Origin of the sequence: Acidipropionibacterium jensenii DSM 20535, assembly GCF_000425285.1 — a bacterium.
Lineage (GTDB): Bacteria > Actinomycetota > Actinomycetes > Propionibacteriales > Propionibacteriaceae > Acidipropionibacterium > Acidipropionibacterium jensenii.
The window spans coordinates 115,344-171,376 of the sequence record NZ_AUDD01000002.1 but is presented as its reverse complement, the minus strand read 5'-3'; the positions used below and the strand labels follow the sequence as shown (position 1 = coordinate 171,376).

General features: G+C 70.8%; 52 protein-coding genes and 1 tRNA gene (2 of these 53 cut by a window edge). 38 read left to right on the top strand and 15 right to left on the bottom strand.

Annotated elements, in window-relative coordinates; all coding sequences use genetic code 11:
* Positions 1-563: the 5' portion of a Crp/Fnr family transcriptional regulator gene (locus tag H590_RS0101960; protein ID WP_028702236.1), read on the bottom strand. The gene continues 142 nt to the left of window position 1, outside the view; only the first 563 of its 705 coding nucleotides appear in the window; it begins with the start codon at positions 561-563; its stop codon lies beyond the left edge, outside the window.
* 260 nt (positions 564-823) lie between these two features.
* On the opposite strand from H590_RS0101960, the gene nth reads away from it, so the two are divergent.
* From nth to H590_RS0101945, 3 genes are all read left to right on the top strand, one after another.
* Positions 824-1,477 carry an endonuclease III gene (gene nth / locus H590_RS0101955; RefSeq protein ID WP_028702235.1) on the top strand — a complete coding sequence of 218 codons (654 nt, stop codon included), beginning with the start codon at positions 824-826 and terminating at the stop codon, positions 1,475-1,477.
* Between the two features lie 89 nt (positions 1,478-1,566).
* On the top strand, positions 1,567-2,196 hold the full coding sequence (locus H590_RS14345) for a TlpA family protein disulfide reductase (protein WP_245569813.1): 630 nt from the start codon (positions 1,567-1,569) through the stop codon (positions 2,194-2,196).
* Positions 2,193-2,909 carry an NUDIX hydrolase gene (locus tag H590_RS0101945; RefSeq protein WP_084149197.1) on the top strand — a complete coding sequence of 239 codons (717 nt, stop codon included), beginning with the start codon at positions 2,193-2,195 and terminating at the stop codon, positions 2,907-2,909. The genes H590_RS14345 and H590_RS0101945 overlap by 4 nt, the downstream gene beginning before the upstream one ends.
* Before the next feature lie 18 nt (positions 2,910-2,927).
* On the opposite strand, the gene H590_RS14340 is transcribed toward H590_RS0101945, so the two are convergent.
* Together H590_RS14340 and H590_RS0101935 are read right to left on the bottom strand one after the other, a co-directional pair.
* Positions 2,928-3,398 (bottom strand): phage holin family protein, encoded by a 471-nt coding sequence (locus tag H590_RS14340; RefSeq protein WP_051238083.1) that lies wholly within the window; start codon positions 3,396-3,398, stop codon positions 2,928-2,930.
* Positions 3,399-3,484: 86 nt separating this feature from the next.
* Positions 3,485-4,243, bottom strand: a complete 759-nt coding sequence (locus tag H590_RS0101935; RefSeq protein ID WP_028702233.1) for a class I SAM-dependent methyltransferase — start codon at positions 4,241-4,243, stop codon at positions 3,485-3,487.
* A 207-nt stretch (positions 4,244-4,450) separates the two neighbouring features.
* On the opposite strand from H590_RS0101935, the gene ssd reads away from it, so the two are divergent.
* The 8 genes from ssd (at position 4,451) to H590_RS0101895 (ending at position 11,060) form a co-directional block, all read left to right on the top strand.
* Positions 4,451-5,500 carry a septum site-determining protein Ssd gene (ssd, locus tag H590_RS17765; RefSeq protein ID WP_414973659.1) on the top strand — a complete coding sequence of 350 codons (1,050 nt, stop codon included), beginning with the start codon at positions 4,451-4,453 and terminating at the stop codon, positions 5,498-5,500.
* Complete coding sequence (locus tag H590_RS14325) at positions 5,493-6,761, top strand: TadA family conjugal transfer-associated ATPase (RefSeq protein ID WP_084149196.1); 1,269 nt, start codon at positions 5,493-5,495, stop codon at positions 6,759-6,761. The genes ssd and H590_RS14325 overlap by 8 nt, the downstream gene beginning before the upstream one ends.
* A gap of 44 nt (positions 6,762-6,805) precedes the next feature.
* Complete coding sequence (locus H590_RS19020; RefSeq protein WP_414973660.1) at positions 6,806-7,555, top strand: type II secretion system F family protein; 750 nt, start codon at positions 6,806-6,808, stop codon at positions 7,553-7,555.
* Positions 7,552-8,340: a type II secretion system F family protein gene (locus tag H590_RS19015; protein WP_232020909.1), complete on the top strand. Its 789-nt coding sequence runs from the start codon at positions 7,552-7,554 to the stop codon at positions 8,338-8,340. Before H590_RS19020 ends, H590_RS19015 begins: the two co-directional genes overlap by 4 nt.
* A 337-nt stretch (positions 8,341-8,677) precedes the next feature.
* Positions 8,678-8,944 (top strand): DUF4244 domain-containing protein, encoded by a 267-nt coding sequence (locus tag H590_RS19010; protein ID WP_036980544.1) that lies wholly within the window; start codon positions 8,678-8,680, stop codon positions 8,942-8,944.
* 113 nt (positions 8,945-9,057) lie between these two features.
* Positions 9,058-9,378: a TadE family type IV pilus minor pilin gene (locus H590_RS0101905; protein ID WP_028702229.1), complete on the top strand. Its 321-nt coding sequence runs from the start codon at positions 9,058-9,060 to the stop codon at positions 9,376-9,378.
* Complete coding sequence (locus H590_RS17605) at positions 9,375-9,782, top strand: Rv3654c family TadE-like protein (protein ID WP_028702228.1); 408 nt, start codon at positions 9,375-9,377, stop codon at positions 9,780-9,782. The genes H590_RS0101905 and H590_RS17605 overlap by 4 nt, the downstream gene beginning before the upstream one ends.
* A gap of 102 nt (positions 9,783-9,884) precedes the next feature.
* Positions 9,885-11,060 (top strand): AAA family ATPase, encoded by a 1,176-nt coding sequence (locus H590_RS0101895; protein WP_028702227.1) that lies wholly within the window; start codon positions 9,885-9,887, stop codon positions 11,058-11,060.
* Between the two features lie 16 nt (positions 11,061-11,076).
* On the opposite strand, the gene H590_RS0101890 is transcribed toward H590_RS0101895, so the two are convergent.
* Positions 11,077-13,362, bottom strand: coding sequence for a DEAD/DEAH box helicase (locus H590_RS0101890; protein ID WP_036980541.1), 2,286 nt, complete (start codon positions 13,360-13,362; stop codon positions 11,077-11,079).
* Positions 13,363-13,472: 110 nt separating this feature from the next.
* Between H590_RS0101890 and H590_RS0101885 the strand changes: the two genes are divergently transcribed.
* The 10 genes from H590_RS0101885 to H590_RS0101840 all read left to right on the top strand — a co-directional run bounded on the left by H590_RS0101885 (position 13,473) and on the right by H590_RS0101840 (position 26,000).
* The gene (locus H590_RS0101885; RefSeq protein ID WP_051238063.1) at positions 13,473-14,972 is read left to right on the top strand and encodes a DUF7059 domain-containing protein; all 1,500 of its coding nucleotides are present in this window, start codon (positions 13,473-13,475) and stop codon (positions 14,970-14,972) included.
* 51 nt (positions 14,973-15,023) lie between these two features.
* The gene (locus H590_RS0101880; RefSeq protein WP_028702224.1) at positions 15,024-15,317 is read left to right on the top strand and encodes a DUF2249 domain-containing protein; all 294 of its coding nucleotides are present in this window, start codon (positions 15,024-15,026) and stop codon (positions 15,315-15,317) included.
* 147 nt (positions 15,318-15,464) lie between these two features.
* Complete coding sequence (gene topA, locus H590_RS0101875) at positions 15,465-18,377, top strand: type I DNA topoisomerase (RefSeq protein WP_028702223.1); 2,913 nt, start codon at positions 15,465-15,467, stop codon at positions 18,375-18,377.
* A gap of 46 nt (positions 18,378-18,423) precedes the next feature.
* The gene (locus H590_RS0101870; RefSeq protein ID WP_028702222.1) at positions 18,424-19,938 is read left to right on the top strand and encodes a hypothetical protein; all 1,515 of its coding nucleotides are present in this window, start codon (positions 18,424-18,426) and stop codon (positions 19,936-19,938) included.
* Positions 19,893-20,588 carry a dTMP kinase gene (tmk, locus tag H590_RS14315; RefSeq protein WP_051238080.1) on the top strand — a complete coding sequence of 232 codons (696 nt, stop codon included), beginning with the start codon at positions 19,893-19,895 and terminating at the stop codon, positions 20,586-20,588. Before H590_RS0101870 ends, tmk begins: the two co-directional genes overlap by 46 nt.
* Positions 20,585-21,784: a DNA polymerase III subunit delta' gene (locus H590_RS0101860; RefSeq protein WP_028702221.1), complete on the top strand. Its 1,200-nt coding sequence runs from the start codon at positions 20,585-20,587 to the stop codon at positions 21,782-21,784. The genes tmk and H590_RS0101860 overlap by 4 nt, the downstream gene beginning before the upstream one ends.
* Before the next feature lie 241 nt (positions 21,785-22,025).
* On the top strand, positions 22,026-22,835 hold the full coding sequence (locus H590_RS0101855; protein WP_028702220.1) for a DoxX family protein: 810 nt from the start codon (positions 22,026-22,028) through the stop codon (positions 22,833-22,835).
* Positions 22,836-22,866: 31 nt separating this feature from the next.
* A complete protein-coding gene (locus H590_RS0101850; RefSeq protein WP_036980535.1) occupies positions 22,867-23,697 on the top strand; it encodes a PSP1 domain-containing protein in 831 nt (276 codons plus the stop codon).
* Positions 23,694-25,463: an alpha/beta hydrolase gene (locus H590_RS0101845; RefSeq protein ID WP_232020910.1), complete on the top strand. Its 1,770-nt coding sequence runs from the start codon at positions 23,694-23,696 to the stop codon at positions 25,461-25,463. The genes H590_RS0101850 and H590_RS0101845 overlap by 4 nt, the downstream gene beginning before the upstream one ends.
* Before the next feature lie 201 nt (positions 25,464-25,664).
* On the top strand, positions 25,665-26,000 hold the full coding sequence (locus tag H590_RS0101840) for a hypothetical protein (protein WP_028702217.1): 336 nt from the start codon (positions 25,665-25,667) through the stop codon (positions 25,998-26,000).
* Positions 26,001-26,061: 61 nt separating this feature from the next.
* Here H590_RS0101840 and H590_RS0101835 read toward each other — a convergent pair whose 3' ends face one another.
* Entirely contained in the window at positions 26,062-27,771 is a 1,710-nt protein-coding gene (locus H590_RS0101835; RefSeq protein WP_051238061.1) for a DUF885 domain-containing protein, read from the bottom strand.
* Positions 27,772-27,935: 164 nt separating this feature from the next.
* On the opposite strand from H590_RS0101835, the gene H590_RS0101830 reads away from it, so the two are divergent.
* Positions 27,936-28,008 (top strand) — tRNA-Thr (locus tag H590_RS0101830).
* 172 nt (positions 28,009-28,180) lie between these two features.
* Here the strand turns inward: H590_RS0101830 and H590_RS19280 are convergent.
* A complete protein-coding gene (locus H590_RS19280) occupies positions 28,181-28,315 on the bottom strand; it encodes a hypothetical protein (protein WP_269471496.1) in 135 nt (44 codons plus the stop codon).
* Positions 28,316-28,330: 15 nt separating this feature from the next.
* Here H590_RS19280 and H590_RS0101820 point away from each other — a divergent pair, with 15 nt between their 5' ends.
* The 6 genes from H590_RS0101820 to H590_RS0101795 all read left to right on the top strand — a co-directional run bounded on the left by H590_RS0101820 (position 28,331) and on the right by H590_RS0101795 (position 36,135).
* A complete protein-coding gene (locus H590_RS0101820; protein WP_161625991.1) occupies positions 28,331-30,103 on the top strand; it encodes an HNH endonuclease in 1,773 nt (590 codons plus the stop codon).
* A gap of 193 nt (positions 30,104-30,296) precedes the next feature.
* A complete protein-coding gene (locus H590_RS0101815) occupies positions 30,297-30,890 on the top strand; it encodes a GNAT family N-acetyltransferase (protein WP_051238060.1) in 594 nt (197 codons plus the stop codon).
* A 78-nt stretch (positions 30,891-30,968) separates the two neighbouring features.
* Positions 30,969-33,830 (top strand): AfsR/SARP family transcriptional regulator, encoded by a 2,862-nt coding sequence (locus H590_RS0101810; protein WP_028702212.1) that lies wholly within the window; start codon positions 30,969-30,971, stop codon positions 33,828-33,830.
* Positions 33,831-33,970: 140 nt separating this feature from the next.
* Complete coding sequence (locus H590_RS0101805) at positions 33,971-34,456, top strand: DUF1453 family protein (RefSeq protein ID WP_028702211.1); 486 nt, start codon at positions 33,971-33,973, stop codon at positions 34,454-34,456.
* Positions 34,453-34,929 carry a DUF1269 domain-containing protein gene (locus H590_RS0101800; protein WP_028702210.1) on the top strand — a complete coding sequence of 159 codons (477 nt, stop codon included), beginning with the start codon at positions 34,453-34,455 and terminating at the stop codon, positions 34,927-34,929. Before H590_RS0101805 ends, H590_RS0101800 begins: the two co-directional genes overlap by 4 nt.
* Positions 34,930-35,091: 162 nt before the next feature.
* The gene (locus H590_RS0101795; protein WP_028702209.1) at positions 35,092-36,135 is read left to right on the top strand and encodes an alcohol dehydrogenase catalytic domain-containing protein; all 1,044 of its coding nucleotides are present in this window, start codon (positions 35,092-35,094) and stop codon (positions 36,133-36,135) included.
* A 104-nt stretch (positions 36,136-36,239) separates the two neighbouring features.
* Here the strand turns inward: H590_RS0101795 and H590_RS0101790 are convergent, their stop codons facing one another.
* Complete coding sequence (locus tag H590_RS0101790) at positions 36,240-36,752, bottom strand: hypothetical protein (protein WP_028702208.1); 513 nt, start codon at positions 36,750-36,752, stop codon at positions 36,240-36,242.
* Between the two features lie 309 nt (positions 36,753-37,061).
* Here H590_RS0101790 and H590_RS0101785 point away from each other — a divergent pair, with 309 nt between their 5' ends.
* On the top strand, positions 37,062-38,411 hold the full coding sequence (locus tag H590_RS0101785) for a flavin monoamine oxidase family protein (RefSeq protein ID WP_028702207.1): 1,350 nt from the start codon (positions 37,062-37,064) through the stop codon (positions 38,409-38,411).
* Between the two features lie 18 nt (positions 38,412-38,429).
* Here the strand turns inward: H590_RS0101785 and H590_RS0101780 are convergent, their stop codons facing one another.
* From H590_RS0101780 to H590_RS0101760, 5 genes are all read right to left on the bottom strand, one after another.
* Complete coding sequence (locus H590_RS0101780) at positions 38,430-39,005, bottom strand: NADPH-dependent FMN reductase (protein ID WP_028702206.1); 576 nt, start codon at positions 39,003-39,005, stop codon at positions 38,430-38,432.
* 118 nt (positions 39,006-39,123) lie between these two features.
* Complete coding sequence (locus H590_RS0101775; protein ID WP_197720475.1) at positions 39,124-40,737, bottom strand: serine hydrolase domain-containing protein; 1,614 nt, start codon at positions 40,735-40,737, stop codon at positions 39,124-39,126.
* Positions 40,734-41,456: a type 1 glutamine amidotransferase gene (locus tag H590_RS0101770; RefSeq protein WP_036980532.1), complete on the bottom strand. Its 723-nt coding sequence runs from the start codon at positions 41,454-41,456 to the stop codon at positions 40,734-40,736. Before H590_RS0101770 ends, H590_RS0101775 begins: the two co-directional genes overlap by 4 nt.
* Positions 41,456-42,553, bottom strand: a complete 1,098-nt coding sequence (locus H590_RS0101765; protein WP_028702203.1) for a dipeptidase — start codon at positions 42,551-42,553, stop codon at positions 41,456-41,458. Before H590_RS0101765 ends, H590_RS0101770 begins: the two co-directional genes overlap by 1 nt.
* Before the next feature lie 4 nt (positions 42,554-42,557).
* Positions 42,558-43,430, bottom strand: a complete 873-nt coding sequence (locus H590_RS0101760) for an aminodeoxychorismate lyase (protein WP_028702202.1) — start codon at positions 43,428-43,430, stop codon at positions 42,558-42,560.
* 454 nt (positions 43,431-43,884) lie between these two features.
* On the opposite strand from H590_RS0101760, the gene H590_RS0101755 reads away from it, so the two are divergent.
* The 9 genes from H590_RS0101755 (at position 43,885) to H590_RS0101715 (ending at position 53,809) form a co-directional block, all read left to right on the top strand.
* Positions 43,885-45,729 carry an ABC transporter substrate-binding protein gene (locus tag H590_RS0101755; RefSeq protein ID WP_028702201.1) on the top strand — a complete coding sequence of 615 codons (1,845 nt, stop codon included), beginning with the start codon at positions 43,885-43,887 and terminating at the stop codon, positions 45,727-45,729.
* Positions 45,730-45,855: 126 nt separating this feature from the next.
* Positions 45,856-46,887, top strand: coding sequence for an ABC transporter permease (locus H590_RS0101750; RefSeq protein ID WP_028702200.1), 1,032 nt, complete (start codon positions 45,856-45,858; stop codon positions 46,885-46,887).
* Positions 46,884-47,810 (top strand): ABC transporter permease, encoded by a 927-nt coding sequence (locus H590_RS0101745; RefSeq protein ID WP_172599481.1) that lies wholly within the window; start codon positions 46,884-46,886, stop codon positions 47,808-47,810. The genes H590_RS0101750 and H590_RS0101745 overlap by 4 nt, the downstream gene beginning before the upstream one ends.
* 3 nt (positions 47,811-47,813) lie before the next feature.
* The gene (locus H590_RS0101740) at positions 47,814-49,472 is read left to right on the top strand and encodes an ATP-binding cassette domain-containing protein (RefSeq protein WP_028702198.1); all 1,659 of its coding nucleotides are present in this window, start codon (positions 47,814-47,816) and stop codon (positions 49,470-49,472) included.
* Positions 49,469-50,521, top strand: a complete 1,053-nt coding sequence (locus tag H590_RS0101735) for a S66 peptidase family protein (RefSeq protein WP_084149193.1) — start codon at positions 49,469-49,471, stop codon at positions 50,519-50,521. The genes H590_RS0101740 and H590_RS0101735 overlap by 4 nt, the downstream gene beginning before the upstream one ends.
* Before the next feature lies 1 nt (position 50,522).
* A complete protein-coding gene (locus tag H590_RS0101730; RefSeq protein WP_036980622.1) occupies positions 50,523-50,981 on the top strand; it encodes an Lrp/AsnC family transcriptional regulator in 459 nt (152 codons plus the stop codon).
* Between the two features lie 64 nt (positions 50,982-51,045).
* Positions 51,046-51,921 (top strand): serine hydrolase, encoded by an 876-nt coding sequence (locus tag H590_RS0101725; protein ID WP_036980529.1) that lies wholly within the window; start codon positions 51,046-51,048, stop codon positions 51,919-51,921.
* Positions 51,918-52,976 (top strand): C45 family autoproteolytic acyltransferase/hydrolase, encoded by a 1,059-nt coding sequence (locus H590_RS0101720; RefSeq protein WP_028702194.1) that lies wholly within the window; start codon positions 51,918-51,920, stop codon positions 52,974-52,976. The genes H590_RS0101725 and H590_RS0101720 overlap by 4 nt, the downstream gene beginning before the upstream one ends.
* Entirely contained in the window at positions 52,973-53,809 is an 837-nt protein-coding gene (locus tag H590_RS0101715; RefSeq protein ID WP_028702193.1) for a serine hydrolase, read from the top strand. Before H590_RS0101720 ends, H590_RS0101715 begins: the two co-directional genes overlap by 4 nt.
* A gap of 211 nt (positions 53,810-54,020) precedes the next feature.
* Here the strand turns inward: H590_RS0101715 and H590_RS0101710 are convergent, their stop codons facing one another.
* The 3 genes from H590_RS0101710 to H590_RS14310 all read right to left on the bottom strand — a co-directional run.
* A complete protein-coding gene (locus H590_RS0101710; protein WP_028702192.1) occupies positions 54,021-54,359 on the bottom strand; it encodes a P-II family nitrogen regulator in 339 nt (112 codons plus the stop codon).
* Positions 54,356-55,714: an ammonium transporter gene (locus H590_RS0101705; RefSeq protein WP_036980526.1), complete on the bottom strand. Its 1,359-nt coding sequence runs from the start codon at positions 55,712-55,714 to the stop codon at positions 54,356-54,358. The genes H590_RS0101710 and H590_RS0101705 overlap by 4 nt, the downstream gene beginning before the upstream one ends.
* A gap of 161 nt (positions 55,715-55,875) precedes the next feature.
* Positions 55,876-56,033, bottom strand: the 3' portion of a protein-coding gene (locus H590_RS14310; protein ID WP_126412758.1) for a hypothetical protein. Its footprint extends 838 nt past the window's final position; only the last 158 of its 996 coding nucleotides appear in the window; its start codon lies off the right edge, out of view; it ends in the stop codon at positions 55,876-55,878.

The following is a 56,033-nucleotide window of genomic DNA, read 5'->3' as shown; positions in this document are numbered from 1 at the left end:
TGCTGGGTGAGGTCGTGGTGGATCACCAGGTTCCCGGTGGCCGGATCGGTGCGGCCGAAGCGGTCTGCCAGATCGAGCAGGATGTAGGCCAGCCGACTCGGGACACCGCCCACCACGAAGTGGGCGGTGGTGTTGTCCGAGCGGCGCAGGCGCTCGGAGAGCCTGCCCAGCAGAGCCAGCGCGACGTCGTGCTTGGACTCGACCAGATCATGCAGGTCGGATCCGGGCACTCGCAGCAGGCTGGCGTGGGTGAGAGTGGTCGCCGTGGTCGAGCGGGTGCCCCCGTCGACCAGGGAGAGTTCCCCGAACATGTCCCCCGGCCCCATCAGCCACAGCAGGGACTCGCGGTGGGGAGTGCGTGCGCCGGGATTGGGGCGGGTCAGTTTCACCTTCCCCGAGACCACCAGGAAGAGATCGCGGGCGGGATCGCCGGCCTCGAACAGGACTGCACCACGATGACAGACGATCACCTCGGAGATGTCCAGGATGTGGGAGATCGATTCCTCATCCAGAGCGGCGAAGAACGGCTGGCCCGCCGCCGTCGCCACCACATTCGTCGTCATGCCGATCCCCTCCGATTCGTTGAGTGCGGCGTCGTCCACGGTCGTTGTGGACGTCTGCCGGCCATCCCGGCGAGTGGCGCCGGTGGGTCCCATTGTGGCATTGCTCACACGGTGCTCGAAGGATGGTGGGGCAGAACCGGTGTCGGCGTGCTGCTGCCTCCCGGACAGCTCTGCCGGCAGGAGGAACTAGGCTTGCCGAGGTGACAGCCGTCCGAACCCCGGGTACCTCTCTGGCCACGCGACGTCGACGAGCCCGGGCGATGTACGCGAAGCTGGCCGCCTGCTACCCGGACGCCCACTGCGAACTCGACCACGAGGGCCCCTTCCAGCTGCTGGTGGCCACCGTGCTGTCGGCCCAGACCACCGATCGCAGGGTCAACGGGGTGACCCCCGTCCTGTTCGGTCGCTGGCCCGACCCGCAGTCGCTGGCCGGGGCCGACAGCGCCGAGGTGGAGCAGGTCATCAGGCCGCTCGGGTTCTACCACACCAAGGCCGCCGCGGTGATCGGGCTGTCGGAGGAGCTGGTCGACCGTTTCGACGGCGTCGTGCCCGCGCGGATCGAGGACCTCGTGACGCTGCGCGGGGTGGGTCGCAAGACCGCCAATGTGGTCCTCGGCAATGCCTTCGGAATACCGGGAATCACCCCTGACACCCATGTCATCCGGGTCACCCGCAGGATGGGCTGGACCTCGGCCACCACACCCGACCGGATCGAGGCCGAGATCGGTGAGCTCTTCGACCCGAAGGACTGGGTGAGGCTCTGCCATGTGGTCATCTGGCACGGCCGACGCCGCTGTCACGCCCGGCGTCCGGCCTGCGGCGTCTGCCCGGTCGCCGCCCTGTGCCCCTCCTTCGGGGAGGGCCCCACCGATCCCCAGGAGGCCGCCCGACTGGTGAGGGAGCCCAGGCGATGACGCCGCCCAGCCGTCGGCCCAGCTGTCGGTCTGCCCGGCCCGGCAACCGGTCGACAGGCCGCGCGACCGCCTGGCTGGTCGCTGCCGTGATGGTCCTCGTCCCGCTCGCCGGCTGCTCCCTGCAAGGAGCGTCGTCGGGTGCCCCGACCCACTCCTCGACGACCGTCCCGTCCTCGAGGACCGACTCCTCATCCACCGCCTCCTCGGCCCGGGCGGCGGCCGGTATTCCGGACTGCCCGGCCGGGGGCGGGGGAGATGCGACGTCATCCGTCGAGGCCCTCGGGAGGGCCGTCGTCGGGGAGAAACTGCCAGACGTCGTGCTGTCCTGCATCGGCGGGGACCGAAAGATCTCGGTTCGCGCCGCCCTGGCCGGACGGCCCCACGTCATCAACCTGTGGGCCAGCTGGTGCCGCCCCTGCCGGGCCGAGGCGCCGATGCTCAGGACAGTCAGCCGACAGACCCCCGGGGTCGGATTCCTTGGCATCGACTACGGGGACCGGTCCAGCCCCGACGGCATCTCCTTCGCCGGGGCGGCAGGATGGAGGTACCCACAACTCGAGGATCCCGACGCCCTGACCCGCCGGGCGTGGGGAGTGACCGGGCTGCCGGTCACCCTCCTGGTGGCCGGCGACGGCACCGTCGTCTCACGGGTGGACGGCGCGTGGACCTCGGCCGAGGCCCTGCGCGCCGCGATCCGAACCGATCTGGAGGCATCATGACGATTCCCGAGCAGGCCGTCGGGGTGCTGCGCCCCGGTTCCCATCTGGACCGTCTGGCCCGTGCGGTGCAGACGGCGGGTTCTGCCCGCAACGCCACCGGCGGGGCTGCCGGAGGCGCCGATGTGCTGGTCAGGAGGTCGCCGGTTCCCGGTGGGCAGATCCGGCGCTCGGCGGTGCTCGCCCTGATATCGGACACCGACCGGCCCGACATCGTGCTCACCCGGCGCAATCCCCACCTGCACCATCACGCCGGGCAGGTCTCGCTGCCGGGCGGGCGGGCCGAACCGCAGGACGCCGACCTGGTGGCGACCGCCCTGCGGGAGGCCCATGAGGAGGTCGGGGTGCCCGCCTCGGCGGTCCGGGTGATCGGAGCGCTGCCGGCCACCCTGGTCGCGGTGAGCTCCAGCGACGTCACCACCGTGGTGGCCAGCTGGGACGGTTCGGCGCCGCTGGGGATCGTCGATCCCGGTGAGGTGGCGGGGATCAGGCGGGTGCCGATGACCGAGCTGGCAGACCCGCAGAACCGGGTGCGCGCCCGCCATCCCAGCGGTTTCCGCGGCCCGGCCTTCGTGCTTCCCGACCTCTTCGTCTGGGGATTCACCGCCCAGCTGCTCGATGAAATTCTCGAGCGCGGGGGGTGGGCGCGGGCCTGGGACCCCCGACGTCTGGTCGACATCCCGGCCGACTATCTCGGCCGGGGCCTGAACTCCTGAGCGGTCGGGGGGTGCCGGTCAGCCGATCTGCTTGTCGGACTGACCCTGCTTGGCGGAGACGCCGGCCTTGCGCATGCCGTGCTGGAAGGAGGACTTCAGGGAGAGCACCGTCTGCTTCGCCTCGGCCACCGTCGCCTTGGGAGCCTCCACCTTGCCGACCTGCCACTTGCCGACCAGGGCGAGGATTCCCGCCAGGACCAGCAGGATCACGCCCAGCACGCCGAAGCCGACCACCAGGCTGAGCAGCAGGCTCCAGTCCCACAGGTGCTCCGCCCACAGGCTCAGGGCGAACCCGCCCGCCAGGAAGAACAGGGTGGCGGCATTGATGGCCAGGTACCCGGCACCGCCGAACAGGCCGCCCCCGACACCCGCGTGAATCGCCGCAGGCTTGATCTCGGCCTTCGCCAACGCGATGTTGTCCTTGACCAGCGACTGGCCGTCGCTCTTGAGAGTGGCGATGATGTCGCCGAGCTGGCTCATGTCTGCCATGGATTCCTCCGAATCAGCGGTGTAGTCGAGGATCACCCTATTCCACCGCGCTCCCGGCTGCCCACGGCGGCCCGGGAATGGCGTGCTCAGAGACGAATCCGCAGGCCGGCGTCGTCCACCTCGATCGAGGCGGTCAACTCGTCATGACTCACCCAGGCCCGCCAGCACTCCAGCTGGTAGGGCAGCAGCAGGCCGCCCGGTCCGGCGGAGTCCTGGTGGAGCTGTTCGACCTCCTCGAGCAGGGCGTTGCGGGCGTCCTCGTCCAGTCGCTGCACGGCCGGCAGGGCCTGTGCCATCGCCACCAGCCCCTGCCGGGGAACGGGCACCCAGACGCGGTGGCGACTGTGCTCGGAGGTGGGGAAGTACTTGCTGGCCAGCAGGGCCTCGACCGTGCTGGTGCCGTAGTCGCCGCTCATCGCCGAGGGATCGACGGTGTGCAGCAGGGCGGTGAGCCGACGCACCCACGGCACCGAGTCGTCGCGGGTCATCCAGGAGACGCCGATGCAGTGGCTCGGTCGCAGGACCCGGGCGATCTCGGAGAGGACCAGTCCGGGGGCCAGCCGGTGGAAGGACTGGTGCACCAGCACGGTGTCGAAGGAGCACGGGTCGAGGGGGAGGGACTCGGCGACGGCGCAGATCCCGGTGGCGCCGGGGATCTGGTGGCAGACGGCGGCGACTCCCGGGTCGCGGTGCACCGCGAACAGTTCGACACCTCGCCTGGCCAGCATCCGGCAGAAGGAGGGCGTGCAGTCCAGGGTGAGGACGCGGTCGCCCGGCCCGGTGCGTCCGCCGCTGAGCCAGTCGAGAGCCCGCGGGGGGAACTCGGGGGCGGAGGAGGATCGCATGGGCGACATTCTAGGAGGGCTGCGCGAGCCGGGTTGTCCACAGCTGCGCGGCGGACGGCCGGGTGCCTGGAGAGTTCTCCACAGATCGTCTCGGCAGCGGCAGATCGAGGGTCCGGCCGCTACACGTTCAGTGTGACGAGACGTCGAGCAGCGAGCCCCGGCTCGCAGAACCAGAACACCCGGGCCCAGAACGCGCCGGCGGAAGAGGTGCCCGGCGCAGACCGGAGCTCCGGGCACGGCAGGCGGGCCCGCGTGACGGTCCCGCTCATCAGCGCCGACCAGGCACTCATCGAGCTCGTCGGTTCGGTCGCCGCCAGTGTCGGCGTCGGGATCGATGCGGTTGCCGACCGAGGCGGGGCGATGGCGGTGTGGGGGGTCGAGGGGCCGGTGCTCATCGGCCGGGACCGGGCATCGGCGGTGGTGGCGTGGCAGCTGCCACGGCGCGGCGGCGACGTCCACCTGATCGGGGACGACGCCGCCGAGACGGCGCGCTGGTCGGCGGTGCTGGGGGCCAGCGTCATCGTGGTGCCCACCGGCACCGCGGTCCTGGTCGAGCTGCTGCGGGAGGGTTTGCGGGAGGCGGGAACCGGCGTCGTCCTGCTCATCGACCAGACCAGCGGGGGGCTGGGCGCCAGCACCCTGGCGGCCGGCCTGGCACGGGAGGCGGCGGGCCAGGGGTTGCGCGCGGCCCTGGTGGAGCTGGATCCCGGGGGCGGCGGCGCCGACCTGCTGCTCGGGGCCGAGCGGGAGGCCGGTTGGAGGTGGCCGGAGCTGGCCTCGGCGCGCGGTTCGGTCTCCGACCTGACCCCCCACCTGCCGGTCGTCGACGGGGTCGCCGTGGTGTCGGTGGGTCGTGAGTCGGTGGGCGTGCCACAGGTGGCGCGGGCCGCGGTGGTGCAGTCGCTGGCCGCGGAACACGATCTGGTGGTGATCGACCGGGGCCGCCTCGACGAGTCGCACCTCACCGGTCTGGGAATCGACACCCGACTCGAGGTGGTCGGCGCCGATCTTCGCTCGGTGATGGCCGGCCGGGCCAGGAGGATCTCACCCGATGACACGGTGGTGAGGCGCGGTCCCGGTCGGGGGATGAGCACCGCCGACATCGGCGCCCTGCTGGGAGGCGAGCCGGCCTTCTCGGTGCCGCACGACCGGCGGCTGCCCCGGGCCCAGATCGAGGGGGAGGCCCCCTGGGTGCTGGCCGGGAGGCGGTGGCGGCGCAGCTGTCGCGACCTGGTGATGGCGGTGCGTCATGGCTGAGCCGGGGGTGTTCGCAGAGGAGCGGCCCCGGCGCGGATGGTGGCAGGCGCCCGGGAGGGGCTCGGCGGTGCCGGAGCCGGCGGTCCCCGAGGTGGTCGAACAGGTGAGGTCCAGGGTGGCTGCCCTGGGACACCCCTGGACGCCGATCGACGTCGCCGAGGCGCTGGTCGGGCTGGGGCAGGTGGCCTCCGACTCCCTGGTCCTGGCGACCGTCGAGGAGTTGCGCCGCACCAGCACCGGGGCGGGCCGGTTGGAGCCGCTGCTGGCGATCGAGGGGGTCACCGACGTCCTGGTCAACGGCCCTGAGGAGGTCTACATCGACCGCGGCGTCGGACTGGAGAAGGTGGAGGTCGGGTTCACCGGCGCGGCGGAGGTCCGCGCCCTGGCCGTACGTCTGGCGGCCCGGGTCGGACGGCGCCTGGACGACGGCAGCCCGTGGGTGGACGCCCGGCTGGCCGACGGCACGCGGGTGCACGCGGTGCTCGATGTGCTCGCCGAACCCGGCACCTGCATCAGCCTGCGGGTCCCCTCCAGAAGGAGACTGAGCCTGACCGACTGGCGCGACGGCGGTGGTCTGGCCCCCGGCTGCCTGGAGGTGCTGAGGGAGATCCTGTCGCGGCGTCTGGCCTTTCTGGTGACCGGGGGAACCGGTACCGGCAAGACGACCCTGCTGTCCTCGATGCTGTCCGCCCTGCCGGGCGGGGAGCGGCTGCTGGTGGTCGAGGACTCCCGCGAGCTGGCGCTGGACCATCCGCACTGGATCGGCCTGGAGGCGCGGGTCGCCAATGCGGAGGGCCGTGGCGAAATCACCCTCACCGATCTGGTTCGTCAGTCGCTGCGGATGCGCCCGGACCGGGTGGTGCTGGGAGAGGTGCGCGGCGCCGAACTGCGCGACATGCTGATGGCCCTCAACACCGGTCACGAGGGCGGCTGCGGCACTGTCCACGCCAACGGCGTCGAGGAGGTGCCCGCCCGGCTGGAGGCGCTCGCCGCCCTGGGAGGCCTGCCGCGAGACGCCGCCCAGGCGCAGATCCATGCCGCGCTGTCCCTGGTGATTCACCTCACCCGCGGTCCCTCCGGACGTCGGGTCAGCCAGATCGGGGTGTTCACCCGGGGTGAGGACGGCGTGAGGGTCGAGACGGCGGTCTGCTGGGACGACGCCGGGTGCGGCCGCCCCGGATCGGGGGTCGACCGGCTCGCCGACCTGGTCGGCCAGGACCTGGTGGACGGTGTCCTTCCCGGCTCTTGGAGGTCGCCGTGACCGGGCCGTGGCTGGCCGCCGCGCTCGCCTTCGCCGGCGTCTGGCTGTTCCTGGGACCCAGGCGACGGGTGATCGTGACCGATCGGCGGGCGGCGGGTCGGGGTCCGGGCCGGTACCTGGTGGGTGGACTGCTGCTCGCGGTGGTGGGCGTCGTCCTGGTGTGGGGGCGGGCCGGTGTCATCTGGGCGGCCTCGGTGGCGATGATTGCCGCGACGGTGTGGAAGCTGGCGCACGACCAGCTGGACCGCAGCCGGCGCCAACGGCGCTCCCGACAGGTCACCGAGGCGGCCCGCGCACTGGCCGGTCGGCTGTCGATCGGTGAGGTGCCGTCCCTGGCACTGGCCTCGATCGCCGACGAGCTGGAGGTGCTGGCCCCGGCCCGACGCGCCCAGGAGGTGGGGGCCGATGTTCCGGAGGCGCTGCTGAGAGCCGCGCGCACCCCCGGTCAGGAGTCCCTGGCCGGGCTGGCACGGGCCTGGCGGATGGCCGATCTCACCGGAGCGCCGCTGGCCGGGGCCACCACGGCGGTGGCCGAGGCGATGAGCCGGCGCACCCGGCTGGAGGCCACCCTGGACTCCGAACTGGCCGGACCGCGGGCCAGCGGCAGGCTGATGGGACTGCTCCCGCTGGCCGGCCTGGGAATGGCGCAGATGGTCGGCGCCGAACCGGTGGCCTTCCTCACCTCCAGCTCTGCGGGTCCGCTCTGCGTGCTGGCGGCCGTGGCGCTGTCGTGCGGCGGGGTGCTGTGGAGCGAGGCGTTGGCCAACCGGGTCCACCGGGAGATGCTGCCATGAACGGGCTGATCATCCCCGGGCTGGACGCGACCGTGCTCACCGACCGGGGGTTCGCAGCGGTGCTCGCGGCGGTCCTGGCGGCAGTGGTCGGCCTGCTGGTCGTACCGCCCTCCCCGGTCTCCCGGATCCACCCGGTCACGATGCCGCCGCTGCCGCCGTGGGCCCGAGCCGTGCCCGGGGCCGCACCGGTGCGAACCCGGGTGCTGCTCGGCGTCTCGGCGGGTCTGGCCGCCACCCTCGCGGTTCCCCGGACCGGCTGGTCATCGCTGCTTGTCGGTGCGCTCGCCGGGGCCCTGGTGAGCCTGGCGGCCGGCCGTCTGGAGTCCACCGCGGCCAGACGGGAGAGACAGGCCCGGACCGTGATGATGCCGGACGTCCTCATGCTGCTGGCCGGCTCCCTGGAGGTCGGAGCGCCCCTTCGCACCGCGGTCGAGAGAGTCATCGAGTTCGGCGACGACCCGTGCACCCAGGACCTGCGCGGGCTGCACTCGCGGATCTCGGCGGGGGTGCCCGACGACCAGGCGTGGCGGACGCTGGCGGCCACCCCCGGATGGGCGGAGGTCGGGCGCGACGTGGCGCGAGCCGTCACCTCGGGAGAGGGGGTCGCATCCCTGCTGGTGGCCCACGCCCAGGAGATGCGCACCGCGGCGGCCGAGGCGGCGGAGAAGCGGGCCCGGAAGGTCGGGGTCAACGCCATCGTGCCGCTGGTCTGCTGCCATCTTCCGGCCTTCATCCTGCTCGGCGTGGTTCCGATCATCGCCGGCACCCTGTTCAAGGTGCTGTGAGGACTGGTCCCGCCAGAGAGACAGCGACGGTGTGCCGGATCGGCACTCCGTCGCTGGTCCGCGCGCTCCCCGAGAGGTGAGCGCAGCGCCAGGGCTCAGTGGTCAGGGCTCGGCCGTCCGGGCTCGGTCGACGGTGTTGTCCGCGACGGGACCGGCACGGCGCCGGACTCGGGGATGAGTCCGGGATCAGCGGAGTTGTCCACAGGGTTCAGGGGCCCTGGATTCGTATCCACAGATGTGGGTGCCGAGCGTCAGATCGACGGTTCGACCGCAATAAGTGGCAGTGGAAGTCATCCACACCGGTTCGGACACTCCGAACCAGACGAAAGGAACCACGATGGACACCGGACTCACCATCATCAACGGCGAGCACCCCCTGGATCACTCCCGGCGGGGCCGACGAGGTCGACTCACCCGGGCCGCCGACCGCACCGGACGCACCCTCCAGCGGGGGATGGCCACCGCCGAGTACGCGGTCGGCATCCTGGCCGCCGTCGCCATCGCGCTGGTGCTGCTCAAGATCGTCACGGGCCAGCCGTTCTTCAGCGGCCTGCTGAGGATCGTCCTCGACCTGCTCGGCAAGGTCGGTGCCCAGATCAAGTGACCGGTCACAGCCCAGCGCGTCCCGTCGGGACGGGGAGCAGTCCCCGTCCCGACGGGTGGGAGAACCGGTGCGCGACCACCAGATGCCGCGGCAGGGGGACCCGCCACCGCGGCATGGTCACCGCGGAGCTGGCCGTCTCGATCCTGGCCGCTGCGGTGCTGCTGAGTCTGGCCGCCTGGACCGTCGGGCTGGTCGGGACCTACAACACCTGTCGCTCCAGTGCCGCCGAGATCGCCCGGCAACTGGCGCGAGGGGACTCCGCCGCGGCCCAACGGGCCCGGGACCGGGTGCCACAGGGAGCCACCGTCGCGACCCGAGACTCCGAGGGCTGGGTGACGATCACCGTCACCGTGAGGAGATCGCTGGGCTCCGTCGGCCCGGTGACGCTGGTCGGACGGGTCACCACCCCCTACGAACCGGGAGTTCAGAGATGACCGCTCGGATGGACGCGAGGCACGAGCGGGGATCGGGCACCGTCCTGGTCGCGGCGATGGGAGTGGTGCTCGTCGCGGTGACCTGGATGATGCTCTGCCTGGTCGGCTGGACGACCAGCGCCCACCGGGCCGCCGACCTCGCCGACCTGGCGGCACTGGCCGGCGCTCGGGCGCAGACAGGAGGAGGCGATGGCTGTGCGGTGGCCCGCGCCACCGCGACGGCGAACGGGGCCATCAGCGTCGAGTGCTCGCTCGATGCCACGGCGGTCGACTTCGTGGTGCAGGTCAGGGTGGCGGTGGAGGCCAGGCCGAGACTGACAGTGGCGGGCGCCCCCAGCTCGGTGGCCCGGACGGCCAGGGCCGGCCCGACGCAGACCCAGTCGGAGCCACAGCCACCGCGGTGACGTCCGGTGCGCGGGCCAGGGTCGAGGCAGCTCTCAGACAGTTCTGAGCCGGCTGCGAGCAGACTCCGGGAAACTGTCGGTCAGCCTCCCTAGGGTCGAGCCATGCTCAGTCTCATCGCCGTGCACGGTTATCGCAGCATCCGCGACCTGGTGCTGCCGCTGGGTCCGATCACCATCGTCACCGGGGCCAATGGCGCCGGCAAGACGAACCTCTACCGGTCCCTTCGGCTGCTCGCCGGGATCGCCCACGGCCGGCTGATCGGCTCCCTGGCCGCCGAGGGAGGGCTCTCCCAGGTGCTGTGGGCGGGCCCGGAGAGGATCACATCGGCGATGCGCCGCGGAGAGGTCGAGATCCAGGGCACCGGATCGCGCACCGCGCCGGTGAGCCTGATGCTCGGCGTCCTCACCGAGGACCTCGGGTACCTGGTCGATGTCGGCCTGCCCCAGGCCGACCCGAACTCGACGATGTTCATCCGGGATCCCGAGATCAAGCGGGAGGAGGTCTTCGTGCCACCCGTGCTGAGGCCGGCCGGCACCCTCGTCGACCGTCGCTGGTCGCGGGTCCGCGTCCGGGAGGGGAGATCGTGGCAGAGCCTCGAGACGCCGATGAGCCCGCGCGAGTCCATCATCGACGAACTCGCCGACCGCACCGCCACCCCGGAACTGGTCGGGCTGCGCCGGGTGATGTCGGCCTGGCGGTTCTACGACGGCCTGCGGACCGACCCGGCCTCTCCCGCCCGCACCCCCTGCGTGGCGACCCGCACCGAGGTGCTCGCCGACGACGGCGCCGACCTGCCGGCAGCGGTCCAGACGATCCTCGAGTCGGCCTGGGCCGGACCCTTCTGCCGGGCCGTCGCCGAGGCACTGGACGGGGCCGAGGTCCAGGTCGGGGAGGGGGCCGACGGATACCTGCACCTGGCGGTGACCCAACGGGGGCTGCTGCGCCCGCTCAGCGCCGCCGAACTGTCCGACGGCATGCTGCGGTTCATCATGCTGGCCGCCGCCCTGCTGTCGCCCCGACCGCCGGCCCTGCTGGTCCTCAACGAACCCGAGACCAGCCTGCACAGCGCCGTCATCCCCGCCCTGGCGGCACTGGTGGAGCAGTGCGCCCAACGCTGCCAGGTGGTACTGGTCTCCCACGACCACACCCTGGTCGAGGCCGTCGGGGACGGCGCGGTCCACCACGAACTGGTCCGCGACACCGGCGAGACCCTGCTGGAGGGGCGCGGCATGCTCGGCCACACCCTCTGGAGCTGGGGGACCCGAAAACGCTGGTGAGCGGGCTCCGGGCCCGTCACTGGCCGCCCAGCGGGTCCATCGCGGAGGCCAGCAGACGGGCCGACCCCTTGTCCAGCATCTGATTCGCGTTTCCGCACTTCGGCGAGACCACGCAGGACGGGCACCCGGACTCGCAGGGGCACTCGAGGAGCCGCCGGGAGGTGGCGTGCCACCACCGCTCGGCCTGCTCGTAGCCGGACCGGGCGAACCCGGCGCCGCCGGCCTGGCCGTCGTGGATGACGATGGTGCACGCCCCGGTGTCGGCCAGCAGCGCGGTGGACACCCCGCCGATGTCCCACCGGTCGCAGGGGGCGAAGGCCGGCAGGATCCCGATCGCGGTGTGCTCGGTGCCGTGGGCCGCCCCGGCCAGGGCCACGGCGCTGAGCCCCAACCGGTCCACCACCGGGTCGGGGACCACGAACCAGCAGGCCTGGGTGACCATCGTGTGGACGGGCATCTCGAGGGCGGTGGAGTCCCACACCTCGTTGCTGATCTCGTCGCGGCGAAGGTAGCCGATCACCTGTTCGGTGAGTTCGACATCCCCGGTCGCCACGTATCCGGGGCCGAACCCCCGGCGCTCAACCTCGTCGACGATGTGCACGGTGGAGGCCGACTGGGGCTGGGTCCAGTAGCCGGGCAGGTCCCGGTGCACCAGCGCCTGGTGCTCCTCGGGCAGGTACTCGTCGACCAGCCACTGCTCCCCCTGGAGGAGATAGACGGCCCCCGGGTGGACCGTCCGGTCCCCGGCCCGCTCGTCGACCACCCCGATCACCCGGCCGGTGGTCCGGTCGATGACGTCGATCCCCGGTCCCCCCATCGACCTCAGATCGATGGCGTCCACGGCCCTGTCGGGACGCGTCCAGAACAGCCGCTGCCCCCGCCTGCGCAGCACCTTCTGGGACACCAGGAGATCGGCCACCGGACGCAGCGCCGTCCCGTAGATCTGCTCATCGGCCGGCGTCAGGCACCCCTCCTGGGCCGCCGCGGCCAGGTGCGGTCCCATCACATAGGGATTGTCCGGGTGCAGGACGGTGGTCTCGACCGACCGAGAGAAGATCAGATCGGGATGGCTGAAGAGGTACTGGTCCAACGGGTCCTCCCTGGCCAGCACCACGACCAGGGCGTCATGGCCGGCCCGACCGGCACGACCGGCCTGCTGCCACAGCACCGAGAGACGTCCCGGGTAGCCCACGATGACCACGGCGTCCATCCCGGAGACGTCGACCCCCAGCTCCAGCGCATTGGTGGCCACCACCGCCCGGATCGAGCCGTCCTGAAGACCCGCCTCGATCCTGCGCCGGTCCTGGGGCAGATACCCGGAACGGTAGGAGGCGATGACCGCGCCGCTGGTCACCCGGTCCTGGGCGTTGACCGCGATCACCTCCGCCAGTGCCCGGGAGGCGACGAAGCAGATCGTCTGACGCCGGTCGTCGGCCAGCGCGGCCACCAGTCGCGCCGCGTCGACGGTGGTGGAGTCGGCCGGCTGCCACAGCACGACATCGCGGGCCGGATGAGGCGAGGAGTCGGCGTCCACCACCTCCATCGCGGGGACGCCGACGAGACGCCGGCCGGCCTCGGCCGCATTGGTGGCGGTGGCGCTGGACAGGATGAAGACCGGATCGGCGCCGTACATCCGGCACAGCCGACGCAGCCTGCGCAGCACCTGGGCGACGTGGGCCCCGAACACGCCGCGGTAGCGGTGGGCCTCGTCGACCACGACATAGCTCAGCCCGCCCAGCAGAGCCCTCCAGCGGGAGTGATTCGGCAGCACCGAGCGGTGCAGCATGTCGGGATTGGTGAGGACGTAGCCGGCCTCGTCGCGGGCGAACCGCCGCTCGGCCTGGTCGGAGTCCCCGTCCAGGGTGGCCACCGGCCAGCCGTCGGGCCCGATCTCGCGGCACACCCGCCACTGGTCGTGGGCCAGGGCCTTGGTCGGCGCCAGGTACAGGGCGGTGCGACGGCGCCGGGTCACCAGCGGCTCGCGCAGCGGCGCCCCGGGCGCGCCGCCCCAGGGGACGCCGTCGAGAGCGGGTGTCCCCTGAACGGGGGACACCGAGGCGGTGGCCGCCATCACCGGCAGCAGGTAGGCCAGCGTCTTGCCGGAGGCCGTCGAGGTGCAGATCGCGCAGTGGTGGCCGCTGAAGGCCAGCTCGGCCAGGGCGCACTGATGGAGCCACGGCCGGGGGATCCCGCTCGCCTCGATCGAGGAGACGACGTCGGCGGGCAGCCACTGGGGCCACCGGGTGGTGCGCCCGGCCATCGCGTCGCGGTGGTCGATGTGCACCACCTCCGCACCGCTCATCCACCCCGGAACTGCCACGCGGCCAAGACTGCCACCCCGCCCCGACAGTCACCCCGTCCCGACGGTCACCCGGCACCCGGATCCCCGCGGTCGTTGGCACACTGGGGGCCATGACTCTGCTGGACACCGACGCCGTCAACCGCCTCAGGGACAGTCTCGAGCGGATCGACTACCGCACCGACGCCATCCTGGAGGCCATCGGGGAGGTGGGCCAGCGCGGTCTGGGCCGCAACACCACGGTGGCCGCCCAGACCTCCCTGGGCAGTCGCGACGACCCCCTCGCCGCGACCGTGCGGCTGTGGCTGCTGCGCTGCCCGGTCCCCGTCACCCAGCTGTCCGCACTGCCCCTGGACGACCTGGTGACAGCCGGCATCGTGGCGGTCGAGGACGACTGGGCCCGGGCCGCGATCGACATCCGGCCCTACGACTCGCCCGACGACGGGGCCGCCGGCTGGGTGGTCTCCGATCTCGCCCCGGGACTGGACAAGGTCGTCACCGTGACCCGCCCCGACTACGTGCTGGGGGTCTCCCCGGCGTCGACCTCGCTGGCCCAGATGACGTCGCGGAGACCGGTCGGGTCGGCCCTGGACCTGGGTTGCGGGTGCGGGGTGCAGTCCCTGCACCTGGCCCGGCACGCCGACCGGGTGGTCGCCACCGACATCAACCCGCGGGCCCTGGCGATGGCCGAGCTGTCCCTGGCGCTGTCCGGGGCGGAGACCACCGACGGCTCTGCGGTCGCGCTGCGCGAGGGACCCCTCTACGACCCGGTCGACCAGCGATTCGATCTCATCGTCTCCAATCCGCCCTATGTCATGAGCCCGCCTCGCTCCGATGCCGAACGGCTGGTCTACCGGGAGGCCGGATTCGCCGGGGACGGGCTGGTCGAGGCCGTCCTGCGCGGCGCCCCCGGGCGGCTCAATCCCGGCGGCACCGCCCAGATCCTGGCCAACTGGGCGCAGATCGGCGACCAGCCCTGGCAGGACCGGCTGACCGACTGGGTGGCCGGCGCCGGCTGCGACCTGTGGGCGGTGGAACGCGAGCACCTGGACGTCCACGAGTACATCGAGACCTGGCTGACCGACGCCGGCCTGGACGGCTCGGCGCAGTGGCGCCCCCGCTACCAGGAGTGGCTCGACTACTTCGGCGAGCTGGGGATCAGCGGGGTGTCGATGGGCTGGCTGACCCTCACCGCTGCCGGTCGCGACACCCCCGACCTGTCCTTCGAGGAGTGGCCGTGGGCGATCCAGCAGCCGGTCGGCGTGGCGGTGGGGGCACGACGAGAGGGGGTCGACGACTCCCTGCTCGACGACGAGGACCTGCTGGCCGGCCACTGGCAGGTCCGTGAGGACGTGGTCGCCGAGTCCACCGGCCGTCCCGGTGCCGCCGACCCCGAGCACATCGTCTACCGGCAGCGGTCCGGGCTGCGCCGGGCGATGGAGGTCGACACCCTGCTCGGCGGGGTGCTGGGAGCCTGCGACGGGGAGATGGCACTGGGCACGATCATCTCGGCGGTGGCCCGGATCCTGGCGGTCGATCCGTCGGCGGCCGCCGCCCAGACCCTCGGCCCGGTGCGCACCGCGCTGCGCGAGGGGATCCTCGAGAGGTCCTGAGCGGACCCTGTTATGATTTCGGCGATCTGATCCTCAATAAAGGAATGAGCCATGACCGACCACACCGATATTCCGATCACCGAGACCCACCACTGCTCCTGCGGCGAGCAGGACGACGGCCTGCCCGAGCTCGACGTGCGGACCATTCCGCACGCCATCCGGCACGGATCGGTGATCGGCGCCTTCTCCCAGGTCGCCCCCGGGTCGGCCATGGTGATCGTCGCCCCGCACAACCCGCTGCCGCTGCTCAACCAGCTCCAGCAGATCAACGGCGACAGCCTGGCGGTCTCCTACCTCCAGGAGGGTCCGGACGCCTGGAAGGTGAAGCTGGCACGGCTCGCCTGAGCCCCTTCCGCCCCCCGACTGCGGGGTGGCGTCCGACATGACACTGTTACCGTGAGCGCGCAAATGCGTTGTATACATGTCGAACGTCACCCCGGAGCGCCGGGGAGAGCATGAGACGGGACGCGCGACGTCCTACGGAAGGTTGAGATGGCACCCACGAAGACCCTTGTGATTGTCGAGTCGCCGCACAAGGCGACGATGATCGCCGGTTATCTGGGCCCGAAGTATGTGGTGCGGGCCAGTCAGGGCCACGTCCGCGACCTGCCGACCAGCGCCTCCCAGGTGCCCGCCAAGTACAAGGGGCAGCCGTGGGCCCGCACCGGCGTCGACGTCGAGCACGACTTCAAGCCGATCTACGTCGTCTCCCCGGACAAGCGCTCCACGATCAGCGAGCTCAAGAGCCTGCTGAAGGACTCCGACGAACTCCTGCTCGCCACCGATGGCGACCGCGAGGGGGAGGCCATCGCCTGGCACCTGCTGGACGTCCTCAAGCCGAAGGTCCCGGTCAAGCGGATGGTCTTCAACGAGATCACCGAGAAGGCCATCACCGACGCGGTGGCCCACACCCGCGAACTCGACACCGACCTGGTCGACGCCCAGGAGACCCGCCGGATCCTCGACCGGCTCTACGGCTACGAGGTCTCCCCGGTGCTGTGGAAGAAGGTCATGCCGAGGCTGTCGGCGGGCCGCGTGCAGTCGGTGGCGACCCGCCTGGTGGTCGACCGCGAGCGCGAGCGGATCGCCTTCACCAGCGCCAACTACTGGGATCTGGACGCCACCCTGGTCACCGACTCCCGGGAGGAGTTCAGCGCCCGGCTGGCCACCCTGGACGGGGTCCGGATCGCCCAGGGCCGCGACTTCGACGCCGACGGCCGGCTGGTCGGCAAGGGCCGCGGCGAGGTCCGGCGTCTCGACGAGCCCTCGGCCGCCGCCCTGGCAACGGCCCTGGAGAGCTCCCCGTTCACCGTCACCCGGGTGGAGGCCAAGCCCTACACCCGGCGTCCCTACGCCCCCTTCCGCACCACCACCCTCCAGCAGGAGGCCGGCCGCAAGCTCGGCTTCACCTCCCAACGGACCATGTCGGTGGCCCAGGAGCTCTACGAGGGCGGCTACATCACCTACATGCGTACCGACTCGGTGGCGCTGTCCCAGGAGGCCATCGGGGCCGCCCGCAGCCAGGCCATCGAGCTCTACGGCCGCGACCACGTCCCCGACAAGCCGCGCGTCTACGCCTCCAAGGTCAAGAACGCCCAGGAGGCCCACGAGGCGATCCGGCCGGCCGGCGACCACTTCCGGGTGCCGGCCCAGACCGGACTGACCGGCGACCGGTTCCGGCTCTACGAGCTGGTCTGGATGCGCACCATCGCCTCCCAGATGGCCGACGCCAAGGGGGAGACCCTCAGCGTCGGCATCGACGCCGTGCCGGCCGCCCCGGTGGCGATCCCCGGCGGCGACGTCACCCGGGCGGGATTCACCGCCTCGGGGCGCACGATCACCTTCCACGGATTCCTGCGCGCCTATGTCGAGTCTGTCGACGAGGGGTCCTCCGACGACGCCCAGTCCCGGCTTCCCCAGCTGCACCGCGACCAGGCCCTGGGCTGCTCCGAGGTGCTCGCCTCCGGTCACGACACCCGGCCCCCGGCCCGCTACACCGAGCCCAGCCTGGTGGCCAAGCTCGAGGAGCTGGAGATCGGCCGACCCTCCACCTACGCCTCGATCATCCGCACCATCACCAGCCGCGACTACGTGTTCAAGAAGGGTCAGGCGCTGGTCCCGACCTGGCTGGCCTTCGCCGTCACCCGGCTGCTGGAGGGTCACTTCTCCAACCTGGTGGACTACCAGTTCACCGCCGACATGGAGGAGACCCTCGACCAGATCGCCCAGGGCAATGCCAAGAGGGTCGAGGTGCTGTCGAACTTCTACTACGGCGACGGTCCCGCCGGTTCTGACAGTTCTGCTGAGGCCGGCGTCTCCGGTGACTCCGGTTCCTCGGCGCCGGCCGACGGCCACGAGGGGCTGCACCGACTGGTCAGCGAGCTCGGCGACATCGACGCCCGCGCGGTGTCCACCTTCCCGGTCGGCGCCGAGGACTCCGGCATCGTCGTGCGGGTCGGACGGTACGGCACCTATGTGGAGGACGCCGAGGGCACCCGTGCCAATGTCGACGACGAGCTGCCCCCCGACGAGCTCACCGTGGCCAAGGCCCGCGAGCTGCTGGCCTCCCCGAACGGCGAGGAGCGCGAGCTCGGCCTGGACCCCCACACCCACACCATGATCGTGGCCCGCAACGGCCGCTTCGGCCCCTACGTCACCGAGGTGCTGGAGGAGCCCGCCACCGACGCCCCCGCCACCGTCTCCGGCAAGGGGAAGGGCAGGTTGAAGGCGAAGAAGGTCAAGCCGCGCACCGCCTCGCTGTTCCGGTCGATGGACCTGTCGACGGTCACCCTGGAGGACGCGCTCAAGCTGCTGTCGCTGCCCAGGGTGGTCGGTGCCGACGCCGAGGGCACCGAGATCACCGCCCAGAACGGTCGCTACGGCCCCTACCTCAAGAAGGGCACCGACTCGCGGTCCCTCACCAGCGAGGACCAGATCTTCTCGATCACCCTCGAGCAGGCCGAGCAGATCTACTCCCAGCCCAAGCAGCGCGGACGGGCCGCGGCCAAGCCGCCCCTCAAGGAGCTGGGGGAGGACCCGACCTCCGGCAAGCCGATCGTCGTCAAGGACGGCCGGTTCGGCCCCTATGTCACCGACGGCGAGACCAACGCCACCCTGCGCAAGGACGACTCGGTCGAGGAGATCACCGCCGAGCGGGCCCAGGAGCTGATCGCCGAGAAGAGGGCGAAGGGGCCGAGCACCCGTCGGCGCACCACCCGCAAGACCACCAGGAAGACCACCGCCAAGAAGTCCACCACCAGGAAGACGGCCGCCAAGTCGACGGCCACGTCCTCCACGGCGACGTCGTCCGCCAAGAAGGCAGCTCCCAAGAAGGCCGCCCCGAAGAAGGCGACTCCGAAGAAGGCGACGGGCAAGCCGGCGTCTGCCTCCGGTGCCTCGGCCTGACGCCACCGCATAGAGTGCTCGGCACAACCGTCCAGGAGGTGGAGTGATGGCGTCGCTGCGAGATCCCATGCTGTTCGAGATGGCATGGGCGGCCGATCCCCCGTTGCTCGTCAACCCGGACCTGGGGGTGGCGAAGCTGACCTCCGGCAATCCCGCGAAGTCCCTGCGCAGCGACGTCACCCTGCTGGACTCCACCGATCACCGACTGCTGCGCTCCGGGGTGGTGCTCGCCCACCGGGTCGTCGACTCCCTCGGCGAGTGGTACATGGACTCCCCGGGTTGGGGGCCCTGGCTCCCGCAGGACTGCTCGGTGACCCTGGACGGAGCCGGCGAACTGCCGCTGGACTTCCGATGTCTCATCAAACCCTTCCTTCGCGGCGCCCCGCTGTCCCCCTCGGCGGCGCTGCGCTGCGATCGCCGGGAGATGAGCCTGGTGGGCCCCGGAGGCGCCGCGCTGGCCGAGATCCGCGACGACCGGATCACCGTGACCCGCTCGGGCGTCACCGTCAGCCGGGCCCGTGAGATCACCCTCACCCCGACCGCCGACATGAGCCCGCGGCTGCGCGACTGGGTGGCCAGCCGGGTGATCGCCCTGGGGGGCACCCAGGTGACCGTGCTGCCCTCCACCCTCGAGCGGCTCGGCCCGCGGATCGGAGCCCTTCCCGACTTCCCGCGGGCGGTGCCGCCGAATGTGGCGGGCACCCTCGAGGGGTTCGTCATCAACCGCTTCGCGCACTGCCTGCGGGCCGTGATCGAGGCCGACCTGACGGCCCGCAGCACCGGAATGGGGTTGCACTCGGGAACCGCGGCCCACCTCATCGCCCACTCCCGGGAGCCCGGCGTCCTGCCCGACCGGCCGGTCCCCGACGAGCTGCTGGACCTGGGGGCCGACCCGGTGACGGTCACCACGATGGGCATCCACGACGACCGGCACGGCAGGATCGACTCCCTGCTGGAGGCGCTGGGCGCCCTCGGCACCGTGATCGACGGCCTGTCGGAGCTGCTGGAACCGCGCTGGGTGCAGGAGGCGACCCTGCTGCTGGACAAGGTCCGCGAGCTCGACACCGACCGGATCACGGTGCACCGGATGCCCGAGAGCTACTACTCCCTGCTCACCATGATGGTGGTGGCGGTGCGCGCCCCGAAGCTCACCTGCGACGGCACCACCCCGGCCCGCCCGGTGCTCACCGCGATGGTCCGGCGCGGCGTCTCCCAGGTGGTGCGGCTGTGCGACCGGTTGGAGGCCGACTCCGACCACGGCTGGGCTCGCGCCCGCCGCTGCACCGATGTGACCACCGCGCTGGCCTCGACCCTCAAGGAGTCGAAGCGGGCCGCGAAGGTCGCCCACCGGCTCGGCAGGCTCCACCGGGTGCTGGCCGGAACCGGGTCGGTCAACGAGGGGCCCACCCCCGAGGAGGTCGCCCTGCTCACCCCGGGTCAGGCCTTCGAGGAGGGACGCCGACTGGAGCGCCGGCTGGTGAGCACCGCCAGGGCCCGGCGCCAGTTCGTCATCGACTGGCCCCATCGTCGCGCCAAGCTCCTCAAGGCGGTCACCCCGTGACCGGCCTCTTCGTGGTCCTGGAGGGCGGCGACTCGGTGGGCAAGACCACCCAGGCCCGCTGTCTGGACCGCTGGCTGGACCGCGCCGGCGTCAGCCATCTGCTCACCCGCGAGCCGGGGGACACCGCGGTCGGCGCCAGGATCCGCAGCCTGCTCCTCGACCCGGCCTCCGGGGCGATCAGTCCCAAGGCCGAGGCGCTGCTCTACAACGCCGACCGGGCCCAGCACCTGGACGAGGTGGTGCGCCCGGCGCTGTCCCGCGGCCAGATGGTGATCTGCGACCGGTATGTCGACTCCACGCTGGCCTACCAGGGCGCCGGAAGGGTGCTGGAGGCTGGTGAGATCGCCTCGCTGGCCCGCTGGGCGACCGACGGGCTGCGCCCCGATCTCACCATCCTGCTGGACGCCGACCCCGCCGAGACGACCGCCAAGATCGTCGACAAGGACCGGCTGGAGGCCGAGAGCCTCGACTTCCACCGACGCGTCCGCGCCGAGTTCCTGAGGCTCGCCGGCACCGATCCCGAGCACTACCTGGTGCTGGCGGCCCGCGACTCCCGCGAGTCGATCGCCGCGGCGATCCGGCACCGGCTCGCACCGCTGCTGGGCATCTCGGAGGAACTGTCGGACCTCGATGGCATCGTGGCCCCATGAGCACGACGAGTGGGGAGGCGATGACCGGGGTGTGGTCCGACCTGGTCGGCCAGGAGTCGGCGGTGGCAACCTTGCGCCGCGCCGTCGAGCAGGGCGGACACGCGATGAGTCACGCCTGGCTGCTCACCGGCCCTCCCGGTTCGGGACGGTCGAACGCCGCCCGCGCCTTCGCCGCCGCCCTGGAGTGCCCCGAGAACGGCTGCGGGCACTGCAATGCCTGCCGCACCGCGCTGTCGGGAGCCCATCCCGATGTCTCCCTGGTGCGCACCGAGACCCTGTCGATCGGGGTCGACGAGGTGCGCGACCTGGTCCGCCGGGCGGCCATGAGCCCCTCGACCGGCCGCTACCAGGTGGTGGTCGTCGAGGACGCCGACCGGATCACCGAGAGGGGCGCCGACGCCCTGCTCAAGGCCATCGAGGAGCCGGCGCCGCTGACCGTCTGGATGCTGTGCGCCCCGACCCCCGACGACGTCATCATCACGATCCGTTCGCGCTGCCGGCAGCTCCACCTGGCGACCCCCCGCGACGAGGCCGTCGCCCAGCTGCTGGTCTCCCGCGACAAGGTGCCCCCGGAGCTGGCCGCCACCGTGGCCCGGGCCGCCCAGGGCCACATCGGGAGGGCGCGGCGTCTGGGCCTCGACGAGAATGCCCGCCGACGTCGCGACGAGATTCTGGCCCTGCCCACCCGGTTGCGCGGTCTGGGCGACTGCCTTCGGGCCGCCCAGGAGCTCGTCACCCAGGCCGGCGAGGAGGCGGCTGCCGCGACCGCCGAGCAGGACACCCGGGAGCGCACCGAGCTGGAGAGGGCGCTGGGCTTCGGCACTCACGGGGCCCGGCCCAGGCATGCCGCGGCGGCCCTCAAGGATCTGGAGGACGAGCAGAAGCTGCGCGTCAAGAGGATGCAGCGCGACGCCCTGGACCGGGTGCTCACCGAACTCACCACCTTCCACCGCGACGTCCTGGCCCTGCAGACCGGGGCGGTGCGCCGCGGCGAGGAGGACCGGCTGACCGGCACCAGACTGGTCAACTCGGCGATCACCGGGCAGCTCCACCAGGTGGCGAGCTCGTCGACCCCCGATGACACGATCCGACGGATCGACGCGATCCTGGAGGCGCGGACCGCTCTGGAGACCAATGTCGCCCCGCTGCTGGCGATGGAGGCCCTGCTCACCAGCATGGTCGCCCCCGCCGGCTGACGCCGTGCTGAACTCGAGGGCCGACGCTGTGCTGCACCGGAGGGCTGACGCTGTGCTGCACCGGAGGGCTGACGCGGTGCTGCACCGGAGGGCTGACGCCGTGCTGCACTGGAGGGCTGACGCCGGGCGAGGGAGCGGGCGGGCGTGTTGGTCCACTACCGTGGCCGGTGACAATGAGACAGTGAGACCGTGCCGTGCCGTATCACCAGGACACGGCCGATTCGAGCCATGAGGAGCTGACGTGAGCAAGGCTGTCAAGAGGACGACCGGGAGCAGCGTCCCCGACGACGCTGACAACGAGACCACGCGCGTCATCTCGTCGGAGGACGTGACCGAGACGCAGGTGCTCGGCACCGGGCAGAAGGGTCCCCTCGTCCCCGACTCCGCCGAGGATTCCGGCGACGATTCCGCCGAGCGCACCAGGGTGATCTCCGATCAGCCGCTGGCCGCCGATGAGGACCTGGAACGCCGTGAGGCCGAGGAGCGACGCCGTCAGGACGCCGAGCGCAGGGCCCGGGAGCGCGCCGCCCTCGAGCGGGCCGCCCGGGAGCGTGCCCTGGGCACCGTGACCCCGCCCCCCGCCGAGCCGGAGCCGGCCCCCGTCGACGTGCCCAGGCCGGTCACCGATCGCGCCTTCGCCTCCCTGGGTCTGTTCGTCTTCCGCGTGGTGGTCGCGGGGGTCCTGGGTGTGCACGGCTTCCAGCACCTCACCCAGCGTCCCGAGACCTACGCGATGATCGAGCGGATCGGATTCCCGTACACCACCCAGCTGGTCTGGGTGCTGGGCATCGGCGAGTGCCTGGCCGCGCTGGCGATCCTGCTGGGCCTGTGGACCCGGATCGCGGGTCTGGGCGCGATGGCCATCGGGGTGCTCGCCCTGGTCTTCGTCCACTGGGACGGCCTCAACATCTTCGCCACCTCCGGGATCGACGGCGAGCCCGCCCTGCTGTTGGCCGCCTGCGGCTTCCTGCTGTTCTGCGTCGGCAGCGGTGGATTCGGGATCGACGCCGGCCCGCGTCGGCGTCGCGCCCTCAAGAAGGCCAATCGCTGAACCACATGGGGTGATGCTCTAGGCTCGCCCCATGTCCCAGGTCATCGCTGTCGCCTTCCAGGAGAACGGCAGGCTGCACTACCTCGACGTCGGAACCCTCAAGGTCACGGTCGGCGACTGGGTGCTCTACCCAACCCCCGACGGCGACGAGGTGGCGCGCTGCGTGTGGGGACCGGAGGAGGTCCGCGACGTCGACCCGGTCGCTCCCCGGTGCGCCGGGCTGGCCGACCACAAGCAGGTGCGCCGGGCCGCGGAGAACCGGGTCCAGCGCGAGCAGGACCTCGAGGTGGTGCGCGAGGTGGTGGCCGAGCACCACTTGGAGATGGACCTGCTGGCCGTCGACATCGTCGAGCCGGAACCCGGCTCCCGGGTGGTGGCGATCTACTACCGCAGTGCCCACCGGGTGGATTTCCGCGCCCTGGTCCCCGACCTCGCCGGCCGGTTGCGGTGCCGGGTCGACATGCGTCAGGTCACCGGCCGCAACCCGGCCCGGATCACCGGAGGGGTGGGGGTCTGCGGGCGCGACCTGTGCTGCACCACCTTCCTGGACGAACCCGAGGCGATCGGGATGAGACTGGCGGCCGAGCAGGGGTTCTCCTCGAACCCGCTGGCGGTGACCGGGGCCTGCGGCAAGCTGATGTGCTGCCTGCGCTACGAGCACCCCTACTACACCGACTTCAACGCCGTCGCCCCTGCTGTGGGCCAGACCGTCGAGACCCCGTCGGGAACCGGCCGGGTGGTCGGTCACGACGCCCCCTCCCAGTCCGTCCAGGTCGCGGTGGAGGGCCGGACGGTGAGCTGCCCGCTGGCCTCGGTGTGCACCACCGCGGTGCGCCGGCGCAGCCGGGAGGATCGGTCATGACCGGACAGATCATGAGTCGTCCAAGTGTGAGGCGTCCAGGTGTGAGACGTCGAGTGGCCGGGCTGTGCACCGGTCTCACCGCCGCCGTCGTCCTGCTGTCGGGATGCCAGGTCGGGGAGGGGTCATCCTCCGGACTCGCCTCGCAGCCGACGCAGTCTGCCTCCGGGTCTGGTGCTGCGGGGTCGGGCTCCGGATCGGGTTCTGCCGGCACTGAGGACTCCCTGCCCAAGCTGTCCTGGAAGCGCGCGACGGCCAGTGCGGTGGCCGACCCGCCGGTGGCCTCCTTCAATCCCGCCGCTCATGACGTCTTCACCGGCTACACCTCCCCGGACCGCCAGTCGGGCAGTGGTTCCGCCACGCCGAAGGGGTTCTCCTCGGCCCCGGCGGGTGCGGGGATGAGCCGCTACCTCGACCAGCAGATCAGCTGGACCGCGTGCGGCTCCTTCCAGTGCGGCACCGTCCTGGTGCCACTGGACTGGGACTCCCCCGACGGCCAGGCGATCACCCTGACGATGAAGCGCAAGCAGGCCACCGAGCGCTCCGGGAACCGGCCGGCCAAGGGCACGATGTTCATCAACCCCGGCGGCCCCGGCGTCTCCGGGCAGGACATGCTCACCTCCTTCGAGACCGGCTCCTTCCCCGGCTACGACGTCATCGCCTGGGATCCGCGCGGATCGGGACAGTCCACCCCGGTGGCCTGCGGCACCGCCGCCCAGACCGACGCTTTCTTCGACCTGGACTCCTCACCGGACTCCTCGGCCCAGTGGTCCGCGGTGATCGCCGGCAACAAGGCCTTCGCCCAGCAGTGCCGGCGCGCCTCCGGCGCGCTGCTGGACCACATCTCGACGATCGACACGGCCCGCGACCTGGACTACCTGCGCACCCGGGTCGGGGACCCGAAGCTCAACTACCTGGGCATCTCCTACGGCACCTTCATCGGCGCCACCTACGCCGAGATGTACCCGCGACGGGTGGGACGGATGGTGCTCGACTCGGCGGTGAACATCACCAGCAACGACTCGGTGAGCCAGGTGATGGGATTCGACAAGGCCTTCCACGCATTCGCCGGCTGGTGCGCCCGCAACGACAAGGAGTGCGGCCTGGGAGGATCCGCCGATGAGGTCGTCAGGCGCACCCAGAACTTCCTGGCCGGGCTGGACTCCCGGCCGCTGACGGTCGGGTCCAGATCCCTCACCCAGAACCAGGCGGCCACCGGGATCGCCTTCTACCTCTACTCGGGAGCCGACTCCTACAAGTACCTCGCCGGCGCCCTCGGCTGGGCGATGGAACGGGGCCAGGGGAAATACCTGCTGGCCGCCGCCGATTCGCTCAACGGGCGAGACGTCGAGACCGGCAAGTGGGACAACTCGGCCTACGCGTTCCCGGCGATCCTGTGCAAGGACTCGGCCGATCCCGGCCTGGCCGGAGCCCGGGCCCAGTGGGAGATCGACCAGAAGCGGGCGCCTCTGCTGGGCCGACCCTTCGGCGTCGGCCTGGTCTGCACCTACTGGACCGCGAAACCCGCTACCCAGTTGAGGATCTCCGCGAGGGGAGCCGCACCGATCGTGGTCCTCGGGGTCACCGGGGATCCGGCAACCCCCTACCAGCAGGCCCAGTGGATGGCCCAGCAGATGTCCTCGGCGGTCCTGGTGTCCTGGCGCGGGGCGGGGCACTCGGCCTGGTCGCTGGGCAACAGCTGCCTGCGCAACTCCGTCACGGGGTATCTCAACGGCGGCGTGGTGCCGCGCAACGGACTCACCTGCTGAACGGGGCCCGCCTGTTGAGCGGTGCTGGACTTGTTGAGCGGTGCCGGCGCGGCGTCCTGAACGCCTTCCGGGCGGCCGGGAGTCCGGTTTTGGGGTTCGTCGCTACCGTGGTCGATGTTCAGGCCCGAGGCGGGTCTCCCCGGTCCGGCGACCAGGGACGACTCCAGCCACAGCGGGCGAGGTCGTGCAGAAGGGACCGCGATGCCGGGGACCGTGGGAGGCAGATGCCTTCGGCTCGCCGCGGTGCTGGCCCTGGTCGCGGTGATCCTCGTCCTGGAGCTCGCCTGGCGCAACCATGTCTGGTCCGGCCTGGAGCGCCGCGACGGCCAGTGCGTCATGGTGGGGACGCGGGTCGACAACGGCAATGTCCCGGTGGTCTCGTGTCAGCGCACCGGCGCCCGGCTGGTGTCCAGCGTGGTGCGGCCCAGCGGGGACTGCCAGCACGGCGAGGAGAAGGTCAGCGTCCGTCAGGAGATGAGCCACGACACCGGCTACATCGGTGCGCTGTGCCTGAGGACGCCGCAACCAGAGAGGTGAACCGGCACGGCTGTCACACAGTCGGGTCGCCCGGTCTGGTCGAGCAGTCTGGTCGCGCCGGTCAGTGCAGCATCGCCGACCGGAGCACGTCGAGGGGCAGCCCGCCCAGGGCCAGCGCCCGGGTGTGGAAGTCCTTGAGGTCGAAGCCCTGAGGATCGGCCGCGCGGGCGGCGTCCCTCAGCTGCAGCCAGGTGCGCTCGCCGAGCTTGTAGGCCGGAGCCTGCCCGGGCCAGCCGAAGTAACGATTCACCTCGAAACGGGCCGAACCCTCGTCCATCGAGACGTGCCGGTTGAAGAACTCCCAGGCCTTGTCCCAGTTCCAAATTCCGCCGCCGACCTCCGCGGGGGCGTCGAACCCGCAGTGCAGGCCGATGTCCAGGACCACCCGGGCGGCCCGCATCGACTGCCCGTCGAGCAGCCCCATGAAATGCCCCGGGTCGTCCATGAACCCGAGGTCGGCCATCAGCCACTCCGCGTAGAGCGCCCACCCCTCGCCGTGGCCCGAGACCCAGCAGTCATTGCGCCGCCACGAGTTGAGCCGGTCGTGCTGGGCGATCGCCGAGGAGATCTGAAGGTGATGGCCGGGCACCCCCTCGTGGTAGACGGTGGTGAGCTCGCGCCAGGTGGTGAACGAGTCGACCCCCTCGGGCACCGCCCACCACATCCGGCCGGGACGGGAGAAGTCCTCGGAGGGGGAGGTGTAGTAGACCCCGCCGTCGTGGGTGGGGGCGATCATCCCCTCGATCCGCCGAGCGGGGGCCGGGATGTCGAAGTGGCTGCCGTCCAGCGCCTCGATCGCCTCATCGGCGCGCGCCTGCATCCACTCGCGCAGGGCGGTGGTGCCCTGGATCTGGTACTTCGGGTCGGCGTCGAGGATCGCGATCGCCTCGCTGACGCTGGCACCCGGGCGGATCCGCGACGCCGTCTGGCGCTGCAGCTCCTCGATGCGGGCCAGTTCCTCCTGGCCCCAGCGGTAGGTCTCGACCAGATCGATGGTCGAGCCGAGGAACTCCCGGGAGGCCAGCCGGTAACGCTGGACGCCGACGGCGTCCTCGTCGGTGGAGGCCGCGAGGAGGGGCCCGCTCAGTTCCGCGACGGCCCGCTCGAAGCCGCCCCGCGCGACCTCCAGGGACTCCGCCAGCCGGGTGCGCAGCCCCTCCGGAAGAGGACCGGAGGAGGTGGTGGCGCCGGCGAGGTACTGGTCCAGGAAGCCGCCCGAGGCGGTCCATCCGGTGACCTGGTCGGCCAGCAGCAGGACCTGCCGACGGGCCGGCAGCACGCCGGCCTCCACGGTGGCGCGCTGGGAGGCCATCCAGCCGTCGATCGCGGCCGGCACGGCGCTCAGACGCCGGGCGATCGTCTCCCACTGCTCGAGGGTGTCGGTCGGCATCGCGTCGTAGACGGCGCGGATCGAGTGCAGGTCTGTCTCGATGCCGTTGACCGACAGCAGGTCGAAGCCGTTGTCGTGCACCTCGGCCTGCAACCCGAGCCGGTTGCGCATCGCCGCGACCGTGACCTTGTCGACGTCGTCGCCGGGCATCGCCTGGTCCAACTCGTCCAAGGTGTTCATGGTGAGCCGGTAGCGGGCCTCCAGACCGGCGGGGGAGAGGTCGTCGTACTCGTTCTGGCGGACGTCCAGACCGAGTTCGGTGGCGAACAGCGGGCTCGCCTCCACGACCGCGGAGTAGTACCGCTCGGCGACCTGGTCCACCTCGGTGTGGGGGTGGACGGCGTTGTCGGCCGGGGCTGAAGAGTCAGGAGTAGTGGTCACGACAGTGACGGTATCGTGACCCACCGACAGTTCTCGACAGAGCGGGTGTCAGGCCGGGAAACGGGGCGGGTGACAGGCCGGGTGACAGGATTTCCGCAGGCGCCTCGGCGACCGGTATAGTCGCAGCGGTCCGCCGAGCGCTCCCAGAGCCGAGCGGCGGGCAGGCCGTCGTAGCTCAGTCGGTAGAGCGACGCTCTCGTAAAGCGTAGGTCACGGGTTCGATTCCCGTCGACGGCTCCGATGAAACACCTGGTCAGAAGTTCTTGGCTAGGCGTTTTGCCATGTTCCGGCCCTGCTGTGTCCCTGTCGGGCCTGGCCTGGCGTGCTGCGAGTTCAGGTGCTCAGAACTGTCAGACCCTCCTGCTTGACTTGGGAAATGGAACTTCTCACTGAGGGTGTCGGCCTCCGTTCAGGCCTTGATGCGGATCCAGTTGATGACGTCGTCGGCGTGGCGCCGGGCGGTGGTGTCGGCGTCCCAGTCGGTGCCGAGGGGGACGGCGATCCTCCGGCTGCACCAAGTGCTGTGGAGCTGAGTCCCGGGCACACGAGTCCGGTTCAGTTGAGCCCCGCCGAGGCCGAGGAGCTGGGCGTCCGGCTGCAGCAGGTGGCGGTGCGCCGGGCTCGCATCGATCATGACTTCTGCGACCTGGTCGACCAGTTCGACGCCGGGGACGGGTTCGCCGCCTTCGACGGCGTGAGATCGACCGCCCACTTCCTGGGGTGGGCCTGCGGTCTGGGCGAGCTTGCCGCTCGGGAGCACGTCAGGGTGGCCCGGGCGCTGCGCCAGATGCCCCGGACCAAGGAGTTGTTCGCCGCCGGACGGTTCTCCTACTCCAAGGTCCGTGAACTCACCCGGCTGGTCGGGGTGCTCGACGAGGAGAGGATGACCGATCTCGCACTGAAGATGACTGCCTCCCAACTGGCCCGCACCGTGGCGGGATACCGGTTGGCCGCCGGATCGCGGATCGCCGCGGCACCGACCCGCCGCTACTCCAGCCGGCCCTCCGTGGACGGCATGGTCCGCATCTCCATCACCCTGCCCGCCGAGGAGGCCGCCCTCATCGAGGCCGCGGTGGAAGCCGCATGCCGGATCATGCAGAGTTCCGACGATGGGCAGGTGGCTGACAATGCGCAGGGGGCCGACGGCGCCAAGGGGGTCGGTGAGGGCGGACAGGAGAGTGAGGCTGACGTTCAGGACGGTCTGCCCGGAGCTGACCATGAGTCCGCGCTCGGCACCGATCCCGACACCGGTCGGGACACGAGATGGGAGCCGCCCGATCGCGTCCAGGGGCTGGTCGACGTCGCCACGGCTTTTCTGGACCAGGACCGCCGGGCACCCGAGGGCGACCACACCCTCGTCGTCGTCCACGTCGACGCGAGCATCCTCGAGGCGACCCCGGCCGCAGCCACGCAGACAGAGTCCGGGCCTGTGACCGAACCCGTTCCCGCGGGAACGCCCGAGGGATCCCCCGCCGCGACCCGCCAGACCGAGGCGCAGGCCGGGCAGGGGACCGAGCAGGGTGAGAGCTCCCGCGGAAACTCAGGGAACTCCGAGGTGCCCGGGAGCTCAGGGGAGCCCGCGGAGTCCGAGGAGACCCCGATCGGGCAGGTCCTGCCGGGACTCGAGGAGTCAGGTCCGATCACGTCAGGTCCAGTCACGACGGGTCTGCCGGTCCGAGGGTTGTGCACCGTGGACGGGCAGGGGCCCATCGAGGCAGCCACCGCCCAGCGACTGTCGTGCACCGCGTCTCTCCAAGGCGTGATACGCGACAAAGGCGGCAACGTGCTGGCTCTGGGCCGCACCCGCCGACTGGCATCCCGCGCCCAACGACGGGCCCTGCGGATCCGCGACCACCACGTCTGCGGCTTCCCCGGCTGCACCAGGACGCACCATCTGGAGGCCCACCACGTGGTCGCCTGGTCGGCCGGTGGACCCACCGATCTGGACAATCTCATCCTGGTCTGCCGCGCACACCACATGCTCGTCCACGAGGGCGGGATCAGCATCGAGGCCGCCGCCGGGTCCGGACCCTCGCGGTGGGCGTTCCGGCTTCCCGACGGACGACTGGTCCAACCCGAGCGGTACCCCGTGATGGCTGACGCCGACGACATGATCCAGATTCTCGGATCCCAGGCCGGCAATGACCGTCGGGAAAGGGGCGGGCCCTTCAAGGAGGCGAGACCTCGCGAGGACATGGACGCCGAGGAGCCCATCGACCCCAACCTCATCTACCCGGAGGGTGGCGGAGAGGGGTTCGATCTGCATGCATGCGTCAGAGTTCTGTTCGACCTCACCCTCGAGAAGGACGGCCAGGTCGATCGGGCCGCCTGACGCCGCCGACCTTTTGCGCCGACGGGTGTCGATAGATGTCGACGGGTGTTGACGGGTGTTGACGGGCAGGCATCGATTCAACGCACCGAACCGCCACAGTCCGCACCGAACAGTCGGAGTTCGCCCGCGGGCCCGGCCGGATGACCCTTGCCATTGCGAGGATGGCGATCCCGGTTCCGCCACGGAGGTCGCCATGTCCCAGCTGCTGCCCACCGACCCCATCCAGGTGGTCCGCGCGGGCCCGCAGCGCTGGGAGGACGTCTCCACCGTGATGGGACGTCGCGGCGGGTCGGCGTCCTGCTGGTGCCAGTTCTTCCGGCTGCGCGGCACCGAGTGGACCGGCTCGACCCGCCAGGCCAACCGGGAGTCGCTCAGACGCCAGGTCTGCGAGGACGCCATGCCTCCCGGTCTGCTCGCCTATCTGGACGGCGAACCTGTCGGATGGTGCGCGGTCGCCCCGAAGTCCGCGTATCCCAGAGTGGTGGCCGCGAGGGGCACCGGCCAGGCACTCGACGGCGTCTGGTCGGTGGTCTGCTTCGTGGTGCGGGTCGGGTACCGGCGTCGGGGCGTCGCCCGCCGGCTCATCGAGGGGGCCGTCGAGTTCGTCCGCGAAGAGGGCGGCCGGGTGGTGGAGGGATACCCGGTCGACCCCGCCCGGCGTTCCTCGATCAGCGCCGACGAGCTCTACCACGGCAGTCTCGGGCTGTTCACCGACGCCGGCTTCACCGTCGTCTCGCGTCCTTCGAAGGCCCGAGTCCTGGTGAGCCTCGACCTCGACCAGCGGTGACCCCGACCCGGGCCGACCCCCGCCTCAGACGACTCCAGCCCCGGTGGGCCTGCTGCATGTTAGGTTCCGCCTGTGAGCATGCGGATCCATGATCTCGGACCCGTGGAGGTCGAGATCGATGGCCGGAGGACGCAGCTCGGCGCCCGACCGCAGGCCGTCCTGGCGGTCCTCCTGAGCCACGCCAACGAACGCGTCTCGGTGGCCGCCCTGGCCGAGGCCCTGTGGGCCGACTCCGGACGAGTGGGCTCCCAGTCGACCCTCGAGAGCCACGTCTGGCGGGCCCGCCAGGTGCTGGAGCCCGACCGCCCGCACCGCCAGGCGTCACGAGTGCTCCTCACCGAGTCCGGCGGCTACCGGCTGGCGGTCGACGTCGACCAGGCAGACTCGCTGGAGTTCCTCGACCTGGCGGGACAGTCCCGCGATCTCGTCGACGCCGATCCGCGCCGCTCCCTGCGCTGCTGCGAGGAGGCGCTGGCGCTGTGGCGGGGAGATCCCTTCGGGGCCTCGGCGGACGCGCTGTGGGCCGCCGCCGCGGTGTCGCGGCTGGTGGAGATCCGCGAGCAGGTTCAGATCCGCAGGGTCCAGGCCCTGCTGGCCTGCGGCGAGGTGGATCGGGCAGTCGTCGACTCGGGCACCCTGATCCGCGACCTCCCGCTCAACGAGGACGTCTGGGCCCAGCGGATGACCGCTCTCTACCGCGCCGGGCGTCCCGACGAGGCGCTGCAGGCCTTCCGCACCGCCAGGGATCTGATGCTGGAGGAACTCGGTCTGGACCCGGGCCCGACGCTGCAGAACCTGCACGCCAGGATCCTCGCCCAGGATGAGGATCTGCATCACCCGCAGTCCGCGCAACCGACAGCGCAACCGGCCTCCTCACCGACCGCAGCCCCGCATCCGGTGCGGCCCGCGACGAACCTGCCCCGGCGTCTGCCCCCACTGATCGGACGAGGGGCCGAACTGGCCTCCCTCACCGCCCTGATCGCCGACCACGGGTTGGTGACGGTGGTGGGCGCCGCCGGCTGCGGCAAGACCCGGCTGGCGATCGAGGTGGCCCGGCACGGCGGCGAGACCTTCCCCGACGGGGTGTTCATCGTCGACCTGGGATCGGTCGAGCGGTCCGGCCTGGTCGCCGAACTGGTGGCCAGCGTCATCGGCCTGGCCCCGGCCCCGGCCGGCTCGGTCGAGGAGCAGCTGCGCCAGCACCTGGCCGACCAGCAGATACTGCTCGTGCTCGACAACTGCGAACACCTCGCGCCGATGCTCTACGACCTCATCATGGAGGTTCTCGACGACGACTCCGACACCCACGTGCTGGCCACCAGCCGCGAGCCGCTGGCGGTTCCCGGCGAGATCACCTGGCCGCTCAACCCCCTCATCACCCCCGCCGACGGCGACCGGGCCGGCTCCACCGCGCTGGAACTGTTCCTCGCCAGGGTGCGCGAGGCCGATCCCACCCTGGCCCTCGACGACGTCTCCCTGGATCTGGCGGCCGAGATCTGCAACGACGTCGACGGCCTGCCGCTTGCGCTGGAACTCGCGGCGGCACGGGTGCGCACCGCATCGCTGTCGGAGATCGCCGACCAGGTGCGCACCGACCCGGGTGGTCTGCGACGGGTCGGCGGCCGAGGAGACCACCGACGCACCCTGCGCCAGGTGATCGAGTGGAGCCATCGGCTGCTGGAGCCGGAGGAGAGGCTCGTGCACCGGCGGCTGTCGGTGCTGCGCGGCGCCTTCACCCGCGACTGCGCGGCCACCGTGGCCGGGTTCGCGCCGCTGTCGCCCGGGCAGGTCCCCGACCTGCTGGAGTCCCTGGTGAACAGGAGTCTGCTGCTGGCCCTGAGGGCGGAGGAACCGGGCGAGGAGTCCACCTTCCGCCAGCTCGCCACCGTCCGCGCCCATGCGGCGCTCGCCCTGCGGGAGGCCGACGAGTCGATCGCCACCATCGACAGCCGCCACGACTGGCTGCGCGGCATGCTGGCCCGCAGACCCGGGGACGGCCGGGCCGATGAGCACGGCTGGTACCGGGAACTGGACGTCGACTTCGCCACCGTGCGGGCCAGCCTCGAGTCCACCCTGGTGGATGATCCCGGGCCGCTGGGGTGCTTCGTGCTGTCGCGCGTGTCGAACTTCTGGTACCACCGCGGCCGCATGATCGAGGGCCTCAAATGGCTCCAGCTGGCGGTTCCCGCACCTGTCGGCAGCGATCCGACCGACGCCGCGATGACCGAACTCAACCTGGCGGCGGCCGAGGGGATGCGCGGCCGGTTCGACAGCTCCCGACCACTCTTCGATCATGCTCTCGCCGAGCTGCGGGAGGTGCCGCCGGACCGTCTCACCGACGTCGTCGAGCTGCTGGCCTCCGCCGCCCTGGTCGGTGCCCTGCACCGCAACTTCCAGATGGTGGCGGTGCTGGGACGACGTCTTCAGGAGATGGCCGCCGACGGCGACCCGGCCTTCCGGCTGATGGCCGACGCGGTCACCTGCTTCGCCGAGATCGAGTCGACCCCGCCCCAGATCAGCGTGGAGCGGGCCACCGAGCTCTACCACCGCGGGCTGGCCGACGGGGTGCTGCTGACCTGCTGGATCTGCTGCATCATGCTCGCCGCCCTGTCGGTTCAGACCAGCGGTCCCGAGGAGGGGCTGATCTGGAACCACCGGATGATCGAGGTCCAGATCCGGCTCGGTGCCCGTCCGGAGTCGATGCCCATCGAGGGGCGTGCGCTGTTGATCATGGCCACCGGGCAGTTGCGCGAGGGGGTCGCCCTGTTCGCCGCCTCCGAGGCGCAGAGCCGCCGGGCCGGACTCGGCTGGCCCGCCATGCCGGCCACCGAGGGCCAGTTGGCGATGGCGCGCGAGAGGCTGGGCGAGGAGGCCTACCGGGCGGCCTGGGAGGCCGGCCTGAGCCTGACGATCGAGGAGGCCCTGGATCTGGAGCGGTGACGTCTCCAAGCAGCGGCGTCGCCAAGCGGTGACGTCTCCAAGGGTGTGGATCATGGCTTGGAGCGATCTTGGATCACGGTCTCGCACCATCGATCTGTCGGCGGAACCGCCGGCCCTGAATCTCACAGATCGGTCGTCCCATGTCCGTGTACGAACTCATCGCCATCCTCGGCCTCACCAGCTACGCGATCTACCAGCAGACCCGCCGCCACGAGGTGGTCGCCCGCACCCGTGTCAAACTGACTTTCATCTACCTGGCGGTCGGGCTGCTGATCGGCGGGATGCACCTGCCCAGCACCCCGCTGGCCGCCGTCTTCCTGGTCATCAGCATCCTGCTCAGCCTCATCGTCGGTCAGATCCGGGGGCGTCTCACCCGGCTCTGGGTGGAGGACGGCAAGGTCTACAGCCAGGGCACACCGCTGACCGTGGCCATCTTCCTCGGCCTGATCGCCTCGAAGTTCGTGCTCGGCACCATCGCCTACTTCACCCACGCCAGCGACACCGGCGGCATCGGCGAGATCCTCATCATGCTCGCGATCATGATGGCGATCCAGGCCGAGCTCATCCACCGTCGGGCCATGAGGCTGGAGGACGAGCCGGTGGTCGGGGACGCGAGCCTGGCATGACCACCCTGAGCACCTGGTGCTTCGACCGGCTGGACGGGGCGATGCGAGCCGAGCAGGAACTCGCAGCCCTGTCCCAGCTGGGCCGGCTCAGCGTCGAGGACGCCTGCCTGGTGTTCTGGCCCCGCACCGCACAGGCGCCGCAGATGCGCGCGGCGGGCAACGTCGTCCAGGGTCGGCCGCTCGGGTCGTCCTTCTGGGGACTGTTGCACGGACTGACCTTCGCGGCCCCGCTGCTGGGCTGTGCGGACTCCGGGCCGCGCTGCCTGGCCGAGGTCGGGGTCGACACCGAGCTCATCGAACGGCTCCGGGCGAACCTTCGGCGGGGCTCCTCGGCGCTGCTGATGGTCACCGGCCGGCCGGTCCCGCCCGAGCTGGTCGCCCGACTCGGGGGAGGACGCAGCGCCGGGCCGGCCCTCCAGAGGCAGCTGAGCCCCAGGCACGAGGAGAACCTCCACCGGGTGTTCGGGTCCTGACCGCGTGAGGGGGATGACGCCTGGCCCGAGGATGTGACGCGATGGGGCCAGGCGCTATCGTGAGTTCTGGTCGGACCAATATGGCATGAGCTGCACAGGCGCAGTTCACCGGTCGGCCCACGCGGCGTCGACCGGTGTCGGCGCCGACACAAGGAGTGTGTGATGACTGAGACCATGCTGGCCGAGAGGTTCTACGCCAAGGACCACAGCATCCATCTGGAGGACGTCCCCGTTCCCCACCCGGGGCCGGGCAATGTCCTCATCGAGGTGGCCTACTGCGGGATCTGCCACTCGGATCTGAGCCTCATCAACGGCACCTTCCCCGCCCAGCTTCCCGAGGTCACCCAGGGCCATGAGGCCTCCGGGACCATCGTGGAGGTCGGCGTCGGGGTCACCGGCTGGAAGGTGGGGGACCGCGTCATCCCGTCGGCCGGGCGTCCCTGCTTCACCTGCCGCAAGTGCCGTCGCGGAGACTTCGCCAACTGCCTCCACCTCAATCTGATGGCCTTCGCCTACGACGGGGCGTGGGCGAAGTACCACGAGGCGGCCGCCACCGGGCTGACGAAGATCCCCGAGAACGTGCCGATGGACCAGGCCGCCCTGCTGGCCGACGCCGTCTCCACCCCCTACGCGGCGGTGGTGCACACCGCCCAGGTGCACATGGGCAATGCGGTGGCGGTCTGGGGGGTCGGGGGAGTCGGCACCCACCTCGTTCAGCTGGCGAAGGTCGCCGGCGGTGTCCCGGTGATCGCCATCGATCTCAACGACGAGGTGCTGGCCCGTGCCAAGCGGGTCGGCGCCGACCACGTGCTGCACAGCGACGATCCCGATCTGATGAGCAAGATCGAGGACCTCACCCACGGCCGGATGATCGACGTCGCCTTCGACGCGGTGGGCATCAAGCCGACCCTGCGCGCCGCCGTCGACTCCCTGGACGTCGACGGCAAGGCGGTCTCCCTGGGCCTGTCCAGCCAGGACATCGACGCCGGTCCGTTCATGAACTTCAACCTTCAGCGCAAGAGGGTCTACGGCCACCTGGGATACCGGGGCCAGGACATCGGGGTGCTGGCGGAGATGCTGTCCTACCATCGCCTGGACCTGTCGGAGTCGATCTCCGAGGTGATCCCGCTGAGCGAGATCAAGCGCGGCATCCAGGATCTGGAGGAGCACCGGAACAACCCGATCCGGATCCTCGTCAAGCCCTGACCCGAGACGGCCGACAGGCCTGACACGCTCCAACAAGCTCCGACAAGGCCCGACAGCCGCGACCCCGGCCGGGGGCACCCTCCGGGCGGGCCGCGGTGTCGGTCTCAGAGAGTTCCCGCGGGAACTCTCTGAGAGGTCCGCGCCAGGGCCCGGGCCACCCGGATCCGGGCGAAGCGACGTCGGGAGGAGTCGAACCGGCGGTGGCTGGGACGGCAGCGCGGCCGGATCCAGCAGCGCTGCCAGGCCCTCTCGTCGGCGAGATCCATGACGATCCGCACCGACTCCCCGGGGCGCAGCACCGGCACCTCGGCGAACCGCTGCGGGGCCGACCCGTCACCGACGCACCGGATGGTCTCCAGACCGAAGGCCGTCCCGGTCCCGGTGTTGGTGAGGCTCAGCTCGGCCCGCCGGGCCATTCCGGAGGACGTCGTCCGGCCCCGGTCATCGGGGACCGGCCGGCTGCGCCCGTCCACCAGCCAGCTGCGCCCGTCCAGCCGCCAGCTCACCCGGCGGCTGCGCCACTGCCGGGTGGCCGACCACACCAGCACCCCCAGGGCGACGAGGGCGACCAGGTATGCGGCACCGATGTACCACGCTCCCGGATCGGCCCATGTCATGGCGTCATTCTCGCAGAGCTGCCAGCGGCCCCCGCGGCGTCCCACCTGCACCCAGCGTCACCCTCCCGGCGCTCACCGTCCCCACTCCGTCCCACCCGCCGGCACCGTCCGCCCCATACCCTCCGCCCCACCCGGCCGAACGTCGTCCCCGGCGGGTAGCGCTGATGGCTGAACGGTGGAAGTGAGTGGGGGGTTGGGGCGCTGTGACCGCAGTGGATAGCATCGGGGTGCAGTTTCCAAGCCCCGGCGGGCAACGCCGGCGACGTGCGCGACCCGCAGCGGTCCACACGACCAGGAGGACGTGTTCCCATGTACGACAGCATCATCATCGGTGCCGGACTGGCCGGCCTGTCGGCCGCGACCGAGCTCGTGAGGGCCGGCCGTGACGTCGTGGTCCTCGAGGCCCGCAACCGGGTCGGCGGCCGGGTGGAGAACGCGACCCTGTCGAACGGGCAGGTCGTCGAGCTGGGCGGTCAGTGGATCTCCCAGGCTCACGAGCAGCTGAGGGCCCTCATCGACGGCCAGGGGTTGGAGATGATCGGCCCCAGCAGCGGAGACCTGGTGCTCAGGCTGCACGGTCAGGTCGCCCAGGTCCCCGAGTCCGCGGCCGCCGAACAGCACCTCACACCCTTCGAGTTCGCCGATCTCGGTCAGGGACTGCTGCGCTTCCGCAGGCTCGCCGACCGGGTCGCGCAGAACCCGGTGTGGACCCAGGCCAACGCTGCCTGGCTGGGTCAGACACTGGCCCAGTGGGTCGGTGCGAACCTGCGCACCGAGGGTGGTCGCGCCTATTTCACCGCCCTCGCCACCAACGCGCTGGACGTCGACTCGGCCACCGCGACCCTCATCGACAGCCTCGCCCGGGCCGGCGAGGGGGTCGACCTGGAGTCCCTGGTGGCCGTCAACGGCGGCCTCAAGCAGCAGCGGGTGCGCGGCGGTGTGGCCCAGGTCGCCGAGAACCTCGCCGTCGAGCTGGGGGACGCCGTCCGACTGTCCTCCGTGGTCGTGGGCATCCACCACGACGATGACCGGGTGGTCGCCGTGCTGGACGACGGCACCGAGATCGAGGCCCGCACCGCGGTGTGCACGCTGCCCCCGCGGATGCTGCTGGACACCGTCTTCGACCCGCCGCTGCCCGCCGAGCGGATCCAGCTGGCCGGCAAGGTGCCGGCGGGCAATGTCATCAAGGCCTACCTCGCCTATGACTCCCCGTGGTGGCGCCGCGACGGCCGGTCGGGCCAGATGGGCGCCGACGAGGGAGCCGTCCGGGTGGTCTTCGACACCTCCGACGAGTCCACCGGAGAAGGCATTCTGATGGGATTCTTCGAGGGGTCGGAGGCCTCCGGCTTCGGGAAGAAGTCGGTCTCACTGCGTCAGCGGGCCTTCGAGGAGGCCGTCGAGGGAGCCTTCGGCAAGGCTCCCTCCGAGCCGATCGAGTACCTCGACCGGGACTGGCTGTCAGAGAAGTTCACCCGCGGCTGCCACGGCGCCCACTTCGCCCCCGGACTGTGGACCACCGGCGGGCCGGTGCTGGCCCAGCCGCTGGGACGACTGTTCTTCGCCGGCGCCGAGTACGCCTCCGCCTTCAACGGCTACATGGAGGGTGCGGTGCGCTGCGGCCACGAGGTGGCCGCCGAGGTCGACGAGCTGCTCGACTGACCTCGACGGCCGGGGCCCTCAGGCGGCCTGGCTGGTGAGGTCGCGCTGCCAGCGACGGGTGGTGGCCACCAGGGAGTTCGCCAGGGTGGCGATCTCGGCGGCGCGGCGCGGCTGAGGGGCGATGCCGTCCTTGTCGAAGTCGGTGAACAGCCCCAGCGCGATGCTGGAGCGGATGTCGATCATCTCGAAGTTGGCCACGATCTGACGCCAGTGCTCGGTGGCGCGCACCCCGCCGTCGGCCCCGTAGGAGACGAAGGCGATCGGCTTGCCGTGCAGCTCGCGGCCCAGCCAGTCGACGGCATTCTTCAGGGCGCCGGGGACGGAGTGGTTGTACTCCGGGGTGACCAGGATGTACGCGTCGAAGGAGGCGATCGTGCGTCCCCAACGGGCCACCTCCGGGTTCTCGAAGGGCTCGGTGGCGGCCATCGGGCTGATCGGGGAGTCGAAGGCCGGCAGCTGGTAGTCGGCGAGCGGAACGACCTCGAAGTCGACGTCGGCCAGGCCCAGGTCCTTGACGCTGGAGGCGACCCACCGTGCGACGTGGGCGGAGTTGCGGCCCTGCCGCACGGACCCGGAGATGATGCCGATCTTCATATCGTTGCCTTTCGGTGACGGTTCACAGGGGTTGCGGCCGGGGGCGAGCCCAACCGAATAGGTGAAACGTCATCTACTCTGCCCCTATTCCGGCGCCGCGTCGATCCCGCAGGCAGGTTCAGATGAGCACCTGGATGTGATCCTGGGCCAGACTCTGCTCGCCGGCGGGTTTGCGCCCGTCGGGGCCGGCGAGCTGGGTGTCGATCGCCTGGACCACGGGGTGGTGCAGTCCGGCCATCCGCAGGTCGCAGACCAGGGTGGCCCGTTGACAGGGCACCGCCCAGCGCAGCGCGGCCGGGGTCGGCGCGGTGAGGATCCTCTCGGCCAGCGGGGGCAGGTTCTCCTGCACCGGGCCGGCCTGGTCGGTCAGCGCCGCCAGCCGCTGCGAGCGCACTGCCCAGGGGACGTCGCGCAGCACATTGCGCGACAGCAGGCCGGTGTCGGGGACCGGCTCGAGGAGGTCCTCCAGACTTCCGCCCGAGACCAGGGTGCGTTCCATCCGGGACGCCGCCTCGAGGGCCTCGGGCCACACTCGCACCCGGGCGGAGGGGGCCTCCACGGCGTCCAGCACGGTGCTCAGGATCGCCGAGGCCGGACGCCAGGCGCCGAAGGAGTTCGAGTTGGCCATCACCACCACGCCGATCCCGGTGGTGGGGTGCCAGCGCATGTGGGAGGAGAACCCGGGCAGCCCTCCGGAGTGCTGGGCCACCCGCCCGAACCGGTGGTCGAGCTCGCAGATCAGTCCGTAGCCGTATCCCGCGCCGTCCAGTCGACGTCCCGCGAAGGGCCACTCGGTGGTTCGCATCAGGGTGTGGCCGGTCTGCATCCGACGCCGCGAGGAGGCCGACAGGACGGTCTCGAGACCCGGGTCGGGAATCTCGTCGAAGGCCGATCCGAGGAAGTGCATCCAGCTGGCGACGTCGCCGACGGTGCTGAACAGTTCGCCGATGCAGCCCAGCGCCCCCGACCCCACGAAGGGTTCGGGCCGGAAGTGGGATCCGTCGTCGAAGGTGCGGAACCCCCGCGCCAGATCGGTGCCGTCGGGGTACATCGAGGGATCGGCCCGGGTGGCCGACAGGCCCAGCGGGTCGAGGATCCGCTCCCGGACGACCTGTTCGACCGGGATCCCGGTGACCGCCTCGATGGCTCGGCCGGTCTGGGAGACGCCGAGATTGGAGTACTGGTAGACGGTGCCGGGGAAGGCGCTCAGGCGCAGTCCCTCGGCCACCCGGTCGGCCATCCACTCCCGCGGTTCGGCCAGGTGCTCGTCACCCCACGGGTTGTCCTCGGCGATCCCCGAGCGGTTGCTCAGCAGCTCGTCGAGGGTGGCGTCCAAGGGCACCGATCCGGCACCTCCGGCACCGAACCGGGCGGACTCGAGTCCGCCGATGAGTTCGCGGGCGGGCCGGTCCAGGTTCAGGACGTCGTCCTCGCGCAGCGACAGTGCGGCGGCGGCGAGAAAGGACTTCGACATCGAGGCGATCCGGTAGACGGTGCCGGGCCCGGCCGGTGCACCGTCCATCCGCGGCTGGCCGCTGGTGTGCACCGCCACCACGCGGCCGCGCCAGGTGATCGCGGCAACGCACGACGGCGCCAGTGCCAGGGTCGCGGCGTCCAGCTGGGCGGCGAGCACCTGCTGGCAGATCTTGGCGAACCCCGAGGGGGGCTGCCAGGGCTCCCCGACCGGGCAGCGCAGCGCCCCGGCCGGGTCCAGCCGCCCGGCCGGACTCACCGCCGCTCCTCGAAGGCGGCCCTCACCTCGGCGGCGAAGGCGTCGACGAGCCGTCGGGCGGCGGCCGTGTTGACGGCGTCGACCCGCTGGGCCTCGGCGACCAGCTCGTCGCGGGAGAACCCGTCGGCGGTGAGCGCCGCCTCGTCCCAGCCGGCCAGGCTCTCGGCACTGGCCTCGGGGTGGAACTGGAGTCCGCGGACGTGGTCGCCGAGCCGGAAGGCCTGGTTCGCCAGCGCCTTCGAGGAGGCCAGCAGGACCGCATCGGGGGGCAGCTCGGTGATCATGTCCTGGTGGTTCTCGATCATCGGGGTGCCGCTGCCCAGACCGCCGATGACGGGGTCCGAGGCACCGTCCGCGGTGGCGTGGATGAGGGTCGCCCCGCGCTCCTTGGGTCCGGTCCTGGCGCGCACCTGGCCGCCGGCGACGTCGGCCAGCAGCTGACCGCCCAGGCAGATCCCCAGGGTGGGCAGGTCCTCGGCGATGGCCGACAGGGCCAGGGTCCGCTCCCCGCGCAGCCAGGGCGCCCGGTCGAACTCGTCGGGCATCAGCCCGCCGCCGAGCATGATCAGGCCGTCGATCCCCGACAGGTCCTCGGGCAGCCCCTCGGAGGCCAGCCGCTGGCAGATCTCCAGTCCGTCGGCCTCCAGCCAGCCCCGCAGCCTGCGGGGCCCCGAGGTCGGTGAGTTGACGACCACCAGAACGGTGGGTGCGGTGTGCATCAGTGCTGCTCCCTGGTGAAGGTGTCGACGGCCGGGACGATGGCGTGCGGGTCTGGCTGGCCGGCCGTCCCGGCCAGGAAGGCCCGGTAGTCGGGGTCGCTGGCCTCCAGCACCCGCAGCACATTGCCGTGGGCGGTGGCTGCCAGGTCGGTCTCCGACCAGCCGCGTCGCGACAGCACGGCGAACAGATCGGGGTAGTGGGAGACGTCCTCCAGGCCCTCGGGCATCGACCCGGTGCCGTCGTAGTCGGCGCCGATCCCGACCGCGTCGATCCCCGCCACCTCGCGGACGTGGTCCATCTGGTCGGCGACATCGGCGATCCCGACGGCCGGCGGTTCGCCGATCTCGCCGGCCTCCACCCAGTCGTGGCGCGCCTGGCTCACGAAGGAGGGCACCAGGGCGACCATCACCACCCCGCCGGTCGATCCGATCCGGGCCAGGACGTCGTCGGGCACGTTGCGCGGATGGTCGCACAGCGCCGCGGTCGCCGAGTGGGAGACCATCACCGGACGGGTGGCCACCGCCAGGGCGTCGCGCATCGTCGACGGCGCCACATGGGCCAGGTCCACCAGCATCCCGATCCGGTTCATCTCGGCGACCACGTCGCGGCCGAAGGCGGTCAGCCCGGCGTGGCGCGGCAGGTCGGTGGCGGAGTCGGCCCAGTCGGTGGTGCGCGACCAGGTGAGGGTCATGTAGCGGGCCCCCAGCCGGGCGTACTGGCGCAGCACGGCGAGGGAACCGCCGATCTGCGCTCCCCCCTCCACCCCGATGAGGGAGGCGATCCGGCCGCGGGCGGCCGCCCGGCGGGCCTCCTCGGCGGTGCCGGCCAGCTCGAGCCGGTCGGGATGGGCGGCCACCAGCCGGTGGACGAAGTCGATCTGCTCGAGGGTGGCGGTGACCTGCTCGGCGCCATCGAGAACCGGTTCGACCCACACCGACCAGAACTGCCCCTGCACCTGCCCGGCTCTCAGCCGCGCCAGGTCGGTGTGCAGGCCAGCGACCGGGCCGTCGGTCCCGTCCAGCCCGTCGACCCGGTAGCCGCGCTTCTCGCGGCAGGCCCAGGCGAGGTCGTTGTGTCCGTCGATGACGCCGATCACGCGATCAGGACCGCCTGGCGTCGAGGTCGCCGTTGATGAGCTCGGTGGCGGCGTGGTCCAGGGGGACCGCATTGCCGTCGATGGTGCGCACCGGGGCGGCGCCGCGGGTGCTGGAGCACAGCCACACCCCATCGGCGCGGTCCAGGTCGGCGACCTTCACGGCGTCGACGCGGGTGGCCAGACCGCGACGCTCCAGGCAGGTGAAGATGTCTCCCTGGGTGGTTCCGGGGAGAATCCCCATGCTCGGCGGCGGGGTGACGTAGACGCCGTCGATCCGCGCCACCAGGGAGGAGCTGGGCCCCTCGAGGATGTAGCCGTCGGTGCTGGTGAAGATGACATCGGTGGCGCCGCGGCGCTCGGCCTCGCGCAGCACCGACTTGTTGACGGCGTAGGACAGCGTCTTGGCCCCCTGGAGCAGCCAGGGCGAGGTCTCGGCGACGTCGTGGCGGAAGCCGCGGTCCAGCTTGACGACGTCGATCCCGTCGCGGCGGACCGCGGTCGGGTCGTCGGCGATGAATCCCAGCGCCCATCCGGTGGGGGCCGAGACCTCCCCCTCGATGCCGCGGGTCATGCAGAACTTGACGCCGGTGAGGACCCCGGCGTCGGCCATCTGGTGGGCGGTGTCCACCACGACGCGACGCCACAGGTCGAGGTTGGGCTCGGGCAGGTCGAGCATGCTCGCCGAGCGGGCGAACCGGGCCAGGTGGGCCTCCAGGGCCAGCGGCACGCCCTCGATGACGCCAGCCGTCTCGAAGATCCCGTCTCCCCGGGTGATGCCCAGATTGTCGACCCGGATGAGTGCCTCGTCGGGCTCGCGGCGGGCGAACGACCCCTCCGGGGTGGAGAGGTCCAGGAAGTTCAGGATCAACGGCTTCATGGTGGTTCCCATTCTGACGATGTGCAGGAGGACTGAGCGTGTGAGGGCCGGGACTGGGCGATCGGGGCGTGAGACCCGGTCCAGACCTGTCGGGACTGTCCGCAACGAGAGGATACGTGTTGGATAGTCACCTCACGAAGGTGTCCGGATGGGCACCCTCTGCCGGAGATGATAGGGGTTCGGCAGGGATCGCGATCGACCCGCTCAGGGACTCCCGGCGGTCCGGATCTGACGCCTCACGATCTGAGATGCCTCACCACATCCGGAATAAATCCGACATAGTACCTTCAGGACAGGATTCATTCCTGGTTTGGAGATGGTTCCGCTATGTCTCGGTCAGGTAAAAGTCTTGTAATAACTCGCATGTTCATGCGTCGGACGTGGTGTGATGCGTTCAGATCACTGCTCTACGGGGCCCGCGGTGGGCTCCGCTTCTTGGACGAAGGATGACCAGATGCGTACCAGATCACGCGGCCTGAGGACCGTGTCCGCCTCCTTGGTGGCAGGTGCCCTGCTTGCCGCCGGTTCGATCGGGGGGGTGGCTCAGGCGGCACCCAGCCAGGACCGCGCGGACTCCTCTCCCGCGGCGTCGAGCTCGGCGAGCCCCAGCGTGCTGAGGATCGCGACCTCGGGATTCGTCGACAGCTTCAACCCCTTCACCTCGATCTACCTGCTGCCGACCAACGCGATCAGGTACATGTACGAGAACCTGGTCGCCAACGACCAGACGGACGGCTCGCCGACCAAGGGGCTCGCCGGTTCCTGGAAGACCTCCTCGGACGGCAAGACCTGGACCTACACCCTCCAGGACGGCCTCAAGTGGTCCGACGGTCAGCCGATCACCTCTGCCGATGTGAAGTACACCTATGAGCAGATGATGAAGGTTCCCGACATGGCGGTCGCCAACGGCAACCTGGTGAGCAACTTCGCCAGCGTCGACACCCCCGACGCCAAGACCGTCGTGATCAACCTCAAGGCACCGCAGGCCCCCAACCCCGGCGTCGAGATCCCGATCGTCCCCCAGCACGTCTGGTCCAAGGTCAAGGATCCGGCGAAGTTCGCCAATGAGTCGAACACGGTTGGCTCGGGCCCCTTCCAGCTGGCCAGCTACAAGGCCAACCAGTCGATCACCTTCAAGGCCAACCCCAACTTCTGGCGGGGCGCCCCCAAGGTCTCCGGGCTGCAGTACATCTACTACACGAACTCCGACGCCCAGGTGCAGGCCCTGCGCTCCGGTGACGTCGACCTGGTCACCGGGCTGTCGTCGACCCAGTTCAACGCCCTCAAGGGCGCCTCCGGAGTCACCACCCACTCCGGAACCGGCCGCCGGTACACCTCGATCAGCCTCAACGTCGGCATGCAGACCCGTGACAACAAGCCCTTCGGCACCGGTGCGGCAGCCCTGAAGGATGTCAAGGTCCGTCACGCCCTGCGTCAGGCCATCGACAACAAGACCCTGCTGGCCAAGGTGCTCAACGGGCAGGGGGCCGAGGCCACCAGCTTCATCCCCTCCTCCTTCCCGAAGTGGAGCCTGCCCACCACCGACCCGGCGATCATCAAGTACGACCCGGCGGCGGCCAAGAAGACCCTGGACGAGGACGGCTGGAAGGTCGGCCCCGACGGGATCCGCGCCAAGGGCGGCCAGAAGCTCAGCCTCCGGCTGCTCGTCGACTCCAGCGATCCGACCGAGCAGACCAGCGCCGACTACCTCAAGCCGTGGCTGAAGTCGGTCGGCATCGATCTCCAGGTGCAGTCCAGCGACTCCGACACGATCTCCGACCGGACCATCAAGGGCAACTACGACATGTACTTCTCGGGTTGGAGCATCAACCCGGATCCGGACTACCAGCTCGGCATCAACACCTGCGACTCGCGTCCGACCCGCACCGACGGCACCGGCGGCACGACCCAGGACGGCTACTGCAACCCGGACTTCGACAAGATGTACGCCGCCCAACGCGCCGAGCTCAATGAGACCCAGCGCCGCGCGATCGTCCAGAAGATGCTGGCGCAGAACTACACCGACACCCCGCAGATCGCGATCTGGTACGCCAACTCGCTGGAGGCCTACCGGTCCGACCGGTTCACCGGATTCGAGCTGCAGCCCGCCAAGGGCGGCATCATCGCCAACCAGGCCGGCTACTGGGGCTACCTCACGGTGGCCCCGGTGAGCGGTTCGAACAACGCGTCCAACTCGCACACCGGACTGATCGTCGGAGGGATCGTCGTCGCGGTCCTGGTGATCGCCGGCGTCGTCTGGGTGCTCGTGCGGCGTCGTCACGCCGACGAGACCGAGTGATCCACAGATCGGGGACGCCGGCCAGCGCGCCGGCGTCCCCGATCTTCCTGCCGGCGTGACGCCGCACCGCCCCCTGTGCGCCGGTGCCCGCGCGCCACGCCACTGCACAACTTTGAAGGAGCCGTCATGAGCACAGCCCTCACCCCCACGGTCGCCGCCCAGGAGACCGACGAGCCGCCGCGCGGCGTCCCGGCGATCCGATACCTGCTGTCCAAGCTGGGCGGAGCGGCGATCTCGATGGTGCTGGTGATCCTGCTCGGCTTCTTCGCCTTCAAGCTGATCCCCGGCGACCCGGTGGCCCGGATGGCCAAGGAGCGTCCGATGAGCGCGGCCCAGATGGACCAGCTGCGCGAACAGCTCGGCCTCAACAAGCCGATGATCGTCCAGTTCTGGAACTACCTGGTCAACGTCTTCACCCTGAACTTCGGCGACTCCTATGTGTACAAGCAGTCGGTCGCCAGCCTCATCGGGGAGTACTTCTGGAACACCATCCTGCTCACCGGGACCGCCGCGGTGATCGCCATCGCGCTGGGACTGTGGCTGGGCCAGAGGTCGGCCTGGAAGCACGGCTCCTGGTTCGACCGGATCACCTCCGGCACCTCCCTGGTGTTCTGGTCGGTGCCCACCTTCTGGCTCGCCCTGCTGCTGCTGATGGTCTTCGGCGGCTCCCTGCACTGGTTCCCGACCGGCGGGATGACCAGCCCCTCACCACCGACCGGGACCTTCGACAAGGTCCTCGACGTCGCCTCGCACATGGTGCTCCCGGTGATCACGATGGTCGCCGTCGTCTACGCCCAGTACGTCATGGTGATGCGCGCCTCCCTCATCGAGGAGATGAGCGCGGACTACCTCACCACCGCCCGGGCCAAGGGCCTGCGCGAGGACAAGGTGCGCAGCCGCCACGCGGTGCCCAACGCCCTGCTGCCGACCGTCACCCTGGTCTTCATGCACATCGGCGGGCTGATCGCCGGTGCCGTGACGGTCGAGACGGTGTTCTCCTGGCCCGGTCTGGGAAAACTCACCTATGAGGCGATCAGCGGACCGGACCTGCCGCTGCTCCAGGGGACCTTCGTGGTCTTCTCGGCGATCATCATCGTGACCAATCTGCTCGCCGATCTCGTCTATCGTCAGCTCGACCCGAGGGTGAGGACGGCATGAGCGCCACCACATCGACCCCGACCTCCCCGACCAGCTCGGCCCGCGCCATGGCGTGGAGCCGGCGGGCGGCCTCCGCCCGCGAGTTCTGGCGGGAGTTCCGGCACTACAAGGCCGGCATGATCGGCCTGGGGATCCTGGCCGTCATCATCATCCTGGCCATCCTGGCCCCGGTGCTGGCCCCGACCCGGATGCTCGACCTCACCCAGCTGCTCCAGAGCCCGCGATACGCCCCGCCCTCCTGGGCCCACCCCTTCGGCACCGATGACCAGGGCCGGGAACTGTGGGTGCGGATGCTGTGGGGGTCCCGGGTCTCCCTGGTGGTCGGCTTCGCGGCCACCGCGATGTCGATGATCATCGGCACCATCATCGGGATCGCCGCCGGCCACTTCACCGGCTGGGTGGGCGGTCTGCTGATGCGGATCGTCGACTTCTTCCTGGTGCTGCCCTCGCTGATCCTGGCGATCGTGCTGTCCTCGGTGCTGGAACGCGGCGTGATGACGATCGTCATCGCGATCGGCCTCACCTCCTGGGCCGGCACCGCCCGGGTGGTGCGCTCCCAGACCCTGTCCATCGAGTCGCGCGACTACGTCGAACGGGCCCGGGTGCTGGGCGGTGGGCACTGGCACATCATCTTCAAACACCTGCTGCCGGCGGTGATGCCGCTGGTGCTGGCCAACACCACCCTGACGGTCGGGTCGGCGATCATCGCCGAGTCGACGCTGTCCTTCCTCGGTCTGGGCGATCCCTCCAAGCAGTCCTGGGGCACCATCCTCAAGAACTCGATGGATCTGTCGGCGGCCACCAGCGGCTACTGGTGGTACGTCCTCATCCCCGGCCTGGCCATCCTCCTCGTCGTGCTGGCCTTCACCCTGGTGGGCCGGGCCGTGGAGACCATCGTCAACCCAACCCTGAGGAGCCGATGAGCCATGCCCGATCTCATCTTCGACGACGTCTCGATCACCTATCAGACCTCGGGACGCCATGACCGCGGGCAGGTGCACGCGGTGCGCCATGTCAGCCTGGACCTGCCGGCCGGCGGCACCCTCGGGGTGGCCGGGGAGTCCGGTTCGGGCAAGTCGACCCTGGCGATGAGCGTGCTGCGGCTGCTGCCCAGGAATGCCACCCTCACCGGATCGGTGCGGATCGGCGACACCGATGTGGCCGACCTGTCCTTCGGCAAGCTGCGGTCGGTGCGCTGGGCGGAGGCCTCGATCATCTTCCAGGGTGCGATGCACTCCCTCAACCCGGTGCACACCGTGGGCCGCCAGATCCTGGAGGCCCTCGAGCTCCACGTCACCGACCGGTGGCCCACCGAGAAGGCGCGCAAGCAGCGGGTCAAGGACCTCATGAAGGTCGTCGACCTGCCCGCCGAGAAGGCCGAGTCCTACCCGCACGAGCTGTCGGGGGGCCAGAAGCAGCGGATCATGATCGCGATGGCGCTGGCCTGCGAACCCGACATCATCGTGGCCGACGAGCCGACCACCGCCCTGGACGTCATCGTCCAGAAGCAGATTCTCGACATGATCAACGAGCTGGTCCACGAGCGGGGCATCTCGCTGATGATGATCAGCCATGACCTGTCGGTGCTGGCCACCGCCTGCTCCCGGATCGCGGTGATGAAGGACGGCGAGCTGGTCGAGGTGGGTCCGGCACAGCAGATCTGCCTGGACCCCAAGCAGCCCTACACCCAGCAGCTGGCCTCGGCCTTCCCGGTGATCGGCGACCCGGCATCGCGGATGCACCCGGTCACCCGCCGGGAGCAGGCCCCCAGGCCGCCCGTCGACGAGCGCCACACGATGACTGACGAGGTGCTGCTGGAGGCCCACGGCCTCAATGTCACCTACCGGGCAGGGCGCACCCCGGTGCACGCCGTCAAGGATGTCGACCTCACCATCCACAACGGCGAGATCTTGGCCCTGGTCGGTCAGTCCGGGTCGGGCAAGTCCACCCTGGCCAGAACCGTGCTGGGCCTCCAGCCCGCCGACGACGGGTCGACCATCCAGTTCCGCGGGGCCGATCTGCCGACCCGCAGCAGGGCGGTCCGCGCCTTCCGCCGGCAGGTCCAGATGGTTCTCCAGGACCCCTCGGCGGCGCTCAACCCCAAGCTCAGCGTCTACGAGTCGGTGGCCGAGGGGCTGCGCGTCCAGCACTTCAGCGGCAGCGAGGAGGAGAGGGTCGCCGAGGCCCTGCAGTCCGCCGAGCTGATCCCCGCAGAACGCTATGTCGGAGCCATCCCCCAGGAGCTGTCCGGCGGTCAGCTCCAGCGGGTGGTGATCGCCGGTGCGCTGGCGATCCACCCGGAGGTGCTGGTCGCCGACGAGCCGGTGGCCTCCCTGGACGCCTCGGTCCGGGGCGAGATCCTGGCCCTGCTGCTGTCGCTGCGCGAACGGCTGGGGCTCAGCGCCCTGGTGATCACCCATGACCTGGGTCTGGCGTGGAACATCGCCGACACCGTCGCGGTGATGTACCAGGGGCGGATCGTCGAGCACGGGCCCGCCGAGGAGGTGTTGCTCCACCCGCAGCACGAGTACACCCGGACTCTGCTGGCGGCCGCCCCGAGCATCCGAGGCAGGGCAGCGGCATGACCTCTCCCGCCATCCAGGAGCCGGCTCCGGCAGACCCGGCGGCCCCGTCAGGCCGCGCGGGCCGGGTGGCCGGGTGGCCCCAGGCCTACCTGGACCGACCGCCGTTGCAGTCCGGAGACGTCGTGCAGCTGGTCGACCCCTCGGGGCCCAGCAGTGCCGAGAGCGTCGAGCGGGCGGTGGGCTACCTGGAGGGCTGGGGGCTCAGCGTCCGGGTGGCGGCCCACATCCTGGCCTGCGACTCCCGGGCCGACTACCTGGCCGGGTCCGACGAGCTGCGCCGGGCCGATCTGGTGGAGGCCTGGACCGACCCGGAGGTCGACGCCGTGGTGTGCGTGCGCGGCGGATACGGGGCGATGAGGCTGCTGGACGGCATCGACTGGGCCCGGATGGCCGCGGCCACCCCTCGTCGTGACGGCCGTCCGAAGCTGCTCACCGGCTCCAGCGACATCACCGCCCTGCACGAGGCCTTCCGGTTCCATCTGGGAGTACCCAGCCTGTTCTGCCCGATGCCGGGAAATGACGTCTTCAGAGACTCCGCGGCGATCCGCCAGGACGTCGGCCGCTGGCTCCTGGAGCCCTGGCGGAACCGCCAGATCGTCGGGCCGCGCGCCGAGGTGCTGGTGCCCGGGAGGGTCTGCGGCAGCTTCCGGGGTGGGAACCTGTCCCTGCTGGCCGCCGGTATCGGGGCTCCCGAGGCCGTCGCCCGGACCGGGGACCAGCCCGAGATCCTCTTCCTGGAGGACATCGAGGAGGACCTCTACCGGCTCGACAATCTCATGATCCAGATGGCTCGCAGCGGTCGGCTGGCGGCCGCCTGCGGGATCGTGCTGGGATCCTGGCACGACTGCGCCCCGCCCGACCAGGTTCGTGCCCTGATGGCCGAGTACCTGACGGGACTGGGGGTGCCGGTGCTGTGGGAGCAGGGCTTCGGCCACGATCCCGAGGCCCTCAGCGTCCCGCTCAATGTCACCGGGGTGCTGGACCTGGCGGTCGGCCGGGAACCGCGACTGAGTGTCGGCCGCCCGCAGCGACCGGGAGCCGGGGACTGAGATGCCCCGCGGTGAGGGACTGGACCGCCAGGACCACCGGCTGCTGGCGCTGCTGGCCTCCGACGGCCGCGCGAAGCTGTCGGCGCTGGCCGAGGCCACCGGGCTGTCGGTCTCGACCGTCCAGACCCGGGTCCGCCGGCTGGAGGAGATCGGCGCGATCACCGGCTACCGCGCCCTGGTCTCCCCGGAGACCCTGGGCTGTCCGCTGGCCGCCATCGTCGAGATCTACGCCGACCCGTCCCTGGACGAGGAGGTGCCCCTGGCGATGGAGAGGATCAGCCAGGTGCAGTCCTGCTGGTCGGTCGCCGGGGACGCCACCCATCTGGTGCTGGTGCGGGTCGGCGACGCCCAGGAGCTGGAGCAGGTGATCAACCAGATCCGCTCGGCGGTGCACACCCGCACCCGGACCACGATGGTGCTGCGCTCCCACTTCGACCGCGTGGTGGCCCCGAAGGTCTAGCCTGCGGACGTCTGGTTGACCGGGGAGGGGGAGTGGCCTCCTCCCCTCGAGGAGAAGGAACTCAATGTCTCTGGTGCTGCCCCCGTTGGACCCCCGGATCACCTGGTCGATCCAGGTTCTGGACGCCACCGCCGAGCCCGGCTCGGCCGCCCCGGTGCTGGCCGAGCACACTCCCACCCAGGTCTGCCGGACCGCCAGTGTCGGCAAGCTCTTCCTGCTGGTGGAGGTCGCCAACCGGCTCCAGGACGGCCGACTGGCCTCCGACCAGAGGATCGAGATCCCCGACGAGCTGAGGGTCGAGGACTCCGGCCTGCTCTACCGGATGAGCGACCAGCGGCTCACCGTCGTCGACGCCGCACTGCTGGTCGGCGCGGTCAGCGACAACCTCGCGACCAATGCGCTGGCCCATCTGGTGGGGATGGACGCCGTCCACGCCGTCGCGCGGGAGCTCGGCTACCAGCACACCCAGATGCTCGACTACATCCGCAACGAGCGGACCCCCGAGGTCCCCTGGACCACATCCTTCGGCTGCGCCGCAGAACTGGCCGATCTGATCCGGCGGCTCGGCGAGGGATCGGCCCCCGAGCACCCCGGCGCCGAGCTGCTGAGCGATCCGGTGCGCTCCCGGGTCCTCACCTGGCTGGCCGCCGACACCGACACCTCGATGCTCGCCGACTCCTTCCTGCTCGACCCGCTGGCCCATGTCGGCCCGGAGTACCAGCAGATGGTGCTGCACCACAAGACCGGCTCCATCGACACCGCCCGGATCGAGGTGGGACACCTCGCCGGGCCGGCCGGCCGGGTCGCCTACGCGGTGGCCGCCAACTGGGCCGACGGCACCGATCTGCGGGCCGCCGTCGTCGACACCATGCGGGCCATCGGCGAGCAGATCCGCCACCATGTCACGGGTCTGGCGCGCGAGGACGCGGGGCTGTCATGAGTATCACCAGGCTGCCCGAGGTCTCGGGTCTGGAGTGGACCCTCATCAGCGGCTCCCGCGCCGAGGCGATGACCGATCTGGGACGCGCCCACGCCGACCAGATCGCCGCCTGGCGAGCGCTGCCCAGCTGGGCCGGGCTGGTGGATCGCGCCACCGGCCCCAGCCGCCCGGTCTTCGAGGCGGTGGTCGCCTCGACCCGCAGACTGCTGCCCGTCGAGTCCCAGGAGCTGGACTGGCTCGCGGCGGGGGCCGGGGTGCCGGCCGAGGAGTTGTGGGCACTGAACCTGCGGGGCGACCTGGGCCGCGACGGCACCGGCTGCTCGGACCTGTGCGCCGCCGACGACCAGGGGCTGTGCATGGGCCACAACGAGGACGGCGACCGCGAGGTGGCCCCGCTGGTGAGGCTGGTGAGTCTGCGGATCGACGGGGACCCCGCGATGACGGTGGTGTGGTATCCCGGCATGCTTCCGGCCAACTCCTTCGTCACCACCTCGGCGGGGCTCAGCTTCGGGATGGACCACGTCCCGGTGCGCACTCCTCTCACCGGAGGCGCCGGACGCCACCTGGTGGCCCGTCACGCCCAGCGACAGTCGACCGGTCAGGCCGCCCGCGCGGCCCTGACGGAGGTCCCCTGCGCCGGCGGGTTCGCCTTCGACGTGGCCGACGGGCCCGGCGGGCGGGCCGACATCATCGAGAACGCCGCCGGACGCCAGGCCTGTCAGAGGGCCGACGCCGGGGCGCTGCGTCACACCAATCACCTGCGGATGGTCGACGGCACCCGGCCTGGCCTGGCGGTGGCACCCGACGACCGGTGGCTGGCCGAGTCCCGCACCCGGGTGGCACGCCTGCGGGCCGTCTCGCCGCGGGTCGGGTCGGCCACCGATGTGCTGGCCGCACTGCGCAGCGAGGGGGTCCTCAACCGCAGCGAGGACCTCTACACCTTCGCCACCACGGTGGTCGACCCGGTAGCCGACCGGATCTGGGTCCAGACGCAGGGCCCGGCGTGGTGCGGGGTGCTGAGCGCCTTCGCCACCGGGGAGAGGATCACCGCATGACCATCAGTTGTCGAGACATCCCGCAGAGGCTGCGGGAGGTGGCGGGGGTGCGCTGGTCGGCACGGGCGGTCGACATCGACTCCGGCCAACTGCTCGCCGAACTGGATCCCGACCGTGTCCAGGACACCGCCAGCGTCGGCAAGATCTTCATGCTGCACCGGCTGCTGCACGAGGTGGACGCCGGTCGGCGCAGCCTGGAGGACCGCGTCACCCGGCGTCCGGCGGAGTGGATGGACAACTCCGGGCTGTGGTACCTGCTGCAGCAGAACGACCTGAGCCTCTACGACGTCGCCGCCCTCATCGGAGCGGTCAGCGACAACGCGGCCACCAACACCCTGGTGCGGGTGATCGGGCTGGACGTCGTCCAGCAGCACACCCGGGAGCTGGGGTACCGCGACTCCGGGCTCGACGACTGCGTGCGCTGGCCGATCCCGCCCGGCGCCCCGAGGACCCTGTCCCACGGGACGGCGGCCGAGCTGGTCCGGTTCTGCGCCCGGCTGGCCCGCGGCCAGGACCTGTCGCGCTCCTCGGCCGATGTCCTGCAGCGCTGGCTGGGGGCCGGGATGGATCTGTCGATGGTCGCCTCGGCCTTCGGTCTGGACCCGCTGGCCCACTACTACTTCGACCGCGACATCTGGCTGTGGAACAAGACCGGCACGATCGGCGTGGTGCGCGCCGACATCGGGGTGGTGATGAGTCCCCGGCGCCGGATCGGCTACGCGGTGCTGGCCAACTGGGACCGCTCGGTGCAGATGGGCGAGGGGGTGCGCGACGAGGTGCTCGCCGCGATGGCCGACGTCGGCCGGGCGCTGCGCACCGAGCTGGCCGGCTGAGCCGCCGGGCTCAGCGGCCGGCGTCCCGTCGGGCTGGTGCCGGGGGAGGACGGCGAGGCCCCGCCCCGACACGGAGGTCTGACACCACGCGGGAGTCCGAGGAACCGGACACCACACAGACTCTGTGACGGGACGGGGGGATTGTGGTGCGCCTCACGGGCGCGGAGACGCCGAGCCGGTCATGGCGTCCATGACCGGCTCGGCGTGTGGGTCAGATGGCGGCATCTCCACGCTCGCCGGTGCGGATCCGGATGACCTCCTCGATGGGGGTCACCCAGACCTTGCCGTCGCCGATCTCACCGGTCCGGGCTGCGTCGCAGATGGTCTTGGTGATCTCCTCCCAGGCGGTGTCGCTGCTGAGGATCTCGATGCGGACCTTCTCGACGAAGTCGATGGTGAACTCGGCTCCGCGGTAGACCTCGACGTGGCCGCGCTGGCGGGCGTAGCCGCTGGCCTCCGAGATCGTCATTCCGGCGATTCCGACTTGCGCGAGGGCGACCTGGACGTTCTCCAGGGCTGCCTGCTGGACGATGGCTGTGATGAGTTTCATGCCTTCGCTCCCGTCTTGTCGGAGTCTTTGGAGCTGCTGGAGGAGGACGGGACCACGAGGGAGTCGCGGATCCGCATCGAGGTGTAGCGGACGTTGGACAGGTCGTAGCCGGCCTCGGCGTGCTCCACCAGGTCAATGCCGGTGAGCTCCTGCTTGGTGGTGATCCGGATGCCCATGGTCTTCTTGATGGCGTAGGCGATGATGAAACTCACCACGAAGCTGTAGACCATGACGGCCAGGGCGCAGACCAGCTGGATGCCGAGAAGCTTGGCGGAGCCGCTGTAGAACAGTCCGGAGCCGTTGGCCTCCAGGGATCCCTCGTGGCCCAGGGCCATGTAGTTCGGATCGCCGAGGAAGCCGATCAGCACGGTGCCGACGAAGCCGCCGACCATGTGGACGCCGACGACGTCGAGGGAGTCGTCATAGCCGAACCGGTACTTGAGTCCGACGGCCAGGGCGCAGACGATGCCGCAGAGGAAGCCGACGACGATCGCGCCGAGCGGGGAGACCGCGGCACAGGCGGGGGTGATGCCGACCAGGCCGGCGACCATGCCGGAGGCGGCGCCCAGGGTGGTGGGGTGTCCGTCGCGGATCCGCTCCACGAGGATCCAGCCGAGGAAGGCGGTGCCGGCACCCAGCAGGGTGTTGATCCAGGCGTAGCCGGCCACCTCATTGGCGCCCAGCGCCGAACCGGCGTTGAACCCGAACCAGCCGAACCACAGGCCGGTGGCGCCCAGCATCACCATGGTGGTGTTGTGGGGGCGCATCGGCTTGGAACCGAATCCGACGCGCTTGCCCAGCACGATTGCCAGGGCCAGAGCCCCGGCGCCGGCGTTGATGTGGATCGCGGTGCCACCGGCGAAGTCGACGGCGTGCATCTTGTTGAGGATCCAGCCGGTGCCGAACACCCAGTGGGCGGCCGGGAAGTAACAGAGGATCGCCCACAGGGCGCTGAAGACGATCCAGGCGGAGAACTTCATCCGGTCGGCGGCAGCGCCGGCGACCAGGGCGACGGCGATGATGGCGAAGGCAGACTGGAACGCCGCGAAGGCGTACATCGGGATGGTGCCGACCTCCTGGCCGATCACACCGTGCATTCCCATGTACTGGAAGGGGTTGCCGCTGAAGCCCTTGGCATCGCCGAAGGCCATCGAGAATCCGAAGAGGATCCACAGGACGGCGACGGTCGCCATCGGGATCACGGTCATCATGAGCATGTTGAGCACGCCCTTGGCGCGCACCATGCCTCCGTAGAAGAACGCCAGTGCCGGGGTCATCAGGAGCACGAGTGAGGCGCTCGCCAAGACCCAGGCGGTATCACCCGCGCTGATCTCAAGGATAGGTAGTGGTGTCATGCCCCGTATTCTTGAGGCGCTGCGTTGCGGAGCAGTTCAGTCGCTGTTACCGGCGTGTGACAGCTTGGCAGGGCGTGTTACGGACACGCTACAGAGCACGCCGGGACGGACGTTCCGGCCGGCGGCGGGACGCCGTCAGCACCGCCCCTCAGCACCGTCCTTCAGCACCGTCCCTTCGCGGCACCTGCCGGCAGGGCCCTGACCAGGGCGGGAAGCCGCGTGGCCAACTGATCGAGGGCGGCGGTGCCGGCGGCGAAACTCCCGTCCGGGGCCCGTGCCGCCATCGCGACCGCGTAGCTGCGTCCCGAGACGGTCACCA

Bases quoted from the DNA above. Each gene is read 5' to 3' on its own strand.
- H590_RS14340 (WP_051238083.1), bottom strand. From the start codon at position 3,398: ATGGCAGACATGAGCCAGCTCGGCGACATCATCGCCACTCTCAAGAGC.
- H590_RS0101720 (WP_028702194.1), top strand. From the start codon at position 51,918: ATGAGTATCACCAGGCTGCCCGAGGTCTCGGGTCTGGAGTGGACCCTC.
- H590_RS0101905 (WP_028702229.1), top strand. From the start codon at position 9,058: ATGGTCACCGCGGAGCTGGCCGTCTCGATCCTGGCCGCTGCGGTGCTG.
- H590_RS0101790 (WP_028702208.1), bottom strand. From the start codon at position 36,752: ATGACATGGGCCGATCCGGGAGCGTGGTACATCGGTGCCGCATACCTG.
- H590_RS0101750 (WP_028702200.1), top strand. From the start codon at position 45,856: ATGAGCACAGCCCTCACCCCCACGGTCGCCGCCCAGGAGACCGACGAG.
- H590_RS0101895 (WP_028702227.1), top strand. From the start codon at position 9,885: ATGCTCAGTCTCATCGCCGTGCACGGTTATCGCAGCATCCGCGACCTG.
- H590_RS0101715 (WP_028702193.1), top strand. From the start codon at position 52,973: ATGACCATCAGTTGTCGAGACATCCCGCAGAGGCTGCGGGAGGTGGCG.
- H590_RS0101880 (WP_028702224.1), top strand. From the start codon at position 15,024: ATGACCGACCACACCGATATTCCGATCACCGAGACCCACCACTGCTCC.
- H590_RS0101860 (WP_028702221.1), top strand. From the start codon at position 20,585: ATGAGCACGACGAGTGGGGAGGCGATGACCGGGGTGTGGTCCGACCTG.
- H590_RS0101850 (WP_036980535.1), top strand. From the start codon at position 22,867: ATGTCCCAGGTCATCGCTGTCGCCTTCCAGGAGAACGGCAGGCTGCAC.
- H590_RS0101795 (WP_028702209.1), top strand. From the start codon at position 35,092: ATGACTGAGACCATGCTGGCCGAGAGGTTCTACGCCAAGGACCACAGC.
- H590_RS0101770 (WP_036980532.1), bottom strand. From the start codon at position 41,456: ATGCACACCGCACCCACCGTTCTGGTGGTCGTCAACTCACCGACCTCG.
- H590_RS0101785 (WP_028702207.1), top strand. From the start codon at position 37,062: ATGTACGACAGCATCATCATCGGTGCCGGACTGGCCGGCCTGTCGGCC.
- H590_RS0101815 (WP_051238060.1), top strand. From the start codon at position 30,297: ATGTCCCAGCTGCTGCCCACCGACCCCATCCAGGTGGTCCGCGCGGGC.
- H590_RS17605 (WP_028702228.1), top strand. From the start codon at position 9,375: ATGACCGCTCGGATGGACGCGAGGCACGAGCGGGGATCGGGCACCGTC.
- H590_RS0101840 (WP_028702217.1), top strand. From the start codon at position 25,665: ATGCCGGGGACCGTGGGAGGCAGATGCCTTCGGCTCGCCGCGGTGCTG.
- H590_RS0101870 (WP_028702222.1), top strand. From the start codon at position 18,424: ATGGCGTCGCTGCGAGATCCCATGCTGTTCGAGATGGCATGGGCGGCC.
- H590_RS0101805 (WP_028702211.1), top strand. From the start codon at position 33,971: ATGTCCGTGTACGAACTCATCGCCATCCTCGGCCTCACCAGCTACGCG.
- H590_RS0101845 (WP_232020910.1), top strand. From the start codon at position 23,694: ATGACCGGACAGATCATGAGTCGTCCAAGTGTGAGGCGTCCAGGTGTG.
- H590_RS0101735 (WP_084149193.1), top strand. From the start codon at position 49,469: ATGACCTCTCCCGCCATCCAGGAGCCGGCTCCGGCAGACCCGGCGGCC.
- H590_RS0101740 (WP_028702198.1), top strand. From the start codon at position 47,814: ATGCCCGATCTCATCTTCGACGACGTCTCGATCACCTATCAGACCTCG.
- H590_RS0101730 (WP_036980622.1), top strand. From the start codon at position 50,523: ATGCCCCGCGGTGAGGGACTGGACCGCCAGGACCACCGGCTGCTGGCG.
- H590_RS0101725 (WP_036980529.1), top strand. From the start codon at position 51,046: ATGTCTCTGGTGCTGCCCCCGTTGGACCCCCGGATCACCTGGTCGATC.
- H590_RS0101800 (WP_028702210.1), top strand. From the start codon at position 34,453: ATGACCACCCTGAGCACCTGGTGCTTCGACCGGCTGGACGGGGCGATG.
- H590_RS19010 (WP_036980544.1), top strand. From the start codon at position 8,678: ATGGACACCGGACTCACCATCATCAACGGCGAGCACCCCCTGGATCAC.
- H590_RS19015 (WP_232020909.1), top strand. From the start codon at position 7,552: ATGAACGGGCTGATCATCCCCGGGCTGGACGCGACCGTGCTCACCGAC.
- H590_RS0101745 (WP_172599481.1), top strand. From the start codon at position 46,884: ATGAGCGCCACCACATCGACCCCGACCTCCCCGACCAGCTCGGCCCGC.
- topA (WP_028702223.1), top strand. From the start codon at position 15,465: ATGGCACCCACGAAGACCCTTGTGATTGTCGAGTCGCCGCACAAGGCG.
- H590_RS0101945 (WP_084149197.1), top strand. From the start codon at position 2,193: ATGACGATTCCCGAGCAGGCCGTCGGGGTGCTGCGCCCCGGTTCCCAT.
- H590_RS0101780 (WP_028702206.1), bottom strand. From the start codon at position 39,005: ATGAAGATCGGCATCATCTCCGGGTCCGTGCGGCAGGGCCGCAACTCC.
- H590_RS0101710 (WP_028702192.1), bottom strand. From the start codon at position 54,359: ATGAAACTCATCACAGCCATCGTCCAGCAGGCAGCCCTGGAGAACGTC.
- H590_RS0101755 (WP_028702201.1), top strand. From the start codon at position 43,885: ATGCGTACCAGATCACGCGGCCTGAGGACCGTGTCCGCCTCCTTGGTG.
- H590_RS0101810 (WP_028702212.1), top strand. From the start codon at position 30,969: ATGCGGATCCATGATCTCGGACCCGTGGAGGTCGAGATCGATGGCCGG.
- H590_RS14345 (WP_245569813.1), top strand. From the start codon at position 1,567: ATGGTCCTCGTCCCGCTCGCCGGCTGCTCCCTGCAAGGAGCGTCGTCG.
- H590_RS14325 (WP_084149196.1), top strand. From the start codon at position 5,493: ATGGCTGAGCCGGGGGTGTTCGCAGAGGAGCGGCCCCGGCGCGGATGG.
- H590_RS0101885 (WP_051238063.1), top strand. From the start codon at position 13,473: ATGACTCTGCTGGACACCGACGCCGTCAACCGCCTCAGGGACAGTCTC.
- H590_RS0101705 (WP_036980526.1), bottom strand. From the start codon at position 55,714: ATGACACCACTACCTATCCTTGAGATCAGCGCGGGTGATACCGCCTGG.
- H590_RS0101935 (WP_028702233.1), bottom strand. From the start codon at position 4,243: ATGCGATCCTCCTCCGCCCCCGAGTTCCCCCCGCGGGCTCTCGACTGG.
- H590_RS0101890 (WP_036980541.1), bottom strand. From the start codon at position 13,362: ATGAGCGGTGCGGAGGTGGTGCACATCGACCACCGCGACGCGATGGCC.
- nth (WP_028702235.1), top strand. From the start codon at position 824: ATGTACGCGAAGCTGGCCGCCTGCTACCCGGACGCCCACTGCGAACTC.
- H590_RS0101760 (WP_028702202.1), bottom strand. From the start codon at position 43,430: ATGAAGCCGTTGATCCTGAACTTCCTGGACCTCTCCACCCCGGAGGGG.